Source organism: Pseudoleptotrichia sp., from assembly GCF_057270515.1.
On the sequence record NZ_DBHIXS010000005.1, the window covers coordinates 119,354 to 159,740 of the forward strand.

Here is a 40,387-nt window from a genome sequence, read left to right on the forward strand (position 1 = left end):
CAAAAACACAGACGGACGGGAAAAAGGGAAATGGGGGAAATATAACATTCAATGTGGAAGCAGAGCCTACATCGCTTGACCCTCAATTGTTGACTGATATTGCGGCATTTAATATTGATTCATTGGCTTATGAAGCTCTTGTGAGACTGAATGAAAAAAATGAAATTGTTCCTGCCGGAGCTGAAAGCTGGAATATTTCCGATGAAGGAAAAACTTGGACATTTAAAATAAGACAGGGAATGAAATGGTCTAATGGAGATACAGTTACTGCGAATGATTATTTGAGAGGAGTAAAAAGAGCTCTGGAGCCTGAAACGGGTGCAGAATATGCGTTTTTGATGTACTATATTGAAGGGGCTGAAGATTATAATAAAGGAAATTCCAAAGATTTTAATAAAGTAGGAGTAAAAGTAAAAGATGACTATACAATCGAGTTTAAACTTGCAAAACCTACTCCATATTTTGGTAAATTACTTGTAATGCCTGTTTATTTTCCTGCAAATGAGAAAGTTCTGACTGAACATAAGGAAAAATATGCTACTGAAGCGGGGAACTCCGTCTATAACGGACCTTACATAATAAAAGAATGGATACATGATAATAAAGTCGTACTGGAGAAAAATCCTGATTATTGGGATGCAAAAAATATTAAAGCTGATACATTGACAGCATTGATGACATCTGATTACGAAGCAGCGACGAATCTATTTAAAAATAAGGAGCTTGACTTTACAAGGGTATCTGTTGAAAAAAAAGCTGAATTTGATGGTAAGCCTGAATTAAAAGCTTTTCCTGAAGGAAGAGTGTATTTCATAGCATTCAATCAAAATCATCCTGCACTTAAAAATAAAAAAGTGAGACAAGCATTATCTTTGGCAGTAAATAGAGAAGAGTTGGTTTCTCAGGTGCTAAACGGAGTGGGAATAAAAGCTTCGGGAATAGTAGCCAACGGAATGCCCGGAGTAAACGGAGATTTCAGAGAGGAAAACGGAGACCTTTATGAAAAGTATAAAAATCTTGATTTAAAGAAACTTTTTGAAGAAGGTGTCAAGGAAGCAGGACTGACTCCTGAACAGGTTAATCTGACATTACTGATAGATGAAAAAGGAACAGCTAAAAAAGAAGCCGAATTTTATCAGGCTCAATGGAAAGAAAAATTAGGAATAGATGTAAACGTAGATGTAGTTACTTATAAAGAAAGAATTTCAAGAGGAAAAGAAGGAAACTATGAAATAATAAGATATGCATGGGGACCTGATTATTCGGATGCAATGACATATTTGGAAATATTCCTTAAAAATGCAGGTGCGCTGAACTTTACTAAATACAATAATCCTGAATACGACAAATTGGTGAATTTTGCAAAGGAAAATCAGGATAAGAAACAAAGAACAGAAGCAATGCAAAAAGCTGAAACAATATTATCGGATGATTTTGTTATATCGGGATTGTACTATGCACAGGGTCTTTATCTGATAAATCCTAAATTACAGGGAATAGTAATAAGACCTGTGTCAAATATCAATGATTTTTATCATGTTTCAATAAGTAAATAAATTAATAAGCAAAGATAAGTTAAATCAAAAAATATAAAATAGATTTATTTTGAAAGGAGATGAATAAATGAAAAAAAATTTATTAATTGCCTTATTATTACTTGTACTGATTTTATCCTGCGGAAAAGGATCAAATTCAGAGGGGACACTTCTTTTGAACCTTAAAGAAGAGGGAAAATCTTACGACCCTCAGTTGGCAAATGACTCTACCGGAGAATTTGTAGATTCTCTGATAGGAGAGGGACTTACAAGGGAAGGAGATAATGGAGAATCTCTTCCCGGAGTTGCTGAAAAATGGGAAACTTCTTCGGACGGGCTTGTATGGACATTTCATTTGAGAAAAAATGCAAAATGGTCAAATGGAGACCCTATAACTGCAAATGATTTTAAAGCGGCATGGCTGAGAGGACTTAATCCTGCCACTGCGGCTGAATATGCTTTTATGCTTTATCCTATAAAAAATGCCGAAGAGTATAACAAAGAAAAAGCAAAAGCCGAAGATGTAGGTATAAAGGTAGTAGACGATTATACACTGGAAGTTACATTGAAAGCACCTGTTCCTTTCTTTGATTCAATGGTACGTATACAGACATACTTACCTCAAAATCAGAAATTTTACGATAAAGTGAAAGATAAATATATGACATCCGTAGATACTTCGATTTCGTCAGGAGCATATATTCTAAAAAAATGGACTCGGGATTCGGATATAATATTTGAAAAAAATCCTAATTACTGGAATGCCGATAATATAAAACTTGAGAGAGTACAAGTCAAATTTATAAATGATGCAACTGCTGATTTGAATGCATTCAAAAATGGCGAAATAGATGTAACAAACTTATCTACCGAACAGGCAAGGGATTTTAAGGATGACCCTCGTCTAAGATATGTAAATGACGGCTCGGTATTTTATGTAGTATATAATATGAAAAATAAAGTGTTGAGCAATAAAAAAATAAGACAGGCTCTATCGATGTCGATAAATAAGGAAGAAATGATAAAAGGAGTATTAAACGGTGTAGGAGGTGCTGCGTATACCTATACTCCTAAAGATACAGGTATAAAAGGATTTGAAAAAGATTTTGCTGTAGAAGCGGGAGAAGTATTTCCTAAATTTAACCCTGAAAAAGCTAAAAAACTTTTAGCGGAAGGACTGAAAGAGCTGGGACTTACTCAATTGCCTAAACTTGAGATGATATTCAATGATTCGGGTAATAATAAAGCAATTGCCGAATATGTGCAGGAAAACTGGAGAAAAAATCTGGGAGTGGAGATAGGTCTGTCTTCAATGACATTTAAAGAAAGACTTGCAAGAATGGAACAGAAAGATTTTGATATGGCATTTGCAGGATATGCAGGAGATTACAGAGATGCGATTTCCTATCTTGACAGATTTGAATCGACTAACGGAAATAACTACTCTCAATATTTAAATCCTGAATATGACAAACTCGTAAATTTTGTGAAAACATCTGCCGATAAAAAAGCAAGAGTAGATGCAATGATAAAAATGGAAAAAATTATAGCTGAAGATATGCCTGTCGGATTGCTGTATAACAGAAAACAGACAAAAATTATAAATCCGAGAGTAAAAGATATAGGATTTAATCCTATAGGGAAAGATTATCTGCTTGATAAGACTTATATTCAGAAATAATAAATATCGAAGAAAATAAGTGTTATTAAAAATAAATGCTAAAGAAAGTAAATATCCAAGGAAATAGAAATTAAAGAGAATAAGTATTAAAAAAATGAAGATTGAAAAAGTTAAATGTTAAATAATAGAGGGTGTCTCATAATCCAAAAATAATTTTATTAATATAAATACTGTATGTTTTTAAAAATCAAAATATATTATTTTTATTGGTTTTATAAAAATAGTAAAATATATAAAATTTATGATTTAGTAATTTTATTTACCTTATGAGATAGCCTCTATTTTTAATTTTGGATTTTTATGTTCCGGAATTTTTGAAATAATATATAATTTGAAATAGTATATATAATTTTGAAAAAAATTTGTAATAATATAAAAAGAAATATACAGTATCATTATACAGCTAAATTCTTATATAACTAAATAAAATTAGGAAGTTTTATAGTAAAAAAATAATTTTTATATTATAACAAAAGATAAATTGATAATAGAAAAAAAGTTGTAAATGTTCATATTTCTATATGTAATAACTATATGTAATGATTATTTCCTGAATTTAAAGGATATTTAGATTTGAAGAATATATAGATTTAAATGATATAAAAATTTAAACAATATTAAGGTTTAAATAATTTCGAAGGAGAAATAATATGGGTAAAAATATACTTGTCTATGCTGACAAGGGAACAAGCAGAGTAGGGGTCGCTTCGCTAATTCAGGCTTGTGAAAATAAATTGGGATTTCCCGCAAAAAAGATTTATGCGGAAGATATTCTGAAAAATGCTCTTGATGAGGCTATAATGATTATAATGCCCGGAGGAGCGGCAAATCCTTACTGTGAAAAACTTAATGGAGAGGGAAATCGGAAAATTCGTCATTTTGTAGAAAATGGCGGAACTTATTTAGGAATATGTGCGGGAGCTTATTATGCCTGCACACGTCTTGAGTTTCATGGAGAAGAATATGACGTGAAAGACACATGGGAACTGGGTTTTTTCAAGGGAATTGCCAGAGGCTCCCTGCCTGAATTGACAGGCAACGTTTATTTCAGTGAAAGCGTAAAAGCAAAGGCTTTTGTACCTTTAAATTTTGAAAAAGAATTTTTGGAAACGGAAATAAAAACTGAATCAAAACTTGAAATAAAAGCTGAAAAAAATTTTTTTCAAAAAAAATCTCTGAAAAATATTCCAAAAAAATGTGAATTTTATTATCATGGAGGTCCTGCGTTTATAGTTGACTCTCAAGATGATAATTCTTATAAGGTTATCGCAAGGTTTGATAGCGGATTACCAGCCGTGATTAAAGGGGAAATAGGCAAAGGAAATTATCTTCTCTCAAGTGTGCATTTTGAGTTGCAGAAAGAGCCTTATAATGAATTAGTCGTAAAAACGGCTGCGGAAGAAGAACTGAAAGATGAGCTGAAACTCTATGACAGATTGAATGAAAATTATGGAAACGAGTTGTGGGAAGAAGTAAAAAAATTAATAAGAAAACTGTAACAAAATCTGTTCTCAAAATAATTGAATTTAAAAATAATCAGACTTAGAAATGAGTAAACTTGAAAATAATCAGACTTGGAAATGAGTAAATTTAAAAATGACCAGCCTTGAAAATAAATAAACTTAAAAATAGCTAAACTTGGAGATGACAGTATTTAAAGAGAAGTAAAATTGAGAACGAATGAGTTTGAAAACAGTCGAATATAATTAAATATAGAATAGTAGAATAAAAAATATAGTATCATTTTTATAAATACAACCAATATATAAAATGTATTTATATAAAGTGTGATAATTATAGAAATTTTCAAATTTATAATGTATAATAAAAAAACAAAAACAAATGTATCAAATAAATTAGGAGGAAAAAAGTAAAATGAAAAAAATTTTATTAGCATTATCAATGCTATTAGTTATTTTAGCCTGCGGAGGAAAAAGTGGCAGTGAAAAAGGAGGAAGCGGAGCCGGTAAGACATTTACTATGAATGTAAATGCGGAACCTAACTCGATAGACCCTCAAATAACTACAGATATAGTAGGTTCTACAGTGAATGAGCTTATATCCGAAGGATTATTGAGAAGAACTGTTAGCGGAAAACCTGAAGCGGGACTTGCTGAGAAATGGGAGTCTACTCCTGACGGTATGAAATGGACATTTCATTTAAGAGACGGATTGAAATGGTCAAACGGAGACCCTATAACTGCAAATGACTTTAAAGCGGCATGGGTGAGAGCCCTCGACCCTAAAACAAGTTCGGAATATGCTTATATGCTTTATCCTATAAAAAATGCCGAAGAATTTAACACAGGAAAGGCAAAAGCCGAAGATTTAGGAATAAAAGTGATAGATGATAAAACTCTTGAAGTGGAATTAGGAACACCTACTCCTTATTTCGATGATTTGGTTACATTTAAAACATATTCCCCTTTGAATGAAAAGTTTTTTAAGGAAATGGGAGAAAAATATTTTACTGAAGCTAAAAATACAATATCTTCAGGACCTTATGTATTGAAAAAATGGACTCATGATTCGGATATGGAATTTGAAAAAAATCCTAACTATTATGACAATGCAAGTACAAAAGTGGATAAAATTGTATATAAATTTATTTCAGATAGCGGAGCTGCATTAAATGCTTTCAAAAATGGTGAAATAGATTTTTCCGAAATTACGACTGAACAGGCAAAAGAATTTAAGGACAGTCCTAAATTAATCAAAAAAAATGACGGTTCAGTAAGTTATATAATATTGAATACAAAAGATAAATCAAAAGTATTGAGTAATGCTAAAGTGAGAAAAGCAATATCAATGGCTGTAAACAGAGATGAACTTATAAATACTGTATTAAACGGTATAGGAATAAATCCTAAAACTTTCACACCGGGAGGAATAGGATTGAATGGACTTCAAAAAGATTTTGCAGAAGAAGTACCGACTTCGTTGCCGGGGTACAATGTGGAAGAAGCTAAAAAGTTATTGGCAGAAGGGCTGAAAGAACTGGGAATGGATAAAGTGCCTACCCTTGATATGGTATTTAATGATAATGTGGATAATAAAGTAATTGCCGAATATGTGCAGGAAAGTTTAAGAAAGAATTTAGGAATAGATTTACAACTGAGTGCCCTGACTTTTCAGGAAAGAGTTCAGAGAATGAAACAAAAAGATTTTGACCTTGTACTGGCAGGATGGCTGGGAGACTTTAAAGATCCTGTTACTTATCTGGATTTATTTGTAACAGATGGAGGAAATAACTACGGCTCTTACTCCAACCCTAAATACGATGAGCTGTTAAGAAAAATAAAAAGTACATCAGACCAGTCCGTCAGAGTACCTGCTATGATAGAACTGGAAGGAATAATCGCTGAAGAAACTCCGGTACTTGTATTAAGAAACAGAGTACAAAATTATCTTATGAATCCTAAAGTAAAAGGATTGGATATAACTGCGATAGGTGGACAGTATATACTTAGAAATATTGACATTGAAAAGTAGTAAAATTTATAAGATTGTAAAAGAAAGAGAGATATTTTATGAAATCTCTCTCTTTTTGTATATTCAGATAATTTATAATTTTTATCATCAAACATATAACAAATAGTTGCATAAAAGATAAAAAGAATATATAATAAATTAGTATAAAAATACAGATGAGACTGTCTTAAAGTTGAAAAAAATTACTAATATACGTAGTCATATCAACTATTTTTAACTTACAGGTCAGCTCTAATTAGGAGGATTGTATGAAAAAAATATTTTTAATATCGCTTATGCTGATATTGATTTTAGCCTGCGGAGGAAAAGGAGGAAGTTCCAAAGGAAAGAAATTTATTATAAACGTAAGTGAGGAGCCTCAGTCCATAGACCCCCAATTATCAACAGATATAGTAGGTTCTACAGTAAATGAGCTTATATCCGAAGGATTGTTAAGAAGAAATGCAGACGGAAAGCCTACTGCAGGACTCGCTGAAAAATGGGAATCGACTCCTGACGGTATGAAATGGACGTTTCATTTAAGAGACGGAATAAAATGGTCAAACGGAGACCCTATAACTGCAAATGATTTTAAGGCGGCGTGGATGAGAATACTGGAACCTAAAACAGGATCACAGTATGCATATATGCTGTATCCTATAAAAAATGCCGAAGAATTTAATACAGGAAAAGCAAAAGCTGAAGATGTAGGAATAAAAGTAATAGATGATAAGACGCTCGAAGTAGAACTCGGAGCTCCGACACCATATTTTGATGATTTGGTTACATTTAAGACTTATTTGCCTATGAATGAAAAATTTTATAAGGAAGTGGGAGAAAAATATTTCACAGAAGCTGATAAAACAATATCTTCAGGACCTTATGTTATGAAAAAATGGACACATGATTCAAATATAATATTTGAAAAAAATCCTAATTACTGGGATGTTGCCAACATAAAAGTCGATAATATCGAATATAAATTTATTGCTGATAATGCTTCGGCTCTAAACGCTTTCAAAAATGGAGAAGTTGATGTTACTCAGGTAACAGTGGAACAGGCGAAAGAATTTAAAGATGACCCGAGACTGGTTTCAAGTGCTGACGGTTCTGTATGGTACCTGCTGCTTAATAATAAAACAAAAGCATTGAGTAATGCTAAAGTAAGAAAAGCAATATTGATGTCTATAAATAGAGATGAACTTGCAAATGTAGTGTTGAACGGATCAGGGAAAGTTCCAAAAACACTTGTTCCGAGTGGATTGGGAATACAGGGACTTCAAAAAGAATTTACCGAAGAAGTACCTACTTCAATACCGGGCTATAATCCTGAAGAAGCTAAAAAATTATTAGCGGAAGGATTAAAAGAATTAGGAATAGATAAATTTCCTACTTTTGAAATGATATTTAATGATTCCGGAAATAATAAATCTATTGCCGAATATGTCCAGGAAAGTTTAAGAAAAAATCTGAATATAGAATTAAAAATATCTCCTATGACTTTCCAGGAAAGAGTTACAAGAATGAAACAGCATAATTTTGATTTTGTATTGGCAGGCTGGTCAGGAGATTTCAGCGATCCTATTACTTATCTTGATTTATTTGTAACAAACGGAGGAAGTAACTACGGAATGTATTCCAATCCTAAATATGACGAACTGGTAAAAACAGTAAGAAGCACAGCGGACAAGTCAGTGAGAGTACCTGCTATGATAGAACTGGAAAAAATTATAGCTGAAGATACTCCTGTAGCAATAATAAGACATGGAGAGAAAAAATATCTTGTAAATTCTAAAGTTAAAGGATTGGAATTTACAGGAATAGGTGGAGAATTTATTTTCAGAAACATAGATATTCAGGAAAAATAAGAGGTTTGATTAATGATAAAAAGGAAGCTTGGACACAAAAAATATTTGTTTCGGCTTCTTTTTTTAGTATTTATTTCAATAATTTATAAAATTAATTATTATATATAAAATAAATAATTGCGTAGAAAGTTAAAAAAATATATAATAAATCAAGTATAAAAAAATGTAGGAGAATAATAAATCTGATTTATTATTCAGTAGGAGGATTATATGAAAAAGATGTTTCTAATATCACTAATGCTGATATTACTGGTATTAGCCTGTGGTGGAGGCAAAAAAGAAAAGGGAAACACATTTGTACTAAATCCGGGGTCGGAACCCGCATCCATAGACCCGCAGTTATCAACGGATATAATAGGTGGTACAGTAGATGAGTTGATTACTGAAGGATTATTGAGAAGAAGCAAGGACGGAAAGCCTACAGCGGGATTAGCTGAAAAATGGGAAGTAACTCCTGACGGTCTGGTTTGGACGTTTCATTTGAGAGACGGGATAAAATGGTCAAATGGAGACCCTATAACTGCAAATGACTTTAAAGCGGCATGGATAAGAGCTTTGGATCCTAAGACAACATCCGAATATGCGTATATGCTGTATCCAATAAAAAATGGAGAAGCGTTTAATACAGGAAAAGCAAAAGTTGAAGATTTAGGGATTGAAGTAACAGACGATAAGACAATAAAAATAACATTGGAAGCACCAATCCCATATTTTGATGATTTAGTTACATTTAAGACTTATATGCCTTTAAATGAAAAATTTTATAAGGAAGCAGGAGATAAATACTTTACTGAAGCTGATAAAACAATATCTTCAGGACCTTATGTATTGAAAAAATGGACTCATGATTCGGATATGGTATTTGAAAAAAATCCTAATTACTGGGATAACGCCAATGTAAAAGTAGATAATATAGTATATAAACTTATAAGTGATAATACGGCAGCACTTAATGCCTTTAAAAACAATGAAGTGGATGTAACATCCATAACAACTGAACAGGCAAAAGAATTTAAAGATGACCCGAGACTTGTGAAAACAAATGACGGTTCTGTATGGTATGTTTTGATGAATAATAAAGCGAAAGCTAAAGGATTGGCCAATTCAAAAGTAAGAAAAGCATTATTAATGGCTATAAATAGAGAAGAAATGGTAAATGTAGTATTAAACGGTGCAGGAGAAGCTGCTAAAACTTTTACTCCTAAAGGAATAGGAATAAACGGACTTTCCAAAGATTTTCCTGAAGAAGTACCTACTTCGATACCTGCGTTCAATCCTGAAGAAGCTAAGAAACTGTTAGCTGAAGGGCTGAAAGAAGAAGGTCTTGATAAACTGCCTAATCTTGAAATGATATTCAACGATTCCGGAAATAATAAAGCTATAGTGGAATATATTCAGGAAAGTTTGAGAAAAAATCTGAATGTAGATATACAGCTCAGTGCGATGACTTTCCAAGAAAGAATTCAGAGAATGAAACAGAAAGACTTTGATCTGGTGTTGGCAGGGTGGTCGGGAGACTTCAAAGATGCGATAACTTATCTGGATTTATTTGTAACAAATGGAGGAAATAACCGTGGAGATTACTCCAATCCAAGATATGATGAATTAGTCAAAACTATTAAAAATACTGCTAACCAGTCAGTGAGAATACCTGCTATGATAGAACTGGAAAAAATTATAGCTGAAGATACTCCTGTGGGAGTGCTTTTCCACAGGGAAAAACCGTATCTTGTAAATCCTAAAGTAAAAGGATTACAATTTACACCTATCGGCGGAGAATTTTTCTTCGGAAATTTAAGCATAGAAAATAAATAAGAATATAAAAAAGAGGCTATTCTGAAATAGCCTCTTTTTATTCTTTTGTACTTTCATAACGAAAACAAAATAAAGAAAGCAGATTTATGTTTTTAAAATGCATATTGATTAATTATTGATATATCTGATAAGTTTTAATTTAATATATTATTTAAATTTCACGAAATAAATTATATCCTTTGCCTGTCCCAAATCATCGACTTGAGCGATTCCTATACCGATAACTTTGGCTTTGAAAGGCTTAAAGTTGTATTTTGAAGTAAATGTATCTATTTTTGCAGGGTCTTCGGGAGTAAGTAATGTTATATGAGGGTCAAAATTCATAAATACATTGGGAGAACCGTATAAATTAAAAGATTTTACTTTTTCGGGAATGGATTTTGCCCAGTCAGGTACTTTTGCGTCTGTTGCACGGTATTTATTTAGTCTGACAGTTACTTCATCTGCCAGTCCCTGTATAATTCCGTTATTTTCAGCATCAAGCATAAACCAGTTTCCTCCTGTTTTTCTTAATCTGTAAAAGTTTACATCGAAAGGCTTTGTCTCTTTAGCTATTTTATTGACAACTTCTTTTATTTTTTTCAGAGATTCAGGCTTGTATTCAGTTAGATACAATGTCATATGGATAGCATACCCTTTGGAATAAAGACTGTCAATTCCCGCTTCTTTGAGACCTTTTGAAATATTTTCGACATTTTCTTTTGCATTGTTGTCCATAATTACAAAAACATTATAATTTACATTGGAAAAAATATTTAAGCAAAATGCTAAAAAGATTGAGAAAAAAATTTTTTTCATTGCAAGTTCCTCCTAAAATATTGATTGTTTTTAATTAGTAATATTATACCTTATTATATATAAAAAGCAATGCGGAATAATATACAATAATAAATAATTATTATAGAAATTTCTCGAAATATAGGGTATAATAACTATATAAAAAATAAATAAAAAACAAAAAGTGAAGGAGAGACAGCAAAATGAAAAAAATATTGTTATTATTTACAATGCTGATACTGATTCTGTCTTGCGGAAAGAAAAATTCGGAAAAAGTATTCACACTAAATCTTGGAGGAGAGCCGTCTTCTATAGATCCTCAGATAACTACCGATATTGCAGGAGGAACTGTAGATGACCTTGTAATGGAAGGATTGCTTAGAAAAGATAAGGACGGTAAGTCCGTAGCAGGACTTGCTGAGAAGTGGGAGTCTACTCCTGACGGACTGAAATGGACATTTCATTTGAGAGACGGACTGAAATGGTCGAACGGCGACCCTATAACTGCCAATGACTTTAAAGCCGGATGGCTTAGAGCCTTGGACCCGGCTACGGCGGCAAGTAATGCAAGTTTACTTTTCCCTATAAAAAACGGGGAAGCATTTAATGGAGGAAAAGTAAAAGCCGATGAAGTAGGTATAAAAGTTATAGATGATAAAACACTTGAAGTGGAATTGGAAGCTCCGACACCTTATTTTGATGATTTAATTACGTTCAAGGCATATATGCCTCTAAATGAGAAATATTATAAAGAAGTGGGAGAAAAATATTTTACTGAAGCTGATAAAACAATATCTTCGGGACCTTATCTTTTGAAAGAATGGCAGCACGACTCCCAGCTGATTTTTGAAAAAAATCCTAATTACTGGGATACAAAAAATGTAAAAACTGATAAGATGATATTAAAACTTATTCCTGACACAACTGCCGCATTCAATGCTTTTAAAAATGGTGAAATAGATGTTACGGGAGTAACTGCCGAACAGGCAAAAGAATATAAACTGAATATGAGTACGAAAAATGACACAAAGTTGATTACTGCTGATGACGGAGGACTATGGTATTTACTGTTTAATACTAAAGTGAAGCCTTTAAATAATGCAAAAATAAGAAATGCCCTTGAAAAAGGTCTGAACAGAAAAGAATTGATAGATGTTGTTTTAGAGGGAACTGAAAAAGAAGCCAAGACATTTGTGCCGAACGGAATAGGAATAAGAGGACTGCAAAAGGACTTTTCCGAAGAAGTTCCGACATCAACTCCCGAATACAACCTTGAAGAGGCCAAAAAGTTGTTAGCAGAAGGATTAAAAGAAGAGGGACTTGCTTCGTTTCCAGAAATGGAATTATTATTTACTGACAGCGGAAATACAAAAATTATTGCCGAATATATTCAGGAAAATTTGAGAAAAAATCTTGGAGTTAATCTGAAATTGAGCGTCCTTACAGGAAAAGAAAGAAGAGAAAGAACAAAACAGAGAAACTACCAAATAACAATTCATAACTGGACAGGGGATTTTCAGGATGCTATCACATATTTGGATTTATTTGACTCGAAAAATGCAAATAACCGTGGAGATTATGTCAATGCCAGATATGATGAGCTTGTAAAAACTGTAAAAAGTACGGCAGACCCGGCAGTGAGAATACCCGCTATGATAGAAATGGAAAAAATAATATCCGAAGAAGTACCTGTAGGCATACTGTTCCAAAGACAGAAAAGATATCTTGTAAATCCTAAAGTAAAAGGTTTGGGCTTTGTGGCAATAGGCGGAGAATTTTTCCTGAGAGAAGTATATATGGAGAAATAAAAGAAATTATTGGAAAATAAAAATGGACTAAACTTAAATTCTAAATTATAATACAGGTAAATAAATTCATCGAAGTTTATAATATAAAAGTATTTTTTCGAATAAAAATATTTTCAAAAATTATAAAAAATGAATAAAATGATACAAAATACATAATACAAGGAGGAAAGTCGAGATGAGCAGAACGTTCAAAAGAGTAATGTTGTTAGTTATACTGGCAATAGGGCTTCTAACAGCATGTCAGAAAGGTAATGAAGCAAAAGAGGACAAGAAAGATGGAGCAGAAGGGGCAAAAGGTACATTGAAAGTCATAGCTGCTTATGATGCAAAAGAAAAAATTTTTGAGGAATTTACTAAAAAAACGGGAATAAAAGTAGAGTTTTTAGATATTTCTTCGGGAGAAGTTTTATCCAAACTGAATGCCCAAAACGGGAAAATCGGTGCAGATGTATGGTTCGGCGGTGGAGCTGACAGCTTTATTGTTGCAGGAGGAAAAGGTTATCTAGAAAATTATGTATCTCCTGAAGAAAAAGAAATGGATCAGAGATTTATCGGAAATGACTACTGGACAGGAGTTTCTATTGTAACGGCAGGATTTTTAGTAAATACTGATGTGTTGGCAAAAAATAATATTCCTGAACCTGCGTCATGGGAAGATTTGAAAAATCCTAAATATAAGGATGAACTGATTATGGCTGACCCTGCGATTTCAGGTACAAATTACGCGGTTGTATACAATCTGCTACAGTCTATGGGAGAAGAAAAAGGCTGGGCCTACCTTGAAGCAATAAAAGGAAATATTCCGTTTTATGCACAGCGTGGTTCAGAGCCTACATCAAAAGTAAAAAATGGAGAAATGGCAGTAGGTATAATTCCTTTAGGCGGAGATACTTATAAAATGGAAAAAGAATTTAAAGTAAAAAATATAATACCGTCTGACGGACTTCCATGGGTTCCGGCAGGAATGGCTATATTCAAAGAAGCTGAAAACAAAGCTGCTGCTAAAGCATTTGTTGACTGGGCATTATCTAAGGAAGGTCAGGAATTTTTGAAAACAGTCGCTCCACGTATGATGGTAAGAAAAGATGTTACACCTCCTGAAGAATTGAAAGGAATGACTGTAGATAAGTTAATGAAAATGGACATAGACGGAATGGGTACAAGAAGAGAAGAAATACTGAAATTATGGAAAGAAAAAATGGGGAAATAGATTATGAAATTGCTCCGAAAGAATGAAAAAAAAGCCCAAAAGAAAAATTTTGGGCATTCTTTCATTTTAATGGAAATTATTGACAGACTGTTTTACACAATAGCTGTAGTACCGATAATGGTATTTATATTATGGCCCATAACTGCACTGTTCTTAAAAAGTATTTTTCCTGAAGGGGAATTTACATTCAAATTATACGGCTCCCTCTTCGGGGAGAATATTCCTGTAATAATAAACAGTATATGGGTATGTCTCCTATCCACAACTTTATCTGTCATAATAGGTACCGTGATAGCAGTATATGTCGCATATGCTTCAAAATGGGTAAAGAGAATATTAATGCTGCTACTTATGCTTACGATGATTTCTCCGCCATTTTTATCATCGCTGTCGTATATACTGCTGTTTGGTAAAAGAGGGATAATTACTGCTGATCTGTTACATCTGAATTTTAATCCTTATGGCTGGCACGGGATTGTAATTATGCAGACTTTTAGCGAAATATCGCTGGCAGCTCTTATATTGACAGGAGGACTGTCAGCAATACCTTCATCAGTTATAGAAGCAGGAAAAGACTTGGGTTCAAAATCAGGGGATATACTTTATAGAATTATAATTCCAATGTTGAAATCTTCTATAGTTGCAGTGTATTTTATAATTTTTGTAAAAAACATTGCTGATTTCGGAACTCCTATTATTGTGGGAGGCAATTTTAGAATGTTGGCTACGGAAGCATATAAAGGAGTAATCTCCTACGGAGAAATTGAAAAAGCTGCGGCTATCAGTTTTCTCATTTTCCTGCCTATTGTGCTTATTTTTCTTGTATATAGACATCAGCTCACAACTTCCAACGTTATGGGAAGTTTTTCCGAAAAATCGGGACAGACGGGAGAAAAAATTTATAAATTACCTTTTTATTTAAAAACAATTTTTGGATTTGTAACATTGTGCTTTGCTGTATATATGCTGTTGCAGTATATTTCCATATTTATTTCGGCAGTATCAAGCAATAGCGGAGGATATTTCCACTGGACGACGGAATTTATACAATCTTTTTCATTTACAAAAATTCCGAGTATGGTACGAAGTATAGTTTATTCACTTATAGCGGGAATAATTGCAAGTTTTATCGGAGTGCTTTTTTCTTATTATATAGACCGAAGAAATATAAAATTTTCTAAAAGCTTTGATTTTATAGCTGCATTACCTTATATTTTACCTGGTCCATTTTTTGGGATAGCATATTTACTGGCTTTCCAAAGTCCTCCGTTTTTGCTGACAGGCACAGGAGCCATTGTGGTATTGAACTGTATTTTTAGACAGATACCTGTAACGACAAGGGCAGCAAGTGCCAATCTAAGTCAAATCAGTTCATTGACTGAAGATGCGGCAAGAGACTTGGGAACTCCTAAAATTGCAGTGTTTTTTAAAGTGATACTTCCACAGCTGAAACCTGCCTTTTTAGTAGGATTTATTAATACTTTCACGACAACGATGACTACAGTGGGGGCAATTATATTTCTGATTACTCCGTCAGCCAAAGTTGCAACGGTAGAATTATTTAATGAAATCCGTGACGGTGATTACAGAATGGCGTCGGTCATCGCGAGTTTACTCATTTTAGTCATACTGATTGTAAATGTTCTGTTTTCAATAATTCTGATGAAAGAAAAGAAAGCGGGGAAAAATGTATCTTCAACTGAAAAATCTGTATAAAAAATATCAGGATAATATTGTAGTAAATAATTTTAATATAGACGTAAAAAAAGGTGAACTGATAAGTATATTAGGACCTAGCGGGTGTGGAAAGACTACTACGCTTAGAATGATAGCAGGATTTATAACTCCTACAGCGGGAGATATTTTCCTGTCGGAGGAAAAAATAACCGACTATCCTCCTGAAACGCGTCCTGTGAGTACAGTTTTTCAAAATTATGCACTGTTTCCTCATCTGACTGTCTATGAAAATATTGCCTACGGTCTCAAGTATCCTCTAAAAGTAGGAGCAAAGCTGAATAAGGAAGAAAAGAAAAAAAGAATAGATAAAATTATAGGTCTTGTAAATCTTGGAAGGCTTGAAAAAAGAAGAATAGACCGATTAAGCGGAGGGCAGCAACAGAGAGTAGCTTTGGCAAGGTCTCTCGTGTTGGAGCCTAAAGTGCTGCTACTTGATGAACCGCTCTCAAATATAGATACAAAACTAAGAAAAACTGTGAGAAATGAGATAAGAAAAATACAAAAAGAGTTAGGTATTACAATGATTTTTGTTACTCATGATCAGGAAGAGGCAATGAGTATTTCCGACAGAATAGTCGTTATGAATGAAGGGAATATAGAACAGACAGGAACTCCGCGGGAAATTTACAGTTTCCCTGAATCTGTTTTTGTAGCTGAATTTATCGGAAAAGCGAATATTTTGAAAAAAGACGGAAGAAATTTTATTGTACGTCCTGAAAGTATTAATATATCTTATAATAAAGTAAATGAAACTGAAACAGATGAAATATTTACGGGAAAAGGAAAAATCATCGGAAAAGAGTATCAAGGGGCATTAGTTTCCTACGAGATTGAAATTATTAATGAAAAATCTGAATGGAAAAAATTAAATGTTGTTATGATTTCCGGCAGGGAAGAATATGAAATAGAACAGATAATTAAGTATTCCATAGACAAGAAAGACTTGTACGAGATAAAGTCGTAAAATATTGAAACGAGGAGAAATATGGCACTAATCTATGTAACGGGAGGGGCGAAAAGCGGTAAAAGCAAGTTTGCCGAAGAATTGCTGTTAAGTCTGAATAACGGTTATCAGAAAAATGTGTATCTCGCAACTTCTTTAGTATTTGATGAGGAAATAGAAATGAAAGTATCCCTTCACAAGGAAAGACGTCAGGATAAATGGATTACGGTGGAAACTTATAAAAATTTTTCTGAAAGCATGACGGATGTTTTTTCAAATACTGTCAAAAATAATATGCTAATAGACTGTCTTACAAATATGATCAGTAATATTATTTTTGAAAATCAGGATATCAATTGGGATAAGCCGACAAAAGAAGATTTGGAAAAATGTGATATATCGGTAAAAAATCAGATTAATGGGTTGATAGATATTTTAAACAGGTTTGAAAATGTTGTCATTGTTTCCAATGAGCTGGGAATGGGAATAGTACCGAGCTATCCTTTGGGCAGATATTTCAGGGAGATTGCGGGAAAAATGAACCAATTCGTTGCAGATATTGCTGATGAAGCATATTTCATAGTATCGGGAATACCTATGAAGATAAAATAAAATTTGGAAAGAGGAGATTTTATGTCTGAAAATCACAAAAATATAATGTTACTGGGAACAGGGTCGAACGTAGGAAAAAGCATAATTGCTGCAGGTCTTTGCAGAATATTTTATCAGGACGGCTACAGCGTATCTCCCTTTAAATCTCAAAATATGGCACTAAATTCATTTATTACAAAAGACGGAAAGGAAATGGGAAGAGCACAGGTAGTACAGGCTGAAGCTGCCAACATAGAACCCGAAGCGTTTATGAATCCCATTTTGCTGAAACCTACGACAGATAGAAAATCTCAAGTCATTGTAAACGGAAAAGTCTATAAAAATATGGATGCGAGAGAATATTTCGCTTTTAAGCATAATTTGAAAAAAGATATAATGACAGCGTATAATCATATAAAGGAAAACTTTGATATATGTGTGCTGGAAGGTGCAGGAAGTCCTGCGGAAATCAATCTGAAAGAAGACGATATAGTAAATACGGGAATGGCTGAAATGGCGGATTCCCCTGTTATTTTAGTTGCGGATATAGACAGAGGAGGAGTGTTTGCTGCCATATACGGAACGATTATGCTCCTTGAAGAAAGTGAAAGAGAACGTATAAAAGGTGTGATTATAAATAAATTCAGGGGAGATAAGACTTTACTGACCCCAGGAATTGAAATGATAGAAGAGCTTACAAAGGTACCTGTACTCGGAGTTGTACCTTTTGTACCTTTAGGCATTGAAGAAGAGGACAGTCTGGGCATAGATAAATACAATGTAAAAAAAGAAGGAAAAATAAGAATATCAGTTATAAAATTGAAACATATATCAAATTTTACCGATATTGACGCACTCAGTCATTATGATGATGTTTCGTTGAAGTATGTTACGAAAAGCTCCGAACTGGGAGATGAGGACATTATTATAATTCCCGGTTCGAAAAATACGGTAGAGGATATGAAAGATTTGATTGATAAAAACATAAACAGGGAAATAGTTCGGCTCGCTAAAAAAGGAACTGTGATTTTTGGAATATGTGGAGGCTTTCAAATAATGGGGCAGAAAATAATGGATCCTAAAAAAATAGAGTCAGATTTAAATGAAATTTCGGGACTGGATTTACTCGATATAGAAACTGTTATGGAAACGGGTAAAGTTACAACCCAATACAGAGGCAAAATAGAAAACGCTTCGGGAATACTTGGTGGTGCTGAAGGAATGGAAATACAAGGTTACGAAATACATCAGGGTTACAGCTATTTTGTAAATGAAAAAAGTGATGAAAATGGTAAGGACTTGGAAAATAAGAATAAAAGTGATATAAAGTGTATATTCGGTGATGAAAAATTAAAAGGAATGGTAAAAGATAATATTGTAGGTACTTATGTTCATGGAATATTTGATAATTCCAAATTTACCAATCACTTTCTTAATGAAGTCAGAAAATTGAAAGGACTTGATAAAATAGACGAAGATTTCAGTTTCAGTGAATATAAGAACAGTGAATACAACAAGCTTGCGAAAGTTTTAAGGGAAAATCTGGATATAAGAAAAATATATGAAATAATGGGATGTGAATAAATTGACGCTTGTAATAAAAATCTGGATAGCTTGTATACTCGACCTTGTATTCGGAGATCCGCAGAATATCATTCATCCTGTACAGATTATAGGAAAAATGATCAGTCTGGGAGAAAAAATTTTATTAAAAGAAAAATCGGGCAGCAGATATAAATTTTTTGCAGGAATAATATTGAATATTTTTGTAGTTTCAATAACTTACGGACTGACTTGTCTGATTTATAAATCGTCAAAAACTTCGGGGGTATTTACTCTTATTGAAATTTATCTGATGTATACAGTGTTTTCAGTCAATTCCCTCGCAAGGGAGGGAAACAGGGTTTACAATATCCTGAAAGAAGGAGATATAGAAAAAGCAAGAAAAGACCTGTCTTATCTTGTGTCGAGAGATACTGAAACAATGGACGAAAAAATGATAATCAGAAGTACAATGGAGACAATATCCGAAAATACAGTAGACGGGATAGTCGCTCCGATGTTTTATATGTTTTTGGGAGGACTGCCTTTAGCAATGACATATAAGGCGATAAATACCCTTGATTCAATGGTCGGATATAAAAATGAAAAATATATGGATTTCGGTAAATTTTCTGCGAAGCTTGATGATGTGGCAAATTTTATTCCTGCTAGAATAACAGGAATTTTAATAGTAATAGCAAGTATGATTTTAGGATATGACTATAAAAATTCCCTGAAAATATTCATAAGAGACAGGAAAAATCATAGCAGTCCTAATTCCGGCCATGCTGAAGCGGGTGTTGCGGGAGCATTGGGAGTACAGTTTGGAGGAAGAGTTTCCTATTTTGGAAAAGAGGCTGATAAACCTACAATAGGAGATAAAATAAAAGATTTTGAACTGGAAGATATTAAGAAAAACATAAAAATAATGTATGTTGCAAGTTTTTTGAGTTTAGCAATAATTTCCTTAATATTTGCAGGAAAATATTTTTTAATATGATACAGTAAAATCTTTTTAAACCGGCTGAAAGGTTACAGTTGCTTCTATTTATACAAATCAGACGAAATTATTAGCTTGATATTAAAAGAGTTTTGCTAAATAAAAATAATGAAAAAATAACAAAAAATAATAAATAATTTATAATAAGACAATTACAGAATGAATGGAGATAAAAATGGATTTTCACGGCGGAAATATTTATAAAATATTTCGGGAAAAAAATATAAGAGAAATACTTGATTACAGCTCCAATATAAATCCCTACGGAATACCTGAAAGCCTGAAAAAAAAAATAAATGAAAATATGGAAATTCTTGAAAGATACCCTGACCCTGATTATGTTGAACTTAGGAGTAAATTGGCTTCGTTAAATAAAGTTGACATATCAGATGTCATATTAGGTAACGGAGCAACAGAAGTAATATTTTTATTTATGAAAGTCATAAAGCCTAAAAAAATATTGATAGTATCTCCCACTTTTGGAGAATATGAAAGGGCAGTGAAGGCAACAGTAAATTATGATAATTTTAACTGTTCGGAAAAATCCGATAATAGAAATTATGATAATAAAAATTATAATAATAATAAAAATTCTGATAATAGGAATTCAGGAGATAAAAAAGTCGAAATAGAATACTTTGAACTTAAAGAAAGTGATGATTTTAAGTTAAATATAAATAATTTGAAAAAAGAACTCGGAGCAAAGTATGATTTGTTAATAATGTGTAATCCCAACAATCCTACGGGAAAATTTTTGAAATTAGCTGAAACAGAGGAAATACTGAAAGAATGTAATAAATATAATACAAAACTGTTTATAGATGAGGCATTTATAGAGTTTCTGTCGGATAATTTGAAAGAAAGTATTATAAATACTAAGGAAAATAAACAAAATTTGTTTGTAACGAGGGCATTTACGAAATTTTTTGCTATTCCCGGCTTACGGTTAGGTTATGGAATATATTTTGACAAAAGTTTCGAAAAAAAGATAGCCGAAAAAAAAGAGCCGTGGAGTGTAAATAATATAGCTGAAATGGCAGGAATAACAGTTCTTGATGACGCTGAATATATAGAAAAGACATTAAAATGGATAACGGAAGAAAAAAAGTATATGTATGAAAAACTGAATAAAATTTCAGGAATAAAGGTTTATGAAACAGAAGTAAATTTTATTGCCGGAAAAATAGATGAGAAGCTGTTTTCAGAAGGACTGAATGTAAAGATACTAAGGGAAAAAATGCTTGAACAGGGAATACTTATAAGGGATGCTTCGAATTTTAAATTTCTTGATGAAAGATTTTTCAGGCTGGCAATAAAGGATAGGGAGAGTAATAATAAGGTTGTTAGAGTGTTGAAGGAAATAATGAATAAGGCTATTTTAAAATAAAAATTCTCAATTTTTTCATTTTATTTTTATTTTAAAATGGTATAATCACAAAAAATAAAATTATGAAAAGAGGTAAGCAAATGAGAAAAGCATTTTTATTAACAGGGATATTAGCAGTATCAGTTTTAGGAATATCGGCAAATTCAAAAGAGGCGTCAAATCAGGAACCGCCTAAAAAAGAAGTTGCTACAACAGTGAAGAAAGCAGAAAATACTCCGGAAGCAACAGCTTTGAATTTTATTAATACTTACTATATTAATTTACGTAAAGGTGTAAATGACAGTAAATGGTTTGAAGCACAGCCACTTACTAATAATTTTAAGAAAATATATAAAAATCAGGAAAAGGCTATAGAAATATCAAACCGGATTTTGGAAGGTAAGAAAGTAAGCAAGGCAGATCGTGCATTTGCTGAAAAGTACTCGGTAGATTATACTGCTATATTTGGTGCGTTGGTAGCTGATTTGCAGGATGATTCGGTTTTTGAGCTGGAATCATATAATCAAAAAACAGGAATTGTTAATTTAAAAGATAAAAAAACAGGTATAGAAATGCCTGTAAAAGTAATAAAAGTTAATGGAAAATGGTTAATAGACGGAGCAGGACTTACAAATATGCCTAATAAAAAATAGAATTAAAATATCACATGAGAGTTTGAAATTGCTCTCATATTTTATAAGAGAAGTGAAAACACATTGATGTTCAATTTTTTTTGAAAAATTCTTGAAAAATTTCAAGGAATTTAGTAGAATATATTTGATAATGAAAATATAGTTCAACTTATTTTGTATAGAATTTTTAATAGTCATAACATAAATGTACTATATAAATATATGGAAAATAAATATATATAAGAATTAATCAAATAAAAGTTCAAATATTTTAAGGAGGAAAGAAATGAGAAAATTAGTCTTATTGGCTGTGTTATTGAATGCAGTCGCAGTATTTGCAGAAAAGGAAGATGAACATAAAAGCAAGATATCCTTGGGTGGAGCATATTTTCAGGACATATATAAAACAGAAAAAAGAGCAGGCTACCAACCGTATGTAGCTTTTGAGTTCAATAATTTTGGTAATTTGGAAATTAGTATGGGCTCGTTGGGTTATAGACAGGGAATAACTAAAGATTTATCTATTAACGGTTCCGTTATTTTTTCTGATGGTTTTAAAGTAAAGCCTGATAAAATGAAAGAAGGTTATAGAAGTATTAAGAAAAGAGATTCGCAGGTTGCAGTAGGCGGAAGTATAACATACAGTTTTAAAAATATAGCTACCAATCTGTCATTACAAGGTGGAAAAAGAGGTATGAGTGGTGGAGTAGATGTAACAGCTTATTTGCCGATTACAGAAAAATTTGTTACATTTGCAGAAGCTAATGTTACAATGTATTCAAAAAAATACACGAATTATTATTTTGGTATAAAGGATGATGAAATAGGCGGAAAAATAACTTCTAAATATTCTCCAAAATCGTCATATTCTTACGGTTTCAGTATAGGAAGTAATTATGCATTTAATGATAGCTTTGGAGTTTTTGCTTTAGCAGGATTGACAAAATATTCAAAAGAAATTAGAAGAAGTCCTATTGTAGAAGATAAAACTAATTACCAAGTTACTGTAGGGGCATCATTTTCATTTTAGAAAGATATAGAATATATTTGAAATTCAATATCTTTGTTACTTTTAAATAGACTCAATTATTATATAATAAAACTTTGAAAGTCTATCGTTTAAAAGTTTATCGATAGAAGGTTTTATAACAAAATATGATATTTAAAAGAGGTTGTCTCATAAGTCGGAAATAATTTTCAAAACATAAATGTAATATATTTTAAAATTTAAAAAAATAGGGGCTGTCTCATAAGTCAAAAATAATTTTACTAACATAAATGTTATATATTTTTAAAAATCAACAGATATTATTTTTATTGATTTTATAAATATAGTAAAATACATAGAATTTATGATTTGGTAATTTTATTTACTTTATGAGACAACCCCTTTATAAAAATAATAAATATATAAATATATATAATTTGTGATTAGAGTATTTCTTTTGTCTTATGAAGCAACCTCTTTCATTTACTTTTATTTTTTAATGTTCTTCAATAAATTTAACTATAAAATATCCAAAAAATATTCAATAAGATTTGAAAATATTATATTTAAATTATTAAAATAATTGCGGAGCTGACAATATTTCAAGATTTTTACTGATTTCAAAAATTAAGGGCTTTCCTGTAGGAAGATTTAATTCAAGAATTTTTATATTATCAATTTTCAGAAGATACTGGATTAAAGCTCTTAAACTGTTTCCATGGGCGGCAATGATGACATTTTTACCGTCTTTTATTTCTTTGGAAATATGGGAATCCCAGTATGGAAGAACTCTGTGTATAGTATCTTTCAAACTTTCTCCTCTCGGGCATTCATCGACGGGAATATTTTTATATCTTTCCTGAAAAAGAGGATAGTTTTCCTTGTCATCAGTGTTTACAAGTGGAGGAGCTATATCAAAACTTCTTCTCCATATATGAACCTGTTCATCACCATATTTTTTTGCTGTTTCGGCTTTATTTAATCCCTGTAAGGCTCCGTAATGTCTTTCGTTGAGTCTCCATGATTTATAAACGGGAATATATAGCTGGTCAATTTCTTCAAGAATATAATTAAGGGTTTTGATTGCCCTCTTCTGAAAAGAAGTGAAAGCTACATCAAAAATATAACCTGCTTCTTTCAGAGTTTTACCGGCAGCTTTGGCTTCAGCTGTCCCCTTTTCAGTTAAATCCACATCAACCCAGCCTGTAAATCTGTTTTGAAGATTCCATTCACTTTCTCCGTGACGCACTAAGACTAATTTCATAACGATTACCTCCTTATATATATTTCATTATATACCCGTCAGAAGAAAAAATAAAGAGAAAAAATTATAAAAAAGTGAAAAATATCGGATAAATATGATATAATCTAAATGTTATTACACTGAAATAAATATTTTAATAAATATTTTTAAATGGAATGAGGAATAAAATAAATGAAAAAAATGAGCAGAAATTTAATAAAAAATTTTTATATTGTAAGTTTTAGCTATAAAAATTTGAGTCTGGAAGAAAGGGAAAAATTTATAAAAGAAGGTTATAGGCAGATATTGGATGATTATCTTGATAAATCCGTAATAAAAGGGTATATATCGGTTGAAACGTGCCTTAGAATAGAGTTGTATCTCGAAACTGACGAAAATTTTGAAGTTGAAATACTGAAGAGAGATTTTAAAATAGAAAAGATAAAAATATATAAGAATATAGAGGCAGTACAATATCTTTTAAAAGTGATCTGCGGACTTGACTCTATAATAAAGGGGGAAGACCAGATATTGGTGCAGCTGAAAAAGGCATATTTTGAGGCTCTGGATAAAAAGACGACTTCTTCATTCCTGAATATAATATTTAATCAGGCAATAGAAACGGGAAAAAGATTTAGAGCTGAAAGCAGAATAAACGAGAAAAATATTTCTCTGGATTCCATAGCGATAAAATTTATAAAGACAAAGTTTGAAAGTCTTGAAAACAAAAAAATATTTGTAATAGGAGTGGGAGATTTGAGCCAGTCTATTTTGGCACTTTTACATAAAATGAATAACTGTCGCCTCACAATGACAAACAGAAGCTTGAGAAAGTCTATAGAATTGCAAAAAATATATCCTGATGTGGAAACAACGGAATTTAGTATGAAATATAATGTTATAAGGGAAAGCGACATTATAATCAGTGCTACGTCTGCACCGCATTTAGTATTGCTGAAAGATAAAATGAAAGATATCCTCAATGACGGGAAAAAGAGGTTTTTCCTAGATTTGGCAGTTCCGAGAGATATAGAAACGAGTATAGGTGAAAATGAAAATGCCTCTCTTTATCATTTAGAAGATATTTGGGATGAATATAACAAAAATGTTGAAAAAAGGGATGAAATAGTCGAAAAATATTTTTATATTATCGAAGAACAGTTAAATAAAATAGCTGAAAAGCTCGAAAAAAGGAAAAAATACGGAAATATGGCAAAAAATGAACTGGGTGAAACAAGATGAAAACAAATAAAATAATAATCGGAACAAGGGGAAGTATTTTAGCCCTTGCACAAGCCGAAAAAGTAAAAGAAATGCTTATTGAAAAATATGATGAATTAAGACAAAGAGATGATTTTCAGGGAATAGAGGATTTTGATAAAAACAGTCCTTTAGATATAGAACTGAAAGTCATAGTTACGAGCGGAGATAAAGATTTAAGGGATTTTACAAAGATAAGGGGAATTACACAGAAAGACCTGTTTGTAAAAGAAATAGAAAAGGAAATGATTGAAAATAAAATAGATTTGGCTGTACATTCATTAAAAGATATGCCTCAAAATACTCCTGCGGGGCTTTTGAATGCCTGCTTTCCTTTAAGAGAGGATAACAGGGATGTGCTTGTTTCGGCAAAGGGTTTAAAATTAGATGAATTGCCTGAAAATGCTGTGGTCGGAACGGGAAGCATAAGACGGGAAAAAGAGCTTTTGAGTTTAAGAAAAGATCTGAAAATAAAGGCAATAAGAGGGAATATTCATACAAGGCTTAAAAAACTTGATGACGGAGAATATGATGCTATTATTCTTGCAGCGGCAGGACTAAAAAGAGTGGGATTACAGGACAGAATTACCGAATATTTTGATACGACTTCATTTATGCCTGCACCCGGGCAGGGGATACTGTGCATACAGTGCAGGGAAAATGACAGGAAAATAAAGAATTTGCTGAAAATAATAAATGACAGGGAAGTAACTCTTATATGCCAAGCCGAAAGGGAATTTTCAAGAATATTTGACGGAGGCTGTCATACACCGATAGGCTGTTCTTCAGTTATAGAAGAAGATATACTGAAACTAAAAGGGATGTATAATGATAATGGGAACAGGATATTTAAAGAAGTATCGGGAAACAAGGAAAATCCGAAAGAGATTGCACAAAAATTAGCTAAGGAGATTAGAAATGAGTAAAGGTAAAGTTTACATTGCAGGAGCAGGCTGCGGTGATGAGGGGCTTATAACTGTAAAGTTGAGAAATATAATAAAAAAAGCCGAATGTATAGTATATGACAGACTTGTAAATGAAAATATTTTACAATATGCACAGCCTGATACGGAGCTGATTTATATGGGAAAAGAGAATACCGAGGGCGGAGAACTCCAAAGGCAGATAAATGAAATGATAGTAAAAAAAGGGAAAGAAGGTATGCAGGTTTTGAGGTTGAAAGGAGGAGACCCTTTCGTTTTCGGTCGCGGGGGCGAAGAGATAGAGGCCCTTGTTGCTGAAAATATAGATTTCGAGGTAATTCCCGGTATAACTTCATCCATAGCGGTGCCTACATATGCCGGAATACCTGTAACCCATAGAGGAATAAATACTTCTTTTCATGTATTTACAGGACATACAAAAGTAGACGGAAATGAACATGATTTCGAAACTATTGCAAAACTTGAAGGAACCTTGATTTTTCTAATGGGGCTGGGCAATCTTGAAAAAATAGTTACAAGTCTTATAAATAACGGTAAAAGTCCTGAAACTCCCGTGGCGATAATAAAAAACGGAACTACTGCAAAACAGCAGACTTATGTGGGAAAAATGGAAACAATAGTAAATATTGTAAAAGAAAAAAATATCAAATCTCCTGTCATTATAATAATAGGAGAAGTAGTAAATTTAAGGGAAAAAATGAAATGGTTTGAAAATAAGCCTCTTTTCGGAAAAAACGTATTAGTTACAAGAAATAAGGAAAAACAGGGAGATATAACAAATAAAATAAATGAACTGGGAGGACAGGCGATAAATCTTCCTTTTATAAATATAGAATATGTCGACTTTGAAATGCCTAATCTGAAAGAATATGGAACTTTGTTGTTTAACAGTGCAAATTCCGTAACAGGGTTTATGAGAAAAATAAAGGATGTAAGACTTCTCGGAAATATTAAGATAGGAGTTGTAGGAGAAAAGACGGCAGAGGAAATAGAAAAATACAGGATAATCCCTGATTTTTATCCCGAAGAATACACCGTGGAAAGATTGGCTGCTGAAAGTGTAAACTTTACAGAAGAGGGAGAAAAAGTCTTATTTATAGTATCTGATATTTCTCCTATAAACGAAAAGAAATATACAGAGTTATACAATAGAAATTATGAAAAATTAGTCGTGTATAATACTCGAAAAATAAAGGTGGAAAAAGAAAAAGCGGAAAAATATATAAAAGAAAGTGATATACTTATGTTTCTAAGCTCATCAACTTTTAATGCTTTTGCTGAAAGTATACGGTTGGATGAAGATAAAGAAATAAAAAAAATACTGGATAAAAAAATTATCGCTTCAATAGGACCTGTTACGACTAAGACTATCGAAAAATATAGTCTAAAAGTGGGAATAGAAGCAGAAAAATATACTGAAGAGGGACTTCTGAAAAAAATTATGTCTTAAATTAAAATTTTCAGATTATTTTAAGGTTTAAATGGTAGAATAACTATAAAATACAAAAAACTTATTTTAAACGGTAAATATTTTATAAGAATTCAAATAATAAAAAAGTTATAAGGATAAAAAAGAAAACGGGATAAATTTATTTTTGAAATTATAGTTTAAATAATAAAATAATTATAAAAAATCGGAGTTTCAATTTATTTTAATGATTGGAAAGTAGAATATAGAAGCAGAATATAATAGTAAGAATATAATAGAAAAAATATAATATAATTAACTATAAAATATATTTCGGGAGAAAAAAATGAGAATTTTAGTAGTGGAAGATGAAAAGAAGATAAACGATATAATAGTAAAAATACTGAAACAGGAAAAATACGGAGTGGACAGCTGTTTTGACGGAGAAGAGGCATTGGATTACATATTTTCGGTGGAGTATGACGCTATTATTCTGGATATTATGCTGCCTAAACTTGACGGCTTTGAAGTGCTGAAAAAAGCTCGGGCAAAGGGTATTAAAAGTCCTGTACTTTTCCTGACGGCAAGGGAAAGGGTCGAAGACAGGGTAAAAGGTCTTGATTACGGTGCCGACGACTACCTTATAAAACCTTTTGCCTTTGAGGAATTACTTGCCCGTGTTCGTGTGCTGCTCAGAAAAAACTCGAATGCCGAACAGAAAGGAAACATATTCAAAATTGCAAATCTGACTGTAAATTGTAACAACCATACAGTATTTAGGGATAACACGCCAATAAAACTTTCCGCCAAAGAATTTTCCATACTGGAATATATGATGAGAAATCAGGGAAGAGTAGTGTCCAAAGAAAAAATAGAAGAGCATGTATGGGATTTTGGATATGAAGGCGGAAGCAACATTGTGGAAGTCTATATAAAATTTTTAAGAAAGAAAATAGATACAGATTTCTCACCTAAGCTGATACACACTATAAGGAGAGTCGGATATATTCTTAAAGTGGAAAATGACTGATATATTCACTACATTTAGCATAACTATATTTGGTATATAGTAAATTTAAATTTTAAATCTATTTTATCATTATTAAAATATATATTTAAGGCAGAAATAAGGTAGAAAATGATTGATATGTTTGGAAAAAAAAATAAAAAAGATAAGAGAAATTTTTCAATTAAAAGAGAAGATAAAAAAAGATTATTGACTGAAAAAAAAGAGAGAAAATTTTTTTCGTCAGAAAAAATAACGAATAGCAAATTTTCTATAAAGTTGAGGATAGCTTTTTGGTATACAGGGCTGATAATAGTCATTACAGGATTATTTTTGGGAGCAATACTCTATATAGGTAATTATACTGCGAAAAATTCCGTTCATAAAAGACTGAAAAAAATTGTGGAAAGTTCTTTTCAGAGAATGGATTTTATTAACGGTGAAATAATTCTGGATAACAATCTCGACGCCTCGGCAAATGATATTTTCATATCGGTATACGATAAAAATAAGGAATTTATATACGGAGACCTTTATTTTGACAATGAAGTCGAAAAACTCCCCGTCGGAGATAATAAAGTGAGAACCGTAAAACAGCGATATTCTAAATGGTATGTCTATGAAGTGAAAAAAAATTTAAGAGACTACGGCGATATATGGATAAGGGGAGTTACCCCCGTATCAAGGACGGAAAAGAGTACGGAAACTATTGTATATATATCAGTAATGCTCTTTCCTTTTCTCATAATAGTTTCAGCCTTGGGCGGATATATTATAGCGAAAAAAGCTTTCAAACCTATAGAAAATATAAGAGAAACTGCCGAAAAGATAAACGAGGGAAATGACCTTTCCGAAAGAATAAATATGGGGAATGGAAAAGATGAAATCTCAACATTGGCAAATACTTTTGACAAGATGTTTGACAGGCTTCAAAATTCTTTTGAGAGGGAAATACAGTTCACTTCCGATGTTTCGCACGAATTGCGGACACCTATATCGGTAATCAGTACCCAGAGCGAGTATGGACTGAAATATCTCGATATTAACAATGAAACAAAGGAAACTTTTGAAAGTATCCTCGAAGAAACGAAAAAAATGTCAGGACTGGTATCAAATCTTTTAATGCTGGCAAGAATGGATAAAGGATACCAGAAACTGAATATAGAAAGCACTAACTTAAGTGAATTGGCTGAAATAGCAATAGAAACTCAAAAAATAAGCGCCAAAAAGAAAAATATCTGCATAAAAGAAAAAATTGATGAAAATATTTATGCGGATACTGATGAATCCATGATTATGAGAGTATTTATAAATCTTATATCCAATGCAGTCTGCTATGGAAAAGAAAACGGAAATATTATTATAGAGATATTTTCCGAAAATGAAAAAGTTATCTGCAAAGTTATTGATGACGGGATAGGAATAGCCAAAGAACACATTCATAAAATATGGAATCGTTTTTATCAGATTGATACGTCAAGGTCGGGGGATAATTCGGGACTGGGACTTTCTATGGTAAAATGGATTATAGAAGCCCACAAAGGTAAAATCGGTGTTGAAAGTGAACCGGATAAAGGGACGGTATTCACTTTTGAACTGCCTTTACATTTTTCGGAAAAAGTGGAGGAGATATTATGAAGAATGGAATTTTAAAGACAATATTGACAAGTATGTTATTTTTAGCTTTTATTGCTTATTCTGATTATAAAAAGACAGGAGTGAAAGTTTCCAATCCGAATGTGAAAATTTCCACAGAAAGAGCAAAAGAGCTTATGTTTATTCATGCGGGAATTTCTAAAAATGGTGTCAGAATTACAAAACTTCTGTTAAATAAGGAAAATAGAAAATACTTTTATATGATAGAATTTTTTACTGAAGATAAGAAGTACAGATATAGCATTGATGCCGAAACGGGCGATGTAATCAATTACAGTCAGGAAAAAAGAAAAAGAAATGAAAATAAATCTAAAGGAATATTCTGGGATATTTTTATGTCTGAAACAAGTCAGAGCAAAAAAATATAAGAATATAGGAATGTTTCTAAAGGAGGAATATAAAAATGAAAAATTATTTATTCAGAAATCTGTTGATTCTGTTGATAATGTTATTTCCATTGTTAAATATAACTGTGTTTTCTGAAACTCAAAAATCATATATAGGTATATCGGCAAAAGAAGTGGAAATGAAAATGGAAAGTGCAGGAATAAACAAAGAATCCGTTGATACTTTCCTGAAAGCTATGGATGCCGAGGAACACGAACAAATAAGGGATTTGCTCTTGAAATCAATAGAACAGGATAAAAGAAATTATTATGCTTACAGGGCATTGGGAAATTATTATGCAAGTGAAGAATATGGAAATGATTTAAAGAGAGCTTTGGAATATTATGAAAAGAGTTTTCAGATAAATTCAGACACACCACAGGCATATTCTAAGCTTGGGAAAATTTATAATAAGCTTGGAAATTATGAAAAAGCACAGTATTATTATAACGAAATAATAAAAAAATTTCCTAAATCGGAAGAGGGATACCTCGGAATAAGTGAAGTCCTCGCTTCGCAAGGAAAAAATAAAGGAGCGGAGTATTATGCCGAAAGAACTGTGGAAGCGTTAAGAAGAGAAGATTTATATGACCAAAGAATATCTGAAAAAAGAAATTTCTATGCAGGAGCGATAGCTCAAAATGCAAAGGTAATTTCAAACAGAAGTGCCAAAATTGAGCAACAGCGTGAAATGCAAAGTTTAAAAGCGGCTAAAGCTGCTTCAAGAGAAGATATTGAAAATATAAGAGAAAAAAGAATAGAAAAAAGAAAAGAAGAGATACATGATGCGGCATATTCTGCAGCCCCGGCAGCTCCTATCAAGTATATAGCCGTACCGCCTGTCGAAAATGTCAAAGAATCGGATGAAATTATGCAGTTGTCTTATTTCAAAAAAAGAACGGACACAATGGATACGACAAATAAAGGAAAAGATTTTATCAAACAGAAAAATGAAGCAAAAGCTCAAATGCTGCTTACACTGACATACTTCAACAACAATGAATACGAAAAAGGATTTACTTCTTTTTATGAAAATTATTCTAAATATGCCGACCTTCTTGATGACAGCCTTATTGCAGAAATGATAACAAAAATAACGGATTATAATCGTAAAATAAAAAATACCGACAGAAAACTTTATGAGAAAAACATCAAAAAATTTAAGGAATTGGAAATAATTAATAATAATTGATTATATCAATTGACATATAATAATAATGTGGTATAAATATATTGTGCAAAGATATATAGAAAGAAATATAAATTATAAATGAATTTAGGAGGAAAAATGGCTGAAAATTTTGATTTGGAAACAGTGGCAATGACACTGATAGGACATGCAGGGGAAAGTAAAAGTTTAGCTTATCAGGCATTGTACGAAGCAAAAAAAGGAAATTTTGAAGAAGCTCAAAAATTTATGGAACAGGCAGGCGAAGAAATGCTAAAAGCTCATGAAATTCAGACAGACCTCATCGTAAAAGAAGCAGGAGGGGAAAAAATAGATGTAGGTCTTATAATGGTACATTCTCAGGATCATTTAATGGGGGCAATATTATTTAAAGATTTGGTAAAAGAATTTATTGATTTGTATAAAACGGTGTACGGTAAAAAATAAATTATCCCGGAGGCGGCTATGAAAAAGAAAGGTGTAAAAATAGTAACTATAGGAGGCGGCTCAAGCTACACTCCTGAACTGATAGAGGGGTTTATAAAAAGAATAAAAGAATTGCCTGTAAATGAGATATGGCTTGTGGATATTGAAGAAGGCAGGGAAAAACTTGAAATAGTCGGAAAACTGGCTCAAAGAATGGTAAAAGCGGCAGGGATAGACTGCAAAGTACATTTGACTCTGGATAGAAGAAAAGCATTGAAAAATGCCGACTTTGTAACAACCCAGTTTCGTGTGGGATTACTCGACGCAAGGATAAAAGATGAGAAAATCCCTTTTGAAAACGGACTTCTGGGACAGGAAACAAACGGAGCAGGAGGAATATTCAAGGCATTTAGGACAATCCCTGTAATATTGGATATTGTGAAAGATATAAAGGAACTCGCTCCCGACGCATGGCTTATAAATTTTACAAATCCTGCGGGAATGGTAACAGAAGCCGTTCTAAAATATGGAAAATTTGATAAAGTAGTGGGACTGTGCAATGTTCCTGTAAATCTTATGATGGACTGTGCAAAAATCTATAATAAGAATAAGGAAGATTTCTTTTTTCAGTTTGCGGGACTAAATCATTTTGTCTGGTACAATGTGTGGGATAAGAGCGGAAATGATATAACTTATGATCTGTGGGAGAGATTGCAGGATAAAGAAGAAGTGGGAGTGAAAAATATAGTAAACTTCAATTTTGACTATGAGCAGATAAAAAATCTCGGAATGCTGCCTTGTCCTTATCATAGATATTATTACTTGCAGGATACTATGCTGAAACAGTCGCTGAAAGATTATAAGAAAAAAGGGACAAGGGGAGAAATAGTCAAAAAAGTTGAAGCGGAGCTGTTTAAACTGTATAAAAATACTGAACTGCACGAAAAACCTAAACAGCTCGAACAAAGAGGAGGGGCATATTATTCCGACGCAGCGTGTGAGATTATAAACGGTATTTACAACAATAAAGGTACAATTATGGTCGTAAATACTAAAAACAAAGGAGCAATAGCGGATTTACCTTATGATTCGGCAGTCGAGATTTCTTCGTATATAACAGCGGCAGGGCCTAAACCTCTTGATTTTGGAAGATTTCCAAATGCCGGACAGAGAGGATATATCCAGATTATGAAAGCTATGGAAGAACTTACGATAGAAGCCGCAGTTACAGGGGATTACGGAACTGCATTACAGGCATTTACCTCAAATCCTCTCATACCCGGAACTGAAATAGCGAGAAAAGTTTTGAATGAACTGCTTGACGCACACAAAAAATATTTGCCTCAGTTTAAAGAATATTATAAAAACCCTGAAAAATACAGAACAGGAGAAAAAGTATCAAAAACAGGGAAAACTGTATACAAGGAAAAAACGGCGAAAAAAGCTGTATCTAAAATAAAAAGCGCGAAAACAACAAAAAAAGCCGTAAAAAATAAAAAATAGGAATATAAATTTTAAATCCAAAAGATTTGAAAGTGATAAGTAAGGAATAAATTATATCAAAACGGGAATATAATCTATCAAAAACAAGGAGGAAAAACGGTATGGGATTCAGAAAAGATTTTTTATGGGGCGGAGCTACTGCTGCCAACCAGCTTGAAGGAGCTTATAACGAAGATGGAAGAGGTCTTGCCAATGTGGATTTGTCGCCTGTAGGAGAAGCCAGACATTCAGTAATTACAGGGGAAAGAAAAATGCTTGATTTTGAGGACGGGTATTTTTATCCTGCGAAAGGGGCAATAGACTTTTATCACAGATACAAGGAAGATATTGCATTGTTTGCAGAAATGGGATTTAAGACTTACAGAATGTCTATCGCATGGACAAGAATATTTCCCAATGGGGACGAAGAAACTCCTAATGAAAAAGGTCTCGAATTTTATGAAAATGTTTTTAAAGAATGTAGAAAATATGGAATAGAACCTTTAGTTACAATAACTCACTTTGATTTTCCGATTCATCTTATAAAAGAATATGGAGGCTGGAGAAACAGAAAAGTAGTTGATTTCTATAAAAAACTGTGCGAAGTAATATTCAGAAGATATAAAGGTCTTGTGAAATACTGGCTTACATTTAATGAAATAAATGTCCTTTTACATGCTCCTTTTATGGGGGCAGGAATTGTCTTTGAAGAAGGAGAGGACAGAAAGCAGGTTCTGTATATTGCGGCACATCATGAACTGGTAGCAAGTGCGTGGGCTACAAAAATCGCTCATGAGATAGATCCCGAAAATAAAATAGGATGTATGCTTGCTTCGGGGAAATTTTATCCGCTTACCGCAAAACCTGAAGATGTATGGGAAGCCCTTGAAAAAGACAGAGAAAATTATTTTTTCATAGATGTTCAGGCAAGGGGATATTATCCTAATTACGCCCTGAAATTTTTTGAAAGAAATAACCTGAAAATAGATATAACTGAAGAAGATAAAAAAATATTAAAAGAAAATACTGTAGATTTTGTAAGTTTCTCATATTATACAACACGTTGTATATCAAAAGAAGCGTCGGAATTAGGCGAAGGAAATCTTCTCCACAGTATGAGAAATCCTTATATCGAAGTAACTGACTGGGGTTGGGGGGTTGATCCTTTAGGCTTCAGAACTACAATAAATGAAATCTATGATAGATACCAGAAGCCACTATTTGTCGTGGAAAACGGTCTGGGAGCGGTAGATACTCCTGATGAAAACGGCTACGTGGAAGATGACTATAGGATAGATTATCTGAAAGCCCACATAAAAGCAATGAGAGATGCGGTTGTCCTTGACGGAGTGGATTTGCTCGGATATACGACATGGGGACCTATAGACCTTGTCAGTGCGGGAACTGGAGAAATGAAAAAAAGATACGGATTTATCTATGTGGACAGAGATAATGACGGAAACGGAACATTGAAGAGAAGTAAAAAGAAAAGTTTCGACTGGTATAAAAAAGTAATAGCAAGTAACGGAGAAGATTTGGAATAGAATATAGAAAGGAAAAATTTGCAACTTGAACAGATATTATTTTATATTGTTTTTGTTATTCGGATTTTTCCTTTTATAATTTTATTCTTTTACAGTTTTATTAATGAATAACGGTTAATGAAATAACAGACAATGAAAGGAGAAATGAATGCTGGCTGATTATCATATTCACTGCAAATATAGTAATGATTCCGAAGAAGACCTTGAAAAAATTATAGAAACTGCTATAAACAAAGGGATTGGCGAGATATGTTTTACTGACCATGTGGATTATGGGATAAAATTGGATAAAGATGTCTTTGAAAAAATAGATGAAAATGCGAAGAAGGACTGGATTAAAAAAATCGGAAGAATAGATTTGAATGTGGATTATCCCAATTATTTCAAAGAAATTGAGGAATTAAGGGAAAAGTATAAAGATAAAATCACAATAAGACAGGGACTGGAGTTTGGAATGCAGGTTCATACGATAAAAGATTTTCAGAAACTGTTTGATAAATATAAGGAAAAATTTGATTTTGTGATACTTTCCTGTCATCAGGTGAATGATAAGGAATTTTGGACAAACGAATTTCAAAAGGGAAAATCGATTGATGAATATAACGCTGAATACTATGAGGAAATTTACAGGGTAATGAGCAGATACAGTGATTACAGTATTTTAGGACATCTTGACCATATACAGCGATATAATGAAACAATATATCCTTTTGAAAAATCAAGAGAAATTATTGTAAAAATTCTGAAAAAAGTGATAGAAGATAATAAAGGTATTGAAGTAAATACGTCGAGTTTCAGATACGGGCTGAAAGAGCTTACTCCTGAAAGGAATATATTGAAACTTTATCATGAACTGGGCGGGAAAATAATTACAATAGGTTCTGACGCTCACAAGGCGGAAAATGTGGGAGAGCATATTCCGTACATTCAGGAGGAACTCAAGAAAATAGGATTTACCGATATATGTACTTTTGATAAGATGAAGCCGATATTTCATAAATTATAGAAATATAGTGAAAATTTTTTAAAATTGAACTGAAAAACTGCATCTATTTTTTATTTATATATAAATTAACAGTTCGATATTAAAGAAGCTTCACTATAAAATATTAAGGAGAATCGAGTATGAGAATAAATCATGTGGCAATTTATGTAAATGATCTAGAAAAAACTAAGGAATTTTATACAAAATATTTTCAGGCAAAGGCAAATCAGAAATATCATAATAAAAATACGGGATTACAGACTTATTTTTTAAGTTTTCCGGATAGTGAGGTAAGACTGGAAATAATGACACGCCCCGAGCTTTCGACAAGGAAAGATAAAATTATGAATGAAGGGTTTATTCATCTGGCTTTTAGCGTTGGAAGCAAAGAAAAGGTTGATGAACTGACGGAAAGACTTATAAAAGACGGATATAGCTGTCTGAGTGGACCGAGAACTACAGGTGATGGATATTATGAGAGCGTTGTAGAAGATTGTGAAGGAAATTTGATTGAAATAACGGAATAACCAGTAATATTAAGAATGTAATATTAGGAATTAAAATTTGTGGTGAAATTCTTTTAATACTGAACTATTAAAAACTGGATATTATTTTTCAGTCCAGTTTTAAAAGGGTTTTACTATAATAATTAAAAAAGAAAGGGGTAAAAATTATGTTTAAAAAAATAGAAAAAAACGGATTTTATTACGGTTTTCCTGTAATACTTATGACTACAAAGGATAAAGAAACAGGAAAGAATAACATAACACCTTTGTCATCTTCATTTGTATTAGGAAATACAGTAACGGTGGGAATAGGAATGGGGAATAAGGGATTTCAGAATATAGAAATTGGTTCCGATGTAACACTTAATATCCCTGATGAAAAGTTATATGAAAATGTAAAAAGTATTGAAAAATTTACAGGTACTGTTGAAATATCCGAAGTAAAACGAAAATTGGGATATATATACTGTGAAAATAAGTTTGAGGTCGGAAAATTCACTGAAATGTTAGGAAAAACTGTTAATACTGTAGGAATAAAAGAGTGTCCCATTCATCTGGAAACAAAAGTTACCGATATTATAAAAAAAGACTGGTTTGCTATTGTAGTTTTTGAGATACAGGGGATTTTTGTTTCGGAAGATATTTTAAAAGACGATACCCATATTGATACAAAAAAATGGAAACCTCTAATTTATAAATTTAGAGAATATACTTCAACAGGAGAAAGATTGGGACTAAATTTTAATTTTCAGGAAATTTGATTGAAATAATAATGCAGGAATAATAAATATGGACAAAGAGAATTGGCTAAAAAAAAGATATAAATAAAAATGAAATAACTTATGAAAAATAATTTGAAAAAATTATTGAAAAATAAAATGAATAGAAATATATATAAAATATATGAAATTATATAAGATGCTGAAAATATTGATGTATATCAAATTTTTCAACATCTTTTTTTGAAAAATAACCTAAATAATAAAAAATATACTATTGACATTTTTTTTAATTAAGGTAAAGTATATTAAAAGAATAGTAAAGATGATTTTTTAAAATATATTAAACATATTGTGCTGACAATATTTACAAAAAAGTAAACATTGAAAGGAGAATAAATGAATAAAATAAAAAATATTCTGATTTTTCTTTTTCTATGTACGAGTATTTCAAATGCGTCTCCTCAAGATGAAGCGGATAGGATACTTGATAGGGAGCAGAAAAAAATTGAGCAGGAAAGACAGAAAGAGGAGCAGGAGAAAAGACAAAAAGAAATTGAAAATAACAGATTTTTTGAACCTGTTGATGAGATAAAACCTTTTAATGAAGAAAATACAACAACTTTTCTTTTAAAAGAATTGAAAATAATAGATAAGGATAAACTCCTTTCTTCGGGAGATATATTCAAGCTAAAGTCAAAATACAGATACAGCGAAATAGGCGTAAAGGAATTGAACGAGCTTTTAAACGAAGCAAATGCGCGACTTATAAAAAAAGGCTATATTACAAGCAGAATAAATGTCAATACAGATAAAATCGAAAATGGAGAAATAATTTTTGAAGTAATGGCGGGAAAAATTGACAGAATTAGACTGAACAACAACAGTTTCGGGGATAAACTGAAAGTATTCTTTAATAAACCTAAAACTAAAAATAATGTACTCAATATAAAGGACATTGATACGATGACGGACAATTTCAATAAAAATTCTTCGAATAATTTTGCAGTAAATATAGAGCCTTCTCTTAAAGAGGGTTTTTCCAATATTGTAGGAAAAAATGAAGTCAAAGGAAAGACAACTGTAATTGTCGGATATAACAATTATGGAGATGAACAGGGAGGGAAAAACAGACTGAAATTGGGATTGGATATAGAAAGTCCTTTGGGAATAAATGATTTTCTAAGTATGAATATACAGGGAGTGAAAAGAAAAAAAGTGGATAGAAGCTGGAAAGTAGCAGAATCCCAGCTATTACCTGGACAGATAGCGCCGAGCGGACCGTTTGGAGGATATGATCCGAATATACATGGACAGTTACCGCCTCAAAGAAATACACTTCTATGGAATATAATGTATCGAATGCCTATGAGGAGCTATACATTGACATTGAGCGGAAATAAAAGTGTATACAGCAGGTCAACTTATGCTTACAACACAATATATGATTTGTCGGGGTCAAGTACATCACTCACGGCAAATCTGTCAAAAATATTGTATAGAAATAATAAAAGTAAACTGACAGGAAATATTGAAATAAAAAGAAAAAATACTAAGTCGTATTTTGAAGATGTAAAACTTACAGATAGAAATCTGACGATAGGAACAGCAGGAATAAATTATGATTTTGTTTTATTTAAAGGGGTAAGCGGACTGTCATTCTCATATAGTAAAGGAATGAGAATACTGCATGGAGAAAAAGATATTGAAAAAGGGGAAAAAACTCCTAAAGCTGAAGCAACAAGGTATAATGGAAGTTTTTACTGGTATAAGCCGATAGGAAATGTAACGTTGAGGCTGACAGGCGAAATTCAGAGTTCCAAAGATGTGAATTATGGAAGTGAAAAAATAACGATAGGAGGCATAGGAAGTGTGCCGGGTTACCAATATGACAATATATCAGGGGACAGCGGATATTCGGTATTGGCGGAGCTGGCATATACATTCAGATATAATACGCAGAGATTTATACCGTATATATCTTATGGAATGGGTGAAACAAAAAATAATTACGACGCTTCGGAATATAGACTTGGAAAAGTGAAAGGAGGAAGTATAGGTTTCAGATATTCAAGTAAATATTTTGATATAGATGTGTCTTATGCGAGAGCTTTCAGTCATAGTGATTATGTGAGACCAAAAAATCATGAGGTATATGGGAGTTTAATAATGAAATATTCGTTTTAATAATATTATATAATATTTATTGATGTTTTTTTGAGATAAAAAATAATAATGATGAAAAATAGTGATAGTAGAAAACAATAGTGAAATTGATAGAATATTGTAAATAATGTGCTGTAAAAATATATTTATTTCATTTGCAAAATTTTACTTATTCAAAACAGTCATTCACTAAGAAAAAATCAAAATGGATGATTTTTTCTAAGGTTCATTTCCTGTTTTTCATTGTAAAATTTAGAAGAATTCATAAATATATTTTTTACAGTCTAAAATATTAGGATACGTATTTTTGTAGCGTTTAGTAATAAAGAGTTTGTTGATAAATTTTTGAAATAAGAAAATATTTAAAACATAGTATATTAAAATAAAAGATATAAAGACATATTAAAATGAACAAATATCTAATATCAAAATAATAAAACAATAAAACAATGAAACAATGAAATAATAAAATATAAGTCATTTGATTAAAACAAGTAAATGAAAGTCAAAATAAAAAAATTGG

The 40,387-nt window shown here is 32.1% G+C and carries 32 protein-coding genes (1 of these 32 only partly in view); 30 read left to right on the forward strand and 2 right to left on the reverse strand.

What is annotated here, in order from left to right:
* From ACO5J6_RS05615 to ACO5J6_RS05640, 6 genes are all read left to right on the forward strand, one after another.
* Positions 1–1,556 carry the 3' portion of a peptide ABC transporter substrate-binding protein gene (locus ACO5J6_RS05615; RefSeq protein WP_485642619.1) on the forward strand. 58 nt of this gene lie to the left of the window's left edge, so 1,556 of the gene's 1,614 nt are visible here — the last part of the coding sequence; the start codon falls outside the window, past its left edge; the stop codon is at positions 1,554–1,556.
* A gap of 67 nt (positions 1,557–1,623) precedes the next feature.
* Positions 1,624–3,216 (forward strand): peptide ABC transporter substrate-binding protein, encoded by a 1,593-nt coding sequence (locus tag ACO5J6_RS05620; RefSeq protein ID WP_485642620.1) that lies wholly within the window; start codon positions 1,624–1,626, stop codon positions 3,214–3,216.
* Between the two features lie 650 nt (positions 3,217–3,866).
* Positions 3,867–4,715, forward strand: coding sequence for a BPL-N domain-containing protein (locus tag ACO5J6_RS05625; protein WP_485642621.1), 849 nt, complete (start codon positions 3,867–3,869; stop codon positions 4,713–4,715).
* A 376-nt stretch (positions 4,716–5,091) separates the two neighbouring features.
* Entirely contained in the window at positions 5,092–6,708 is a 1,617-nt protein-coding gene (locus ACO5J6_RS05630; protein WP_485642622.1) for a peptide ABC transporter substrate-binding protein, read from the forward strand.
* 248 nt (positions 6,709–6,956) lie between these two features.
* Positions 6,957–8,555, forward strand: a complete 1,599-nt coding sequence (locus ACO5J6_RS05635) for a peptide ABC transporter substrate-binding protein (protein ID WP_485642623.1) — start codon at positions 6,957–6,959, stop codon at positions 8,553–8,555.
* A 210-nt stretch (positions 8,556–8,765) separates the two neighbouring features.
* Complete coding sequence (locus tag ACO5J6_RS05640) at positions 8,766–10,370, forward strand: peptide ABC transporter substrate-binding protein (protein WP_485642624.1); 1,605 nt, start codon at positions 8,766–8,768, stop codon at positions 10,368–10,370.
* A gap of 147 nt (positions 10,371–10,517) precedes the next feature.
* Here ACO5J6_RS05640 and ACO5J6_RS05645 read toward each other — a convergent pair whose 3' ends face one another.
* A complete protein-coding gene (locus tag ACO5J6_RS05645; protein WP_485642625.1) occupies positions 10,518–11,168 on the reverse strand; it encodes a 2'-5' RNA ligase family protein in 651 nt (216 codons plus the stop codon).
* 182 nt (positions 11,169–11,350) lie between these two features.
* Between ACO5J6_RS05645 and ACO5J6_RS05650 the strand changes: the two genes are divergently transcribed.
* The 10 genes from ACO5J6_RS05650 to ACO5J6_RS05695 all read left to right on the forward strand — a co-directional run bounded on the left by ACO5J6_RS05650 (position 11,351) and on the right by ACO5J6_RS05695 (position 23,006).
* The gene (locus ACO5J6_RS05650; protein WP_485642626.1) at positions 11,351–12,955 is read left to right on the forward strand and encodes a peptide ABC transporter substrate-binding protein; all 1,605 of its coding nucleotides are present in this window, start codon (positions 11,351–11,353) and stop codon (positions 12,953–12,955) included.
* A 175-nt stretch (positions 12,956–13,130) separates the two neighbouring features.
* Positions 13,131–14,165 (forward strand): ABC transporter substrate-binding protein, encoded by a 1,035-nt coding sequence (locus ACO5J6_RS05655; RefSeq protein ID WP_485642628.1) that lies wholly within the window; start codon positions 13,131–13,133, stop codon positions 14,163–14,165.
* A 3-nt stretch (positions 14,166–14,168) separates the two neighbouring features.
* A complete protein-coding gene (locus tag ACO5J6_RS05660; RefSeq protein ID WP_485642630.1) occupies positions 14,169–15,881 on the forward strand; it encodes an ABC transporter permease in 1,713 nt (570 codons plus the stop codon).
* Positions 15,853–16,866, forward strand: coding sequence for an ABC transporter ATP-binding protein (locus tag ACO5J6_RS05665; protein ID WP_485642632.1), 1,014 nt, complete (start codon positions 15,853–15,855; stop codon positions 16,864–16,866). The genes ACO5J6_RS05660 and ACO5J6_RS05665 overlap by 29 nt, the downstream gene beginning before the upstream one ends.
* Before the next feature lie 21 nt (positions 16,867–16,887).
* Positions 16,888–17,457 carry a bifunctional adenosylcobinamide kinase/adenosylcobinamide-phosphate guanylyltransferase gene (gene cobU, locus ACO5J6_RS05670; RefSeq protein WP_485642634.1) on the forward strand — a complete coding sequence of 190 codons (570 nt, stop codon included), beginning with the start codon at positions 16,888–16,890 and terminating at the stop codon, positions 17,455–17,457.
* Positions 17,458–17,478: 21 nt separating this feature from the next.
* Positions 17,479–19,020: a cobyric acid synthase gene (locus ACO5J6_RS05675; protein ID WP_485642635.1), complete on the forward strand. Its 1,542-nt coding sequence runs from the start codon at positions 17,479–17,481 to the stop codon at positions 19,018–19,020.
* A 1-nt stretch (position 19,021) separates the two neighbouring features.
* Positions 19,022–19,978 carry an adenosylcobinamide-phosphate synthase CbiB gene (cbiB, locus tag ACO5J6_RS05680; RefSeq protein ID WP_485642654.1) on the forward strand — a complete coding sequence of 319 codons (957 nt, stop codon included), beginning with the start codon at positions 19,022–19,024 and terminating at the stop codon, positions 19,976–19,978.
* 175 nt (positions 19,979–20,153) lie between these two features.
* Positions 20,154–21,365 carry a pyridoxal phosphate-dependent aminotransferase gene (locus ACO5J6_RS05685; RefSeq protein WP_485642636.1) on the forward strand — a complete coding sequence of 404 codons (1,212 nt, stop codon included), beginning with the start codon at positions 20,154–20,156 and terminating at the stop codon, positions 21,363–21,365.
* A gap of 80 nt (positions 21,366–21,445) precedes the next feature.
* Positions 21,446–21,997: a hypothetical protein gene (locus tag ACO5J6_RS05690; RefSeq protein WP_485642637.1), complete on the forward strand. Its 552-nt coding sequence runs from the start codon at positions 21,446–21,448 to the stop codon at positions 21,995–21,997.
* Between the two features lie 265 nt (positions 21,998–22,262).
* Positions 22,263–23,006 carry a MipA/OmpV family protein gene (locus ACO5J6_RS05695; RefSeq protein ID WP_485642638.1) on the forward strand — a complete coding sequence of 248 codons (744 nt, stop codon included), beginning with the start codon at positions 22,263–22,265 and terminating at the stop codon, positions 23,004–23,006.
* A gap of 532 nt (positions 23,007–23,538) precedes the next feature.
* Here the strand turns inward: ACO5J6_RS05695 and gpmA are convergent.
* Positions 23,539–24,228 (reverse strand): 2,3-diphosphoglycerate-dependent phosphoglycerate mutase, encoded by a 690-nt coding sequence (gene gpmA / locus ACO5J6_RS05700; RefSeq protein WP_485642639.1) that lies wholly within the window; start codon positions 24,226–24,228, stop codon positions 23,539–23,541.
* 180 nt (positions 24,229–24,408) lie between these two features.
* Here gpmA and hemA point away from each other — a divergent pair, with 180 nt between their 5' ends.
* The 14 genes from hemA (at position 24,409) to ACO5J6_RS05770 (ending at position 39,885) form a co-directional block, all read left to right on the forward strand.
* Complete coding sequence (gene hemA, locus ACO5J6_RS05705; RefSeq protein WP_485642655.1) at positions 24,409–25,449, forward strand: glutamyl-tRNA reductase; 1,041 nt, start codon at positions 24,409–24,411, stop codon at positions 25,447–25,449.
* Positions 25,446–26,393 carry a hydroxymethylbilane synthase gene (hemC, locus tag ACO5J6_RS05710; protein WP_485642640.1) on the forward strand — a complete coding sequence of 316 codons (948 nt, stop codon included), beginning with the start codon at positions 25,446–25,448 and terminating at the stop codon, positions 26,391–26,393. Before hemA ends, hemC begins: the two co-directional genes overlap by 4 nt.
* Positions 26,386–27,861 carry a uroporphyrinogen-III C-methyltransferase gene (gene cobA / locus ACO5J6_RS05715; RefSeq protein ID WP_485642641.1) on the forward strand — a complete coding sequence of 492 codons (1,476 nt, stop codon included), beginning with the start codon at positions 26,386–26,388 and terminating at the stop codon, positions 27,859–27,861. Before hemC ends, cobA begins: the two co-directional genes overlap by 8 nt.
* 304 nt (positions 27,862–28,165) lie before the next feature.
* Entirely contained in the window at positions 28,166–28,849 is a 684-nt protein-coding gene (locus ACO5J6_RS05720; RefSeq protein ID WP_485642642.1) for a response regulator transcription factor, read from the forward strand.
* 108 nt (positions 28,850–28,957) lie between these two features.
* On the forward strand, positions 28,958–30,463 hold the full coding sequence (locus ACO5J6_RS05725) for a HAMP domain-containing sensor histidine kinase (RefSeq protein ID WP_485642643.1): 1,506 nt from the start codon (positions 28,958–28,960) through the stop codon (positions 30,461–30,463).
* Positions 30,460–30,849 carry a PepSY domain-containing protein gene (locus tag ACO5J6_RS05730; protein WP_485642644.1) on the forward strand — a complete coding sequence of 130 codons (390 nt, stop codon included), beginning with the start codon at positions 30,460–30,462 and terminating at the stop codon, positions 30,847–30,849. The genes ACO5J6_RS05725 and ACO5J6_RS05730 overlap by 4 nt, the downstream gene beginning before the upstream one ends.
* Positions 30,850–30,884: 35 nt before the next feature.
* Positions 30,885–32,060, forward strand: a complete 1,176-nt coding sequence (locus ACO5J6_RS05735) for a tetratricopeptide repeat protein (protein ID WP_485642645.1) — start codon at positions 30,885–30,887, stop codon at positions 32,058–32,060.
* Between the two features lie 96 nt (positions 32,061–32,156).
* Positions 32,157–32,483, forward strand: coding sequence for a PTS lactose/cellobiose transporter subunit IIA (locus ACO5J6_RS05740; protein WP_485642646.1), 327 nt, complete (start codon positions 32,157–32,159; stop codon positions 32,481–32,483).
* 18 nt (positions 32,484–32,501) lie between these two features.
* The gene (locus ACO5J6_RS05745) at positions 32,502–33,965 is read left to right on the forward strand and encodes a 6-phospho-beta-glucosidase (protein WP_485642647.1); all 1,464 of its coding nucleotides are present in this window, start codon (positions 32,502–32,504) and stop codon (positions 33,963–33,965) included.
* 101 nt (positions 33,966–34,066) lie between these two features.
* Positions 34,067–35,488: a 6-phospho-beta-glucosidase gene (locus tag ACO5J6_RS05750; protein ID WP_485642648.1), complete on the forward strand. Its 1,422-nt coding sequence runs from the start codon at positions 34,067–34,069 to the stop codon at positions 35,486–35,488.
* A 148-nt stretch (positions 35,489–35,636) separates the two neighbouring features.
* Entirely contained in the window at positions 35,637–36,494 is an 858-nt protein-coding gene (locus ACO5J6_RS05755; RefSeq protein ID WP_485642649.1) for a histidinol-phosphatase HisJ family protein, read from the forward strand.
* A 119-nt stretch (positions 36,495–36,613) separates the two neighbouring features.
* Complete coding sequence (locus ACO5J6_RS05760) at positions 36,614–37,000, forward strand: VOC family protein (RefSeq protein WP_485642650.1); 387 nt, start codon at positions 36,614–36,616, stop codon at positions 36,998–37,000.
* Positions 37,001–37,146: 146 nt separating this feature from the next.
* A complete protein-coding gene (locus tag ACO5J6_RS05765) occupies positions 37,147–37,740 on the forward strand; it encodes a flavin reductase (protein WP_485642651.1) in 594 nt (197 codons plus the stop codon).
* A 357-nt stretch (positions 37,741–38,097) separates the two neighbouring features.
* A complete protein-coding gene (locus ACO5J6_RS05770; RefSeq protein WP_485642652.1) occupies positions 38,098–39,885 on the forward strand; it encodes a ShlB/FhaC/HecB family hemolysin secretion/activation protein in 1,788 nt (595 codons plus the stop codon).
* Positions 39,886–40,387 lie beyond the last annotated feature (502 nt).

Bases quoted from the DNA above. Each gene is read 5' to 3' on its own strand.
- ACO5J6_RS05755 (WP_485642649.1), top strand. From the start codon at position 35,637: ATGCTGGCTGATTATCATATTCACTGCAAATATAGTAATGATTCCGAA.
- hemC (WP_485642640.1), top strand. From the start codon at position 25,446: ATGAAAACAAATAAAATAATAATCGGAACAAGGGGAAGTATTTTAGCC.
- ACO5J6_RS05745 (WP_485642647.1), top strand. From the start codon at position 32,502: ATGAAAAAGAAAGGTGTAAAAATAGTAACTATAGGAGGCGGCTCAAGC.
- ACO5J6_RS05630 (WP_485642622.1), top strand. From the start codon at position 5,092: ATGAAAAAAATTTTATTAGCATTATCAATGCTATTAGTTATTTTAGCC.
- ACO5J6_RS05655 (WP_485642628.1), top strand. From the start codon at position 13,131: ATGAGCAGAACGTTCAAAAGAGTAATGTTGTTAGTTATACTGGCAATA.
- ACO5J6_RS05675 (WP_485642635.1), top strand. From the start codon at position 17,479: ATGTCTGAAAATCACAAAAATATAATGTTACTGGGAACAGGGTCGAAC.
- cobU (WP_485642634.1), top strand. From the start codon at position 16,888: ATGGCACTAATCTATGTAACGGGAGGGGCGAAAAGCGGTAAAAGCAAG.
- ACO5J6_RS05750 (WP_485642648.1), top strand. From the start codon at position 34,067: ATGGGATTCAGAAAAGATTTTTTATGGGGCGGAGCTACTGCTGCCAAC.
- ACO5J6_RS05720 (WP_485642642.1), top strand. From the start codon at position 28,166: ATGAGAATTTTAGTAGTGGAAGATGAAAAGAAGATAAACGATATAATA.
- ACO5J6_RS05645 (WP_485642625.1), bottom strand. From the start codon at position 11,168: ATGAAAAAAATTTTTTTCTCAATCTTTTTAGCATTTTGCTTAAATATT.
- ACO5J6_RS05650 (WP_485642626.1), top strand. From the start codon at position 11,351: ATGAAAAAAATATTGTTATTATTTACAATGCTGATACTGATTCTGTCT.
- cobA (WP_485642641.1), top strand. From the start codon at position 26,386: ATGAGTAAAGGTAAAGTTTACATTGCAGGAGCAGGCTGCGGTGATGAG.
- ACO5J6_RS05760 (WP_485642650.1), top strand. From the start codon at position 36,614: ATGAGAATAAATCATGTGGCAATTTATGTAAATGATCTAGAAAAAACT.
- gpmA (WP_485642639.1), bottom strand. From the start codon at position 24,228: ATGAAATTAGTCTTAGTGCGTCACGGAGAAAGTGAATGGAATCTTCAA.
- ACO5J6_RS05730 (WP_485642644.1), top strand. From the start codon at position 30,460: ATGAAGAATGGAATTTTAAAGACAATATTGACAAGTATGTTATTTTTA.
- ACO5J6_RS05765 (WP_485642651.1), top strand. From the start codon at position 37,147: ATGTTTAAAAAAATAGAAAAAAACGGATTTTATTACGGTTTTCCTGTA.
- ACO5J6_RS05665 (WP_485642632.1), top strand. From the start codon at position 15,853: ATGTATCTTCAACTGAAAAATCTGTATAAAAAATATCAGGATAATATT.
- ACO5J6_RS05635 (WP_485642623.1), top strand. From the start codon at position 6,957: ATGAAAAAAATATTTTTAATATCGCTTATGCTGATATTGATTTTAGCC.
- ACO5J6_RS05740 (WP_485642646.1), top strand. From the start codon at position 32,157: ATGGCTGAAAATTTTGATTTGGAAACAGTGGCAATGACACTGATAGGA.
- ACO5J6_RS05625 (WP_485642621.1), top strand. From the start codon at position 3,867: ATGGGTAAAAATATACTTGTCTATGCTGACAAGGGAACAAGCAGAGTA.
- ACO5J6_RS05735 (WP_485642645.1), top strand. From the start codon at position 30,885: ATGAAAAATTATTTATTCAGAAATCTGTTGATTCTGTTGATAATGTTA.
- ACO5J6_RS05640 (WP_485642624.1), top strand. From the start codon at position 8,766: ATGAAAAAGATGTTTCTAATATCACTAATGCTGATATTACTGGTATTA.
- ACO5J6_RS05695 (WP_485642638.1), top strand. From the start codon at position 22,263: ATGAGAAAATTAGTCTTATTGGCTGTGTTATTGAATGCAGTCGCAGTA.
- ACO5J6_RS05725 (WP_485642643.1), top strand. From the start codon at position 28,958: ATGATTGATATGTTTGGAAAAAAAAATAAAAAAGATAAGAGAAATTTT.
- hemA (WP_485642655.1), top strand. From the start codon at position 24,409: ATGAGCAGAAATTTAATAAAAAATTTTTATATTGTAAGTTTTAGCTAT.
- ACO5J6_RS05770 (WP_485642652.1), top strand. From the start codon at position 38,098: ATGAATAAAATAAAAAATATTCTGATTTTTCTTTTTCTATGTACGAGT.
- ACO5J6_RS05660 (WP_485642630.1), top strand. From the start codon at position 14,169: ATGAAATTGCTCCGAAAGAATGAAAAAAAAGCCCAAAAGAAAAATTTT.
- ACO5J6_RS05690 (WP_485642637.1), top strand. From the start codon at position 21,446: ATGAGAAAAGCATTTTTATTAACAGGGATATTAGCAGTATCAGTTTTA.
- ACO5J6_RS05620 (WP_485642620.1), top strand. From the start codon at position 1,624: ATGAAAAAAAATTTATTAATTGCCTTATTATTACTTGTACTGATTTTA.
- ACO5J6_RS05685 (WP_485642636.1), top strand. From the start codon at position 20,154: ATGGATTTTCACGGCGGAAATATTTATAAAATATTTCGGGAAAAAAAT.